General features: G+C 36.1%; 66 protein-coding genes, 3 riboswitches and 3 other annotated features (2 of these 72 only partly in view). Of the genes, 14 read left to right on the forward strand and 52 right to left on the reverse strand.

Features of this window, described 5'->3' with window-relative positions; translation table 11 throughout:
* Positions 1 to 83 carry the start of a hypothetical protein gene (locus V7S50_RS04845; protein ID WP_000880630.1) on the reverse strand. The gene continues 127 nt to the left of window position 1, outside the view, so the window shows 83 of its 210 coding nt (coding positions 1–83); it begins with the start codon at positions 81 to 83; its stop codon lies beyond the left edge, outside the window.
* A 282-nt stretch (positions 84 to 365) separates the two neighbouring features.
* Positions 366 to 624 (forward strand) — a binding site (T-box leader).
* Positions 625 to 680: 56 nt separating this feature from the next.
* Here V7S50_RS04845 and brnQ3 point away from each other — a divergent pair.
* Positions 681 to 2,036 carry a branched-chain amino acid transport system II carrier protein BrnQ3 gene (brnQ3, locus tag V7S50_RS04850; RefSeq protein ID WP_242251155.1) on the forward strand — a complete coding sequence of 452 codons (1,356 nt, stop codon included), beginning with the start codon at positions 681 to 683 and terminating at the stop codon, positions 2,034 to 2,036.
* Positions 2,037 to 2,060: 24 nt separating this feature from the next.
* Here the strand turns inward: brnQ3 and V7S50_RS04855 are convergent, their stop codons facing one another.
* From V7S50_RS04855 to gltP, 9 genes are all read right to left on the reverse strand, one after another.
* Complete coding sequence (locus tag V7S50_RS04855; RefSeq protein ID WP_242251901.1) at positions 2,061 to 2,399, reverse strand: DUF3992 domain-containing protein; 339 nt, start codon at positions 2,397 to 2,399, stop codon at positions 2,061 to 2,063.
* 58 nt (positions 2,400 to 2,457) lie between these two features.
* Positions 2,458 to 3,090 (reverse strand): response regulator, encoded by a 633-nt coding sequence (locus V7S50_RS04860; RefSeq protein ID WP_074542367.1) that lies wholly within the window; start codon positions 3,088 to 3,090, stop codon positions 2,458 to 2,460.
* Positions 3,087 to 4,142: a sensor histidine kinase gene (locus V7S50_RS04865; protein WP_101165975.1), complete on the reverse strand. Its 1,056-nt coding sequence runs from the start codon at positions 4,140 to 4,142 to the stop codon at positions 3,087 to 3,089. Before V7S50_RS04865 ends, V7S50_RS04860 begins: the two co-directional genes overlap by 4 nt.
* Positions 4,142 to 4,882 carry a cell wall-active antibiotics response protein LiaF gene (gene liaF, locus V7S50_RS04870; RefSeq protein WP_060630129.1) on the reverse strand — a complete coding sequence of 247 codons (741 nt, stop codon included), beginning with the start codon at positions 4,880 to 4,882 and terminating at the stop codon, positions 4,142 to 4,144. Before liaF ends, V7S50_RS04865 begins: the two co-directional genes overlap by 1 nt.
* A gap of 106 nt (positions 4,883 to 4,988) precedes the next feature.
* On the reverse strand, positions 4,989 to 5,651 hold the full coding sequence (locus V7S50_RS04875; protein ID WP_242251153.1) for a PspA/IM30 family protein: 663 nt from the start codon (positions 5,649 to 5,651) through the stop codon (positions 4,989 to 4,991).
* A gap of 46 nt (positions 5,652 to 5,697) precedes the next feature.
* The gene (locus V7S50_RS04880; RefSeq protein ID WP_088095721.1) at positions 5,698 to 6,054 is read right to left on the reverse strand and encodes a lmo0954 family membrane protein; all 357 of its coding nucleotides are present in this window, start codon (positions 6,052 to 6,054) and stop codon (positions 5,698 to 5,700) included.
* A 229-nt stretch (positions 6,055 to 6,283) separates the two neighbouring features.
* Positions 6,284 to 7,600, reverse strand: coding sequence for a Na+/H+ antiporter NhaC family protein (locus V7S50_RS04885; protein ID WP_242251151.1), 1,317 nt, complete (start codon positions 7,598 to 7,600; stop codon positions 6,284 to 6,286).
* 95 nt (positions 7,601 to 7,695) lie between these two features.
* A riboswitch (SAM riboswitch) is annotated at positions 7,696 to 7,801 on the reverse strand.
* Positions 7,802 to 7,921: 120 nt separating this feature from the next.
* Positions 7,922 to 8,440, reverse strand: a complete 519-nt coding sequence (locus tag V7S50_RS04890; RefSeq protein ID WP_242251149.1) for a DUF402 domain-containing protein — start codon at positions 8,438 to 8,440, stop codon at positions 7,922 to 7,924.
* 66 nt (positions 8,441 to 8,506) lie between these two features.
* Positions 8,507 to 9,778, reverse strand: coding sequence for a glutamate/aspartate:proton symporter GltP (gene gltP, locus V7S50_RS04895; protein ID WP_242251147.1), 1,272 nt, complete (start codon positions 9,776 to 9,778; stop codon positions 8,507 to 8,509).
* A gap of 494 nt (positions 9,779 to 10,272) precedes the next feature.
* Between gltP and V7S50_RS04900 the strand changes: the two genes are divergently transcribed.
* Positions 10,273 to 11,553 carry a murein hydrolase activator EnvC family protein gene (locus V7S50_RS04900; protein ID WP_242251145.1) on the forward strand — a complete coding sequence of 427 codons (1,281 nt, stop codon included), beginning with the start codon at positions 10,273 to 10,275 and terminating at the stop codon, positions 11,551 to 11,553.
* A gap of 295 nt (positions 11,554 to 11,848) precedes the next feature.
* Here V7S50_RS04900 and V7S50_RS04905 read toward each other — a convergent pair whose 3' ends face one another.
* The 12 genes from V7S50_RS04905 to V7S50_RS04960 form a co-directional block, all read right to left on the reverse strand.
* The gene (locus tag V7S50_RS04905; protein WP_063224438.1) at positions 11,849 to 13,204 is read right to left on the reverse strand and encodes a sodium-dependent transporter; all 1,356 of its coding nucleotides are present in this window, start codon (positions 13,202 to 13,204) and stop codon (positions 11,849 to 11,851) included.
* A 111-nt stretch (positions 13,205 to 13,315) separates the two neighbouring features.
* Positions 13,316 to 13,564, reverse strand: a binding site (T-box leader).
* Positions 13,565 to 13,625: 61 nt separating this feature from the next.
* A complete protein-coding gene (locus V7S50_RS04910) occupies positions 13,626 to 14,243 on the reverse strand; it encodes an NAD(P)-binding protein (RefSeq protein ID WP_242251143.1) in 618 nt (205 codons plus the stop codon).
* A complete protein-coding gene (locus V7S50_RS04915; protein WP_242251141.1) occupies positions 14,218 to 14,973 on the reverse strand; it encodes a sirohydrochlorin chelatase in 756 nt (251 codons plus the stop codon). Before V7S50_RS04915 ends, V7S50_RS04910 begins: the two co-directional genes overlap by 26 nt.
* Position 14,974: 1 nt before the next feature.
* Positions 14,975 to 15,751, reverse strand: a complete 777-nt coding sequence (gene cobA / locus V7S50_RS04920; RefSeq protein WP_063224441.1) for a uroporphyrinogen-III C-methyltransferase — start codon at positions 15,749 to 15,751, stop codon at positions 14,975 to 14,977.
* An 86-nt stretch (positions 15,752 to 15,837) separates the two neighbouring features.
* On the reverse strand, positions 15,838 to 16,038 hold the full coding sequence (locus V7S50_RS04925) for a DUF3906 family protein (protein WP_242251140.1): 201 nt from the start codon (positions 16,036 to 16,038) through the stop codon (positions 15,838 to 15,840).
* Between the two features lie 10 nt (positions 16,039 to 16,048).
* Positions 16,049 to 17,671, reverse strand: coding sequence for a nitrite/sulfite reductase (locus V7S50_RS04930; protein ID WP_242251139.1), 1,623 nt, complete (start codon positions 17,669 to 17,671; stop codon positions 16,049 to 16,051).
* 145 nt (positions 17,672 to 17,816) lie between these two features.
* Positions 17,817 to 18,428 carry an adenylyl-sulfate kinase gene (gene cysC, locus V7S50_RS04935; RefSeq protein WP_242251137.1) on the reverse strand — a complete coding sequence of 204 codons (612 nt, stop codon included), beginning with the start codon at positions 18,426 to 18,428 and terminating at the stop codon, positions 17,817 to 17,819.
* 12 nt (positions 18,429 to 18,440) lie between these two features.
* Positions 18,441 to 19,577: a sulfate adenylyltransferase gene (gene sat / locus V7S50_RS04940; RefSeq protein ID WP_242251136.1), complete on the reverse strand. Its 1,137-nt coding sequence runs from the start codon at positions 19,575 to 19,577 to the stop codon at positions 18,441 to 18,443.
* 38 nt (positions 19,578 to 19,615) lie between these two features.
* Positions 19,616 to 20,320 carry a phosphoadenylyl-sulfate reductase gene (locus V7S50_RS04945; protein WP_242251135.1) on the reverse strand — a complete coding sequence of 235 codons (705 nt, stop codon included), beginning with the start codon at positions 20,318 to 20,320 and terminating at the stop codon, positions 19,616 to 19,618.
* Between the two features lie 87 nt (positions 20,321 to 20,407).
* A complete protein-coding gene (locus tag V7S50_RS04950) occupies positions 20,408 to 20,551 on the reverse strand; it encodes a YezD family protein (RefSeq protein ID WP_063224446.1) in 144 nt (47 codons plus the stop codon).
* A 72-nt stretch (positions 20,552 to 20,623) separates the two neighbouring features.
* Positions 20,624 to 20,732: riboswitch (SAM riboswitch) on the reverse strand.
* A 116-nt stretch (positions 20,733 to 20,848) separates the two neighbouring features.
* Complete coding sequence (gene lysA, locus V7S50_RS04955; RefSeq protein WP_242251134.1) at positions 20,849 to 22,165, reverse strand: diaminopimelate decarboxylase; 1,317 nt, start codon at positions 22,163 to 22,165, stop codon at positions 20,849 to 20,851.
* Between the two features lie 180 nt (positions 22,166 to 22,345).
* Positions 22,346 to 22,527: riboswitch (Lysine riboswitch) on the reverse strand.
* An 89-nt stretch (positions 22,528 to 22,616) separates the two neighbouring features.
* On the reverse strand, positions 22,617 to 23,012 hold the full coding sequence (locus tag V7S50_RS04960; protein WP_242251133.1) for a DUF3888 domain-containing protein: 396 nt from the start codon (positions 23,010 to 23,012) through the stop codon (positions 22,617 to 22,619).
* A gap of 254 nt (positions 23,013 to 23,266) precedes the next feature.
* Here V7S50_RS04960 and V7S50_RS04965 point away from each other — a divergent pair, with 254 nt between their 5' ends.
* Both V7S50_RS04965 and pssA read left to right on the forward strand, forming a co-directional pair.
* The gene (locus tag V7S50_RS04965) at positions 23,267 to 25,153 is read left to right on the forward strand and encodes an LTA synthase family protein (RefSeq protein WP_242251132.1); all 1,887 of its coding nucleotides are present in this window, start codon (positions 23,267 to 23,269) and stop codon (positions 25,151 to 25,153) included.
* Between the two features lie 181 nt (positions 25,154 to 25,334).
* Positions 25,335 to 26,036 (forward strand): CDP-diacylglycerol--serine O-phosphatidyltransferase, encoded by a 702-nt coding sequence (pssA, locus tag V7S50_RS04970; protein WP_000285422.1) that lies wholly within the window; start codon positions 25,335 to 25,337, stop codon positions 26,034 to 26,036.
* A 30-nt stretch (positions 26,037 to 26,066) separates the two neighbouring features.
* On the opposite strand, the gene V7S50_RS04975 is transcribed toward pssA, so the two are convergent.
* The 21 genes from V7S50_RS04975 to V7S50_RS05075 form a co-directional block, all read right to left on the reverse strand.
* A complete protein-coding gene (locus V7S50_RS04975) occupies positions 26,067 to 27,038 on the reverse strand; it encodes an NAD(P)-dependent oxidoreductase (protein ID WP_242251131.1) in 972 nt (323 codons plus the stop codon).
* A gap of 144 nt (positions 27,039 to 27,182) precedes the next feature.
* Positions 27,183 to 27,350, reverse strand: a complete 168-nt coding sequence (locus tag V7S50_RS04980) for a YozQ family protein (RefSeq protein ID WP_212957325.1) — start codon at positions 27,348 to 27,350, stop codon at positions 27,183 to 27,185.
* A gap of 68 nt (positions 27,351 to 27,418) precedes the next feature.
* A complete protein-coding gene (locus V7S50_RS04985) occupies positions 27,419 to 28,438 on the reverse strand; it encodes a histidinol phosphate phosphatase domain-containing protein (protein WP_242251130.1) in 1,020 nt (339 codons plus the stop codon).
* Positions 28,439 to 28,451: 13 nt separating this feature from the next.
* Positions 28,452 to 28,775 carry a phosphoribosyl-ATP diphosphatase gene (hisE, locus tag V7S50_RS04990; RefSeq protein WP_242251127.1) on the reverse strand — a complete coding sequence of 108 codons (324 nt, stop codon included), beginning with the start codon at positions 28,773 to 28,775 and terminating at the stop codon, positions 28,452 to 28,454.
* Positions 28,776 to 28,785: 10 nt separating this feature from the next.
* Entirely contained in the window at positions 28,786 to 29,091 is a 306-nt protein-coding gene (hisI, locus tag V7S50_RS04995) for a phosphoribosyl-AMP cyclohydrolase (RefSeq protein WP_242251125.1), read from the reverse strand.
* Positions 29,088 to 29,846, reverse strand: a complete 759-nt coding sequence (hisF, locus tag V7S50_RS05000) for an imidazoleglycerol phosphate synthase cyclase subunit (protein WP_242251123.1) — start codon at positions 29,844 to 29,846, stop codon at positions 29,088 to 29,090. The genes hisI and hisF overlap by 4 nt, the downstream gene beginning before the upstream one ends.
* A complete protein-coding gene (gene hisA / locus V7S50_RS05005) occupies positions 29,840 to 30,559 on the reverse strand; it encodes a 1-(5-phosphoribosyl)-5-[(5-phosphoribosylamino)methylideneamino]imidazole-4-carboxamide isomerase (protein WP_242251121.1) in 720 nt (239 codons plus the stop codon). The genes hisF and hisA overlap by 7 nt, the downstream gene beginning before the upstream one ends.
* The gene (gene hisH / locus V7S50_RS05010) at positions 30,532 to 31,161 is read right to left on the reverse strand and encodes an imidazole glycerol phosphate synthase subunit HisH (protein ID WP_242251118.1); all 630 of its coding nucleotides are present in this window, start codon (positions 31,159 to 31,161) and stop codon (positions 30,532 to 30,534) included. The genes hisA and hisH overlap by 28 nt, the downstream gene beginning before the upstream one ends.
* The gene (gene hisB / locus V7S50_RS05015) at positions 31,162 to 31,746 is read right to left on the reverse strand and encodes an imidazoleglycerol-phosphate dehydratase HisB (RefSeq protein ID WP_242251116.1); all 585 of its coding nucleotides are present in this window, start codon (positions 31,744 to 31,746) and stop codon (positions 31,162 to 31,164) included.
* Positions 31,746 to 33,035, reverse strand: coding sequence for a histidinol dehydrogenase (gene hisD / locus V7S50_RS05020; RefSeq protein WP_242251115.1), 1,290 nt, complete (start codon positions 33,033 to 33,035; stop codon positions 31,746 to 31,748). The genes hisB and hisD overlap by 1 nt, the downstream gene beginning before the upstream one ends.
* Complete coding sequence (gene hisG / locus V7S50_RS05025) at positions 33,035 to 33,682, reverse strand: ATP phosphoribosyltransferase (protein ID WP_242251114.1); 648 nt, start codon at positions 33,680 to 33,682, stop codon at positions 33,035 to 33,037. Before hisG ends, hisD begins: the two co-directional genes overlap by 1 nt.
* Positions 33,658 to 34,920, reverse strand: coding sequence for an ATP phosphoribosyltransferase regulatory subunit (hisZ, locus tag V7S50_RS05030; RefSeq protein ID WP_063224461.1), 1,263 nt, complete (start codon positions 34,918 to 34,920; stop codon positions 33,658 to 33,660). Before hisZ ends, hisG begins: the two co-directional genes overlap by 25 nt.
* Positions 34,921 to 35,230: 310 nt before the next feature.
* Positions 35,231 to 35,812, reverse strand: a complete 582-nt coding sequence (gene leuD / locus V7S50_RS05035) for a 3-isopropylmalate dehydratase small subunit (protein WP_063224462.1) — start codon at positions 35,810 to 35,812, stop codon at positions 35,231 to 35,233.
* On the reverse strand, positions 35,790 to 37,184 hold the full coding sequence (leuC, locus tag V7S50_RS05040; protein WP_098555511.1) for a 3-isopropylmalate dehydratase large subunit: 1,395 nt from the start codon (positions 37,182 to 37,184) through the stop codon (positions 35,790 to 35,792). Before leuC ends, leuD begins: the two co-directional genes overlap by 23 nt.
* Complete coding sequence (gene leuB / locus V7S50_RS05045) at positions 37,184 to 38,248, reverse strand: 3-isopropylmalate dehydrogenase (protein ID WP_242251113.1); 1,065 nt, start codon at positions 38,246 to 38,248, stop codon at positions 37,184 to 37,186. The genes leuC and leuB overlap by 1 nt, the downstream gene beginning before the upstream one ends.
* Positions 38,249 to 38,325: 77 nt before the next feature.
* Positions 38,326 to 39,846, reverse strand: coding sequence for a 2-isopropylmalate synthase (gene leuA, locus V7S50_RS05050; protein WP_063224465.1), 1,521 nt, complete (start codon positions 39,844 to 39,846; stop codon positions 38,326 to 38,328).
* Position 39,847: 1 nt separating this feature from the next.
* Positions 39,848 to 40,858, reverse strand: a complete 1,011-nt coding sequence (gene ilvC, locus V7S50_RS05055; protein ID WP_063224466.1) for a ketol-acid reductoisomerase — start codon at positions 40,856 to 40,858, stop codon at positions 39,848 to 39,850.
* A 26-nt stretch (positions 40,859 to 40,884) separates the two neighbouring features.
* Positions 40,885 to 41,394 carry an acetolactate synthase small subunit gene (gene ilvN / locus V7S50_RS05060; protein WP_000822948.1) on the reverse strand — a complete coding sequence of 170 codons (510 nt, stop codon included), beginning with the start codon at positions 41,392 to 41,394 and terminating at the stop codon, positions 40,885 to 40,887.
* On the reverse strand, positions 41,391 to 43,091 hold the full coding sequence (gene ilvB / locus V7S50_RS05065) for an acetolactate synthase large subunit (RefSeq protein ID WP_242251112.1): 1,701 nt from the start codon (positions 43,089 to 43,091) through the stop codon (positions 41,391 to 41,393). Before ilvB ends, ilvN begins: the two co-directional genes overlap by 4 nt.
* A gap of 72 nt (positions 43,092 to 43,163) precedes the next feature.
* Positions 43,164 to 43,391, reverse strand: a binding site (T-box leader).
* Between the two features lie 16 nt (positions 43,392 to 43,407).
* Entirely contained in the window at positions 43,408 to 44,304 is an 897-nt protein-coding gene (gene ilvE, locus V7S50_RS05070) for a branched-chain-amino-acid transaminase (RefSeq protein WP_001005497.1), read from the reverse strand.
* A 158-nt stretch (positions 44,305 to 44,462) separates the two neighbouring features.
* A complete protein-coding gene (locus tag V7S50_RS05075) occupies positions 44,463 to 44,660 on the reverse strand; it encodes a hypothetical protein (protein ID WP_309259883.1) in 198 nt (65 codons plus the stop codon).
* 59 nt (positions 44,661 to 44,719) lie between these two features.
* Here V7S50_RS05075 and V7S50_RS05080 point away from each other — a divergent pair, with 59 nt between their 5' ends.
* Both V7S50_RS05080 and V7S50_RS05085 read left to right on the forward strand, forming a co-directional pair.
* Positions 44,720 to 44,959: a DUF3911 family protein gene (locus V7S50_RS05080; protein WP_000752504.1), complete on the forward strand. Its 240-nt coding sequence runs from the start codon at positions 44,720 to 44,722 to the stop codon at positions 44,957 to 44,959.
* A gap of 125 nt (positions 44,960 to 45,084) precedes the next feature.
* Positions 45,085 to 45,324, forward strand: a complete 240-nt coding sequence (locus tag V7S50_RS05085; RefSeq protein ID WP_063224468.1) for a YkuS family protein — start codon at positions 45,085 to 45,087, stop codon at positions 45,322 to 45,324.
* Positions 45,325 to 45,687: 363 nt separating this feature from the next.
* Here V7S50_RS05085 and V7S50_RS05090 read toward each other — a convergent pair whose 3' ends face one another.
* The gene (locus V7S50_RS05090) at positions 45,688 to 45,777 is read right to left on the reverse strand and encodes a hypothetical protein (RefSeq protein ID WP_000608225.1); all 90 of its coding nucleotides are present in this window, start codon (positions 45,775 to 45,777) and stop codon (positions 45,688 to 45,690) included.
* A 108-nt stretch (positions 45,778 to 45,885) separates the two neighbouring features.
* Positions 45,886 to 46,353, reverse strand: coding sequence for a GerW family sporulation protein (ytfJ, locus tag V7S50_RS05095; RefSeq protein WP_147808844.1), 468 nt, complete (start codon positions 46,351 to 46,353; stop codon positions 45,886 to 45,888).
* 264 nt (positions 46,354 to 46,617) lie between these two features.
* Between ytfJ and V7S50_RS05100 the strand changes: the two genes are divergently transcribed.
* On the forward strand, positions 46,618 to 47,001 hold the full coding sequence (locus tag V7S50_RS05100) for an imidazole glycerol phosphate synthase (protein WP_142332721.1): 384 nt from the start codon (positions 46,618 to 46,620) through the stop codon (positions 46,999 to 47,001).
* Between the two features lie 33 nt (positions 47,002 to 47,034).
* Here the strand turns inward: V7S50_RS05100 and V7S50_RS05105 are convergent, their stop codons facing one another.
* On the reverse strand, positions 47,035 to 48,378 hold the full coding sequence (locus V7S50_RS05105) for a TrkH family potassium uptake protein (RefSeq protein WP_242251111.1): 1,344 nt from the start codon (positions 48,376 to 48,378) through the stop codon (positions 47,035 to 47,037).
* 989 nt (positions 48,379 to 49,367) lie between these two features.
* Between V7S50_RS05105 and V7S50_RS05110 the strand changes: the two genes are divergently transcribed.
* Positions 49,368 to 50,603 (forward strand): dicarboxylate/amino acid:cation symporter, encoded by a 1,236-nt coding sequence (locus V7S50_RS05110; protein ID WP_242251110.1) that lies wholly within the window; start codon positions 49,368 to 49,370, stop codon positions 50,601 to 50,603.
* 22 nt (positions 50,604 to 50,625) lie between these two features.
* Here V7S50_RS05110 and V7S50_RS05115 read toward each other — a convergent pair whose 3' ends face one another.
* Both V7S50_RS05115 and V7S50_RS05120 read right to left on the reverse strand, forming a co-directional pair.
* A complete protein-coding gene (locus tag V7S50_RS05115) occupies positions 50,626 to 50,781 on the reverse strand; it encodes a hypothetical protein (protein ID WP_000184934.1) in 156 nt (51 codons plus the stop codon).
* A 137-nt stretch (positions 50,782 to 50,918) separates the two neighbouring features.
* Positions 50,919 to 51,338: a MarR family winged helix-turn-helix transcriptional regulator gene (locus tag V7S50_RS05120; protein ID WP_242251109.1), complete on the reverse strand. Its 420-nt coding sequence runs from the start codon at positions 51,336 to 51,338 to the stop codon at positions 50,919 to 50,921.
* A gap of 162 nt (positions 51,339 to 51,500) precedes the next feature.
* Between V7S50_RS05120 and V7S50_RS05125 the strand changes: the two genes are divergently transcribed.
* Together V7S50_RS05125 and V7S50_RS05130 are read left to right on the forward strand one after the other, a co-directional pair.
* Entirely contained in the window at positions 51,501 to 51,932 is a 432-nt protein-coding gene (locus tag V7S50_RS05125) for a YrvL family regulatory protein (protein WP_242251108.1), read from the forward strand.
* A 33-nt stretch (positions 51,933 to 51,965) separates the two neighbouring features.
* On the forward strand, positions 51,966 to 52,553 hold the full coding sequence (locus tag V7S50_RS05130) for a thioredoxin family protein (protein ID WP_242251107.1): 588 nt from the start codon (positions 51,966 to 51,968) through the stop codon (positions 52,551 to 52,553).
* Between the two features lie 29 nt (positions 52,554 to 52,582).
* Here V7S50_RS05130 and uppP read toward each other — a convergent pair whose 3' ends face one another.
* On the reverse strand, positions 52,583 to 53,374 hold the full coding sequence (gene uppP, locus V7S50_RS05135) for a bacitracin resistance undecaprenyl-diphosphatase (protein WP_063224474.1): 792 nt from the start codon (positions 53,372 to 53,374) through the stop codon (positions 52,583 to 52,585).
* Positions 53,375 to 53,556: 182 nt separating this feature from the next.
* Here uppP and V7S50_RS05140 point away from each other — a divergent pair, with 182 nt between their 5' ends.
* From V7S50_RS05140 to V7S50_RS05150, 3 genes are all read left to right on the forward strand, one after another.
* Positions 53,557 to 54,915 carry an MATE family efflux transporter gene (locus tag V7S50_RS05140; protein WP_242251105.1) on the forward strand — a complete coding sequence of 453 codons (1,359 nt, stop codon included), beginning with the start codon at positions 53,557 to 53,559 and terminating at the stop codon, positions 54,913 to 54,915.
* A gap of 76 nt (positions 54,916 to 54,991) precedes the next feature.
* Positions 54,992 to 55,171 carry a 2-isopropylmalate synthase gene (locus tag V7S50_RS05145; RefSeq protein WP_242251103.1) on the forward strand — a complete coding sequence of 60 codons (180 nt, stop codon included), beginning with the start codon at positions 54,992 to 54,994 and terminating at the stop codon, positions 55,169 to 55,171.
* 18 nt (positions 55,172 to 55,189) lie between these two features.
* On the forward strand, positions 55,190 to 55,339 hold the full coding sequence (locus tag V7S50_RS05150) for a hypothetical protein (protein ID WP_060630088.1): 150 nt from the start codon (positions 55,190 to 55,192) through the stop codon (positions 55,337 to 55,339).
* Between the two features lie 64 nt (positions 55,340 to 55,403).
* Here V7S50_RS05150 and V7S50_RS05155 read toward each other — a convergent pair whose 3' ends face one another.
* Positions 55,404 to 55,922, reverse strand: coding sequence for a biotin transporter BioY (locus V7S50_RS05155; protein ID WP_242251101.1), 519 nt, complete (start codon positions 55,920 to 55,922; stop codon positions 55,404 to 55,406).
* Between the two features lie 83 nt (positions 55,923 to 56,005).
* On the opposite strand from V7S50_RS05155, the gene V7S50_RS05160 reads away from it, so the two are divergent.
* Positions 56,006 to 56,908, forward strand: a complete 903-nt coding sequence (locus tag V7S50_RS05160) for an aminoglycoside phosphotransferase family protein (RefSeq protein WP_242251099.1) — start codon at positions 56,006 to 56,008, stop codon at positions 56,906 to 56,908.
* Between the two features lie 2 nt (positions 56,909 to 56,910).
* Here the strand turns inward: V7S50_RS05160 and V7S50_RS05165 are convergent, their stop codons facing one another.
* Positions 56,911 to 57,072, reverse strand: coding sequence for a hypothetical protein (locus V7S50_RS05165; RefSeq protein ID WP_000651006.1), 162 nt, complete (start codon positions 57,070 to 57,072; stop codon positions 56,911 to 56,913).
* A 96-nt stretch (positions 57,073 to 57,168) separates the two neighbouring features.
* A protein-coding gene (locus tag V7S50_RS05170; RefSeq protein WP_242251098.1) for a hypothetical protein crosses the window boundary here: on the reverse strand, positions 57,169 to 57,428 show its 3' portion. Its footprint extends 514 nt past the window's final position; only the last 260 of its 774 coding nucleotides appear in the window; its start codon lies beyond the right edge, outside the window; its stop codon occupies positions 57,169 to 57,171.

The raw sequence follows: 57,428 nt of genomic DNA on the forward strand, positions 1-57,428 counted from the left end.
GCTTGTTTAAACGAACGCGAATAATATAACCACATAAAACCAATTATAGCAATAATGCCAAATAATACTCCCATCGCAAGCATTCCAGTCACCTCTTTTGGTTTGTTCTTTCCAGCAAGTGGATTGTTGTATTATTCTCTGTAAATTCAAACAATACCTTCTTTACTCCTATAAATATCAACTTTCTCCACAAATTTTACAATTCTCTACAAATTTTTACTCCCGTTTTACAATCTAACTTACATCAGCCCTTCACTTCAAAACAAAGCATATTACTTTTGATATTTCCCATATAAATATATCTTTTTAAAAAAATATTGACTTTCGCAAAAAAACATGCAACAATACTGTCAGAATACTTGAATAAAAATTCATTGACGAGAACGAGTACGTTATAGGACTGTCCCCCAGAGAGTTGGCGATTTGCTGAAAGCCAACGTTCAATGCATAGCCGAAAATCATCTCCGAGAAGTAGAACCGAATGCTGTAGTAAGTTCTTACCGGCTGTCCCCCGTTACAAGGAACACGTATCATGTTGTACGTTGTAAAGCCGTATACATATAGAATCATTTCTACATGTATAAATTAGGGTGGTATCGCGGGTAAATATAACTCGTCCCTTTCTTTAGGGGCGAGTTTTTTGTGTTCTTACAAATGAATTTAAAAAAGGAGGAAAAACAGTGAACACTGTATCAAAAACACATATTTTTTTCACAGGTCTTATGCTATTTTCTTTATTTTTTGGGGCAGGTAATTTAATTTTCCCTCCCATACTTGGACAAAATGCAGGTGAAAACTTTTGGCCAGCAATGATTGGATTTTTACTAACAGGAGTCGGTTTACCATTATTAACTGTTATTGCAATTTCTTTATCAGGAAACGGTATGCAACAACTAGCAAGTCATGTTCATCCATTATTCGGAATATTCTTTACGGTAGTTGTATACATTGCAATCGGTCCTTCTATGGGAATTCCACGCGTTGCAAATGTCGCTTATGAAATGGGTGTTAGTTCTTTCTTACCAGAAACAATTCGCTCTAGTAACCTAGCACTATTTTTATATACCGTCATCTTCTTTGCTATCGTATTTTGGCTTAGTTTAAATCCATCTAAACTTGTCGATCGCATTGGAAATATATTAACACCTATTTTATTACTCTCTATTTTCTTATTATTTATTAAAAGTGTATTTACACCACTTGGGCAATCAGGACCAGCAATGCAAGAGTATCAAACTTCTCCAATCTTCAAAGGCTTTATGGAAGGATACTTAACAATGGATACCATTTCAGCACTTGCATTTGGAATTATCGTTGTAAATGCCATTCGCTCTAAAGGTGTGAAAGATCGTAAGTCCATTGCCATCGCAACAGCGAAAGCAGGACTTATTGCCGCTACCGGTCTCGTACTTGTATATGGTGCACTTGGCTGGCTCGGTGCAACTAGCGTCTCACTCGGATACGCAAAGAATGGGGGACAACTACTTACTGTAATCGTACAACAATTATTCGGTCCATACGGCTTACTTCTACTAGCTCTGATTGTTACACTCGCTTGCTTAACGACATGTGTTGGACTCGTATCTGCATGTAGTCAATATTTCTCAACATTATTTACAAAATTTTCATACAAAATGTTTGCAAGTATCGTTTGCGCTTTAGGGTTACTAGTTGCTAACTTAGGTTTAACAAAAATCATTGCCATCTCTGTTCCAATTTTACTTGTTGTATATCCAATTGCAATCGTACTCGTTCTACTATCGTTACTGCATAAATACTTCGGCGGATATCGCTCTGTTTATGTAGGTGCTTTAATTGGTGCAGCCGTAGTGAGCGTATTTGATGGATTAAAACAAGGTGGTATTTCAATTTCATATATCACACCATATTTTGAATTTATCCCTTTATATAATGAAGGAATTGGCTGGCTAATACCAGCATCAGCCGGAGCTCTTATCGGCTTTACAATCGCTAAGCTAAGCGGTGCGAAAAGAGTACCCTTACTTACCGAATCTCATGAAGTAAAAGCATCCTAAAAAAACTCCCGAAAGGGAGTTTTTTTACTTTTGATAAGCAGTATGATTAAAACTACTTATTTTATATGCTTTCGTATAATAGTCGATATTTGTATCCACTGTTTCTACTTTGACAACATCGTAGCAATCTTCTTGCTTTACTAAAAATAAATAGTACTCTTCTGTCGCCTCAACAATTGCAATTTTATCTGTTTCAACATTATATTGTTCACAAAGTACTTGTAATGCGTTCACATAATCCCCTAATTTTTTAGACTTATCCATACCAAATATAGTTTGAACTAACATATACATTCTCCCCTTTGTATGTACTGTTAACAACTTAACGATAACGCTTACATTTATTGTCGTCAATAAAAAGATTCAGTGCAAACTAATAATCAGTGGGAATAACCCCCCCACTGATTAAAGTTTCACTTTATCATTTCGTCAATTGATGTCTAAACGCATAAATAACCGCCTGTGTCCGGTCACTTACATTTAGCTTATTTAATATATTACTCACATGCGTCTTTACTGTTTTGAGGGCAATAAACAATTCATCTGCAATCTCTTGATTACTTTTCCCCTCTGCAATTAATAACAAAATTTCAGACTCTCTTTCTGTTAACTCCTCATGCAAAGGTTGTTCTTTCTTCTGACGCATACGAGACATCATTTTACCAGTAACTTTTGGCTCTAATACTGTTTCTCCATCATAAGTAGCCCGTACAGCGTCCGCTATATCACTCGCTCTTGATGTTTTTAATAAATAACTTGTCGCTCCGGCCTCAATAACAGGATACAATTTCTCATCATCTAAAAAGCTCGTTACAACTACAATTTTCGCTTCTGGCCATTCCTGAATAATAGCACGTGTTGCTTCAACCCCATCCATCTCATCCATTACAAGGTCCATCAAAATAATATCCGGTCTTAATTGCAGTGCTAACTCTGAACCTCTTCTTCCATTTTCAGCTTCTCCGACTACTTCAATATCTGGCTGCGTTGATAAATATGCTGATACACCCATTCGAACCATTTCATGATCATCTACTAGTAATACTTTTATCATGACTCTCCCCCTCTCTCAATCATAATCGGTACTTTCACTTCAATTTGTGTACCTTTATTTGGAAAACTAAGCACTTTTAATGTACCACCAATTTCATGAACTCGCTCTTGCATTGATCTTAAACCATATGAACCGGCCTTATTAACTCCAACTTTAAAACCGACACCATCATCAATTATCTTCAATATTGCATATTGTTCAATTTTGCGTAAACGTACTTCCGTTTTCTTTGCCTTCGCATGCCGTAATGTATTAGACAGCGCCTCTTGGACAATACGGAATAAGTGATCTTCTACACCTTTTTTTAATTGAATTGGTTCAATTAACCATTCAATTTTCATATGTTGCTTTCTAGACAGTTCTGTTAATAATTCTTCTATACCCTCTGTTAATTTCTTACCTTCTAACTGCACTGGGCGTAAATGAAGAAGCAACGCTCTCATTTCTGACTGTGCATTTACAACCATATTCTCAACGAGTTGCAACTGCTTTTTCGTCGTTTCTGGAAATTCAGCTACTTGTTCATTAATAGCCGACATCATCATCGACATTGCAAAAAGCTGCTGACTTACAGAATCATGCAGCTCCCTCGCCAATCGATGCCTTTCTTGGGAAATCGCTTCTTGTCTCATCTCTTCATTCCAATGAGCTCGTTCATTCGTTACCTTTTGAAAGAGTCCAGCTTGCTCCTCTAATCGACGAGCCAGAACGATTACTTTTCGTTCCACTTCATGAAATTCATCATCTGCAGTAAACGAAACATCGCTCGGAAAATTCCCTCGCTCTACTTCAAATAGAAAAGTATTTAATCCTTGTATGCGCTGCTCTATATAGTAACCGATTGCATATCCTACAATCCCCCCGATAAGTAAACTTGTAGTCATAATAAACAAGCCAATTGGAACAGAAGCGATGGATTCCTTCCATAATAAATCATACACTTGTTGTTCGCTTTTCCATACATATACAATTGTACAAATAAGTGCGATACTAACAGAGGACAACATAGAATAACGAATATACATCCACGAAATATTTTTTTGTTTCTTCATTATACTTTCCTCACTTCCGTATCGCCTACGACAAGCGAAGAAATAATTTTAATACGACGAGGAGCTTCTTTATACTGCTCTGTTCTAAATGTAACATTGCGATTAAAACCTGTCTCTTCATGTCCTGGCAAGAGCACACGTCCAACAATAACAGAGTGATTTAAAGACAGTTCAATATCATATGGCACATATAAACGAATATTTCCAACGATGCCTCGAATAACAATTACTGTCTCCCCTTCTGGAATCATAGCAGTTGTTAAATCTATTTCCACATCACAAGCACCATATTGAACATTTATATCCTCAAGTTCATAAATATGATCCATCATTCGTACATTACCTACAAACATATTTTTTACATATGGTTCTGTACGATATATTTGCTTCTCTTCATCTATAATCCCTTTTTCTTTAATTTCAACCTTCATTGCTTTTTGCTGATGTCCTTGTTGAATCAATTGATAACCAATTAAAGCTAAACAAGCAAATACGACAAGAACAAATGCCGCTGATGAAAATAAGAAGAATAAAAATACGATACCACCAACAAATAAAAATACATTTCCTCGTACATAACGATTCTTTTTACGATAATGCCTTCCAAACATAAGCATAATAAATGCAAAAATGAGACCACCTGGTTCAAAATGTCCAAGTATCATATCAAGAAAAAGACCGAATCCAAATATGATGAGGAGCATCCCCATTAATTGTGTTTTTGAAAAATGCTTCTTCATTTCAGCTCCCCCCTTCTTGTCACATATACATAGAAGAAAAGGCATTGCTTTCCAACACCTTTTCTCCTATCACTATATCATAAGCCTGTTTTATAATATACTACTATTATTTTGTTAACTCTTTCGTTAACGATACATCATTCTTTTCTTTCATTTCACGCTCAAGCTTTGCAATTTTCATATCAAATGTGTCACGTTCATGCTCTTCATTCATACGAGTTTCTAAGTCACGAATGTGATCTTCAATTTCTTCAAATCGTAAGAACGGATTATTTTCATCCATTTTATGCATAGCAGTATTCATACGACGATTTGCATGTGCCATATTTTCACGTGCCATTAGTTCCATACGCTTTGCGTGCATTTCTTTTAATTTATTTTTCATCTCAGAAAGACGACGCTCTAACTCATCGATTTGCTCTACAACACCTGCATACATTTCTTCTAATCGAGTTACTTGCCCTTCATAATAAGCTACCTCTTCTAACGCACGTTCGTGCAATTGGATTTCGCCTGCTTCTTGAGCGATGATAGCCTGCTTTGATCTTTTATTAACGAAATAACGCGCTTGCTCAAGCTCACGAGCAAAATTAGATTTTAATGTTTTATGACGCTGAATTAACTTCTCAATTTTTGTTATTTCACGCTCACTATCGCGTAAATATTGATTTAACATAGCAATTGGATTTTTTCTTTCTTTCTCATCTAACACATTATGAAAATCTGCTAAAATTGCATCGCGTACACGTCCGAATAAAGATTGTTTCATTATAATCTTCCTCTCTTCTACTTTATAAATTTGATTTATTTTAATATTAGTTTTTCATTAACTTGTTCCACTCATCTTCAAAGTTGCTATATGGTTTAGAACTTTCTGAAGCAGAATCAACAACTACATTTTTTTCTTTTTTCCACTCACGGTATCCGTAGTATAAAACTACTAATGCTGCGATACCGATTAATGCTGGGGAGTGCGAAAGTGCAATAGATAAACCGATTAAACCTACAATACCCCAAGCTAACTTTCCAAAAAATGATTGTGCTCGCACAAATGATTTATAGCTCCAGTACACAACTCCTGCTCCGATTGCGAATCCTACAATACCAGCAAGACTACCAAGAGCAATTAAAGCCAAAATACCGGCCGCGATAAACGCTAGAAATTGTTTCATCTTGTGCTTGCCTCCCTTCGATTTGATACTCTTATCTTAACTATTTTTTCTTTTTTCCATAACGAGCTTAAGAACCGTTTTCGACTCAGACTTAAGACCGAGTTGCATTCAGCCTTTTGTAAAAACATACGGTAAGATAGGTTGATTCACTCTTTTATCGCACATAAAAAGCCGTACAGAGAACATTCTCTGTACGGCTTTCGTTACTATTCATAAACTTCATTTTTCATTATGCTGTTTTATGATACTCTTTCTTTCCCGCCACTTTAGAAAACCTCGGGAAACCAATTAATATAGAAATGATCCCACATACTCCAACTAAGATTGGATAAAATGCATATGGTAACAATTCAATCGGAGATAACGCTGCAAATCCTGCTGCCGTTAACATTTGCGCACCATACGGAATTAATCCTTGCACACAGCATGAGAAAAGGTCTAATACACTCGCTGATTTACGAGGATCAATTTCATATTGATCTGCAATGTTTTTCGCAAGCGGACCTGTAAAGATAATAGAAATTGTATTATTCGCTGTACACATATTCGTCATACCTACTAAACCAGCGATACCGAACTCTGCTCCTTTTTTTGAACGAATGTTACGCGTTAAAATATTCATTAAATATTGAATGCCACCATTATATTGAATCAATTCGACCATACCGCCAATTAAAATAGCAAGTAATACTAACTCCATCATACCGCCCATTCCAGTCGTTACACTTTTAAAGAAACTCTCTAACGTATAACTTCCATCTAAAAGACCGATAACCCCAGATAGTACAGTTCCACCAGTTAACACGATAAGTACATTCCAACCAAGTAGCGCTGTAATAAGTACTCCTGCATACGGTAAAATCTTTATCCAGTCAAAGCTATGCGCTTTAATCTGCGTATCGCTTCCTAAAGTAATGATTACTAATAGTACAATTGTAATAATGGCTGCTGGTAATACAATTAAAAAGTTCGTTTTAAACTTATCTTTCATTTCTGTTCCTTGTGAACGTACAGCTGCGATTGTTGTATCTGAAATAAATGATAAATTATCACCAAACATCGCTCCACCAACAACAGTAGCCATCGTAAGTGCAATTGAGATATCAGTTTGACCACTAATACCTACAGCAATTGGTGCTAATGCGGCAATTGTTCCCATTGAAGTTCCCATCGCTAATGAAATAAATGCCCCTATAATAAAAATTCCAGCTACGATAAATCCTTGCGGTAAAATTGATAACGCTAAGTTAACTGTAGAATCAACGCCGCCCATCCCTTTTGCCGTTTCAGAAAATGCTCCTGCAAGTACAAAGATTAAAACCATAATCATAATATCTGGGTTCCCTGCACCTTTAGCAAATCGTTCTACTTTGATATTAAAGCTTTCTTTACGATTCATTGCTAAAGCGACTCCTACAGCAATTGATATTGCTACAAGTATCGGCAATTTATAGAAATCACCTGTAATAATTCCAGAACCAATAAATAGCGCCAAAAATATCCCAAGTGGTAATAATGCCAAACCATTTCCTCTCGTTTCTTTCAAAGTACCATCTCTCCCTAGTTTCAACCTTTTTTCTACTGAATAACAAAAGACCTCTTCCAACGAGAAGAGGTCTTATACATCTATAAGAAACACTCTTCTCATCTTTCAAGCATATGCTTGCTGGATTTGGCACAGCACTCTGAAATCGAGTCCGCTGCCGAGGCATCGTAGGGCCAGTCCCTCCGCCTCTCTTTATAAGAAGGTTTCATATTTATTTTTTAATAATAATTTCTTCCCTAACTTTACTCGCTTACAAAACAAAAGTCAATTATTTTTTGTATAGATTTTTTTGGTAATTATACAAAAATTTGAATACCACAATCATTTTAACTTTTTGATTTCTTCATCCAATATTGAAATCCAATAAAATTCATTATTTTTTATTGCCGCTATTATCCACTTCGTAGTGTACCAAGCTAACTCATACTCTCCTTTTGTAACATCACCACATTTATAAGCATCCTCTAACTCGTCTTCATCCAATATATACATCTTACCGTTCGGCAATAACACTACATCTAAATATAAATCATCAAAATACGGTAAACCACGGTCATCTATTTCATATTTTTTCGTCACATCAATGTAATATTGTATTAATTTTTTTTGATCATCTAACATAGCTGTAATCGCAAAGTTTTTCCCGTCTATGAAATATTGAATCCACATATACTGATCCCCTGCAATACAAAGTTCTTTACCATCATATTCTTTACAACTAGGTTCTCTCACCTTTTTTATTTCCAGTATTCCTAGTATTCCCTCTTCTATGTTCTTAACCGTATAATCTTTCTCTATTAGTCGCTTCCAGGAAGAACCGTCACCATATTTACGTTTCATTACGTCCGCTCTCCTTCTATATAGAAAAGCCCTCACATATTATGTGAGAGCTTGTTCAAATTATAATTAAGCTGCTTGCTTATTAGAAATTTCCTCTAAATAAGCTTGTCCTTTTTCAGCATCATACTGACCTTCCCACTTAGACATAACTACAGCTGCTAAAGAGTTACCTACAACGTTAACTGCTGTACGAGCCATATCTAAAATACGGTCAATACCGGCGATGAAGGCTAAACCTTCAGCTGGAATACCTACTGTACCAAGTGTCGCTAATAATACAACGAATGATACGCCCGGTACACCCGCGATACCTTTTGATGTAACCATTAATACAAGTAATAATGTAATTTGTTGAGAAATAGATAAATCAATACCGTACATTTGTGCTAAGAAAATAGCTGCAATTGCTTGATATAAAGTTGATCCATCTAAGTTAAATGAATAACCTGTCGGAATAACAAAAGATGTAATTGCTTTCGGACAACCGAACTTTTCCATTTTCTCCATGATTTTCGGTAAAACTGTTTCTGAACTTGCTGTTGAATACGCTAAGATCAGTTCGTCTTTTAAAATTTTAAAGAATTGGAAAATATTAATTCCAAATATTTTCGCTGTAAGTCCTAAGACAACTACTACGAAGAAAATCATTGCTCCGTATACTACAATTAGTAATTTCCCTAACGGAATTAATGAAGCTAAACCAAATGTAGAAACTGTAACACCAATTAATGCGAATACACCAAATGGCGCAAATTTCATAACTTGGTTCGTTACGTAAAACATTGCATCAGCTACACCTTGGAAAAATTGAAGAACCGGTCTTCCTCTTTCACCAATTGCCGCTACACCTAAACCAAATAGTACAGAGAAGAAGATAATAGCAAGCATATCTCCGTCAGCTAATGACTTCATAATGTTCGTTGGAACAATATTTACAAATGTATCTGCAAATGAATGACTTTGTACTTGCTCTGTCGTATGTGTATATTTCGAAATGTCTGTCTTTGTTAACTGCTCCATATTTACGCCTTTTCCTGGTTGGAAAATATTAGCAATTAATAAACCGACAATAATTGCAAGTGTTGTAATAATTTCAAAGTAAATAATTGTTTTACCGCCTAGTCGGCCTAATTTTTTAACATCACCAACACCAGCTACCCCAACAACAATACTTGCTACAACAATCGGTACAACGATCATTTTAATTAATCGGATGAAAATATCACCAATTGGTTGTAAATAGCTCACCACTGCCGGATTGCCAAAGAAAATCGCCCCAACTGCAATACCTAGCGCAAGACCAATTAATATTTGCCATGCAAGTCCTATTCTTTTCATACTTGTTGTAACCCCCTCTTCGATGTTTCACTCTATCTCTCATTCTATCTCTATAAAACTTGAAATTAAGAGTATTACATATTATTCGACAATTCACTACATTTTGTCCCTGTTAAAAATCATAAATCAAAATTTAAAATCTGACAACAAAATAACTTTGCTCGAATGCAAATAATTTTCTTGACAAAAACAAAACCCATGTCAGAAAACCTCACATGAGAACGATCCCTTACTAGTGTTTTATTGGGTTTCCATCTAATATTTCACTATATAAAACAAATCTATTTTTCCCTTTATTTTACAAAATAACTTAAAAATACATCCTTCTTACACAAATTTCAAAAATGCACCTAACATGAAATTTATCGTTGAAAGATGATAAATTCCGACAAAACTTAGCAATTTTATAAAATTTTCTTTACATTATGGTTACAACGATAGACACTCTTCTTCTTATGATATATAACATTCATAGGGAAAGGAGCCAGACAACCATGAAAAAGAAATTTGCAGCGTTCAGCGTTTTAGCAGCAGGAACAATTTTTGTTTCTCCGTTACTTTCACCCGCATACGCTGAAACGAATCAAGATAAATTATCTAATATTCAATCTGAATTAGAAGGAAAACAAAATGACTTACAAAATAAATCAGCCGAGAGAGAACAAATAGAAAAGGAAATTCAAGAATTACAAAAGAAAATCGACGATTTAACTACTTCTATTAATAAAAACGAGGCTGAATTAAACGATACAAAAAAAGAAATTGATAAAACACAACAAGTAATCGCTGAAAAAAAGAAACATATAGAGCAATTACAAACAAACATAGATACACGTCAGGAAGTTATTAAGCAACGTTTGCAATCTATGCAAGAAAAACCTCGTACAAATATCATTACAGAGGTATTAACAACTTCTACAAACATTGCTGATCTTGTTGATAATATGTACTCTGTAAGTTTAATTTTAAACAACGATACCGATATTGTGAAAAAACAAACAACTGACCAAAATGCTGTGACGAAAGAAAAAGAGGCTGTTGAGAAAAAAGAGCAACAACTAAAAGAAGCTGAACAGAAATTAGCTCAAAAACAACAAGAGTTGCAAACGAATCAGCAACAGCAGCAAACCTTTATTAACGATCTACATACGAAAGTAGCAAAAGTAGATTCAGAGATTGAAGGATTAGAAGAATCTAAAGGTATTTTAGAAAATCAGCGTCAAGCTGTTCAAAAAGCAATTGAAGAGGAAAAACGTGCCGAAGAGGCTCGTAAAGCTGAGGAAGCCCGCAAGGCAGAAGAAGCTCGTAAACAAGCTACTACATCTGCTCAAAAAGCTCAAGCAGCTCAAGCAGCTCCAACACCACACGATACAAATATTGGCGGCTTTATTAAGCCAGCAGCTGGATCAAAAACTTCTGGGTTTGGCGTGCGTTCTATAGATAACCATAAAGGAATCGATATCGCAGCTTCAGGAACCGTTCCGATTATTGCCGCTGCTGATGGCGTTGTTATTCGCTCAGAATTATCATCTAGTTATGGAAATGTTGTGTACTTATCTCACCGTATTAACGGAAAAACATACACAACAGTATATGCTCATATGAGTAGCCGTTCTGTATCAAATGGACAAACTGTAAAACAAGGAACTCAACTTGGATTTATGGGGAACACTGGTCAATCATACGGACAGCATTTACACTTCGAACTTCACCTTGGAGAATGGAATGTCGGCAAGACAAACGCAGTTGATCCATCTCCTTATATCGGATTATAGAAAAAAACTCGGTGCATACCGAGTTTTTTATTTACACTTCACACACTATAGGCATTCCACATAGACTACAACTAAATGCCTATATTCTACAGGGTGAATCATATGAATACACAATTACAGCAAAAAAATAGAAGAAGATAGAGAAACTTACATTGGCCGGCTATTTACATTTGGCGATTCAGCATTATTTTTAATCGGATCATTCCTCGTAGTCATCACAGCTTATAAAGCATATAATCGCTTATTAAATACACCTACAGCATAATAAAAAGACGGAGAAAACTCCGTCTTTTTATTATGCAAACATTTTAAATACGCCTATCGCATTTAAAAATACAATAATTACAGTTACTGGAATAACATAACGAAGCAAGAAGAACCAAATATTAAATAATGTTTTCCCTTTCGTTTCCGTAACTTCTAATTCTTTCATTAACATTTCTTTACTCATTTTATTTGGTACAAATAACGAAATAGCTAGTACTCCTAGCGGCAGCAATACGTTACTTACTGAGAAATCGACTAAGTCAAAGAATGTTTTCCCAAATATTTTCACATCACTCATAACGCCAAACGATAATGCTGACGGGATTCCAACTGCAAAAATAAGAATACCGATTAATAATGATGCTGACGGACGCTTTTTCTCATTATCTTTCGCAACAGATGCTACTACAATTTCAAGCATGGAAATCGCAGATGTTAACGTTGCAAAGAAGAATAAAACTAAAAACATAATGAAGAAAAATTGTCCAAATGGTATTTTCGCAAATACTGCTGGAAGGACGATAAACAGTAATCCCGGTCCTTCAGTCGGCTTAACGCCTAATGCGAAAATCGCTGGAAAAATCGCTAATCCTGCAAGTACTGTAATAAAAACAGTTAAACTTACAATAGATGTTGCTGATTTAGCTAAATGTTCTTCTTTCTTCAAATACGAACTATACGTTACCATTACCGAGGCACCTACTGTTAGCGAGAAGAAAGATTGTCCCATCGCATATAAAATCGTATCTGCTGTAAGCTTTGAAAAATCAGGTTTCAAGAAGAACTCTACTCCTGCAAAAGCACCATCAAGTGTTAATGCACGAACAATGATCGCAATAAATAAAATAAATAATAACGGCATCATATACTTACTTGCTTTTTCTATCCCTTTTTCTACACCTTTACTTACAACAAAAATAGTGCAAAGCATAAAGAGAAATTGCGCTCCAATCGCACTTGCTGGATTTGAAATCGTTTCACCAAACAATTTCCCATAATCAACAACACCATTCCAGAAGCTTCCTGTAACACTATAGTATAAGTACAGTAAAATCCATCCACCTACAACACTATAGAAAGAGAGTACACTAAAACAAGTTACAACTCCCATACGACCAATCCAAGGATACAATTTACTATTTGGTACGAGTACTTTATAAGCTGTAACTGCCTCTTTTTGCGTACTACGTCCAATAACAAATTCAGCTAAAAGAAGCGGCATACCTATAAATAAAGTTAATAGTAAAAATACAAGGAAGAATGCGCCTCCCCCGCCATTACCTGCAACATACGGAAATTTCCATATTGCACCAAGACCTACTGCGGCTCCGGCTGCTGCGAGTACAAAGCCTATTTTCGACGTCCATTGCTGTGTTTCTTTCATCATAATTTCTCCTTTTCCGAATATTTAAACTTTTGTTAATTATACACTTTCATTTCATACTCGCACACCTCCTTTAGAAAATAAAAAAGTCCCCTACACGCAAATATGCATGTAGAGGACGATATATGTAATGTTAATACCGTGGTACCACCTCAATTGGATTGATAAATCCCACTTGTTCAAGTACAGGAAAAACTCCGATACTCTATCCTTTTAACGGCGGAACCCGGGTTGCCTACTACAATGTTCAACATACCTCTCGCAAGCCCATTCTGTATATTTTATCGTACCGGGCTCACACCTTACCCCAGCTCTCTGAACGTATCAAATATACATACTCTTCTTGCTCATCGATTTCATCTATTGAAGTTACTTGTGATTATAAATTATATTTTTATAGTTGTAAAGTACAATTTATTCATTATCCTATATGAACTCTTCTCTCTAATTCTTGTAAAAACAATTCTCTTTTTTGTTCATTTTGAACATATATCGACTTTAATACCTCTTGCAACAATATATTTCTCTGCCTTTTCTCTATTTGTAATGCTTTCACTTTTACTCTAACTTCGTATAAAAAATCAAGATACGCTTCATACGCCTCATCATATTTATTTGCGATATCATCACGAATTTTTTTTGCAAGTTTCGGACTTGCCCCTCCGGTAGAAACAGCCACATTCAGTAACCCACGATGAATCGCTGCCGGAAAATGAACATTACCACTTTCCGGGTTCGTAATAACATTTACTAATTGATTCTCTGCGCTATCTTCAGCAATTTGTTCATTTAATACAGCATCACTACTCGCTGCAACAACTAAAAAGGCGTCTTTAATATCACTTTTTTCATACTCCCTTTGATACCAACGAATTTTCTTTTCTTCTACAAGTTTCACTAAATTCGCATCCAATTCAGGACTTATCACAACTATATCTGCACCTTGTTTTAGTAAAGGAATAATTTTAAATCCCGCGACTTTCCCTCCACCAATGACAACAACACGTTTCTTCTCAACTCGCACTGTAAGTGGATACATATTGATCTCCCTTCAATAATTTCTTCGTTTTCTGAATTAACATGTACTGAAACGCTTCATTCTTTCCTAAATACGGACTTATTTTTATCTCATCCAACTCATATTGGCGCACTTCTTTTTCAATATGTTTCATAAGTAAACCTGTAAATAATAAGTAAGGCAGCACAACGATGTTCTTTTCTTTTCGTTCTACAACTTCCTTTAACTTCTCCTCAAATTTTGGCTCTGCAGCCGCTAAATAACAAACTTCTACTTTTTTAATCTTCTCTTCCGTTTGAAATAAAGAAGCGATCCAGCTTATATCTCTTAATACTTCAGGATCACTACTCCCTCTTGCAACGAGAAGTAACGTCACTTCATTCTTATCTTCCTGTTCAATGCCACTTCCGCTATACACCGATTTAACAAGTGTTTCTGATACACCAAACGGATTACCATAGGTCACTTTAACATTCGAAAATTGATTAGTTAACTTCTCCAATTCAAACGGGATATCTGTTTTCACATGACCTGCCGCTAATAAAAAAACTGGAATAACAATAACCTCTGTAGCACCACGCTTCACACATGTACGGAATCCTTCATCAATAGTTGGACTCGCTAACTCTAAAAAACAAACTTCTTGAATACTTGCCTCTACACAGTTCATGCATGACGTAATAAATGCAACCGCTTCTTCTTTAGCTGCTTTCAAGCGACTTCCATGACATATATATAAGACGCCTTTCATTTTATAACACTCCACTTACTTGATACGTACTTTCTGTCTGTTTCTCAAACCAATGGATTTTTTCTCTAAAACGGACGACTTCTCCAATTACAATCATGCTCGGATTTTGAATTTGTTCTTTTTTCGCAACATCTACAATTGTTCCTAACGTCCCTACAACTGTGCGCTGCATAGATGTCGTTCCACGCTCAATAATAGCAGCAGGCGTCCTTTTATCTTTTCCATGCTTCATCAGTTGTTCACATATGTAGGGTAAATTGCTAACCCCCATATATACAGCTAAAGTCTCTATACCTTTCGCTAAATTTTCCCACTTCACTTCCTCTTCAGCATCTTCTTTCCTATGCCCTGTCACAATAGCAAAACTCGCACTTGCATCACGATGCGTCACCGGAATACCAGCATATGCAGGTGCAGCTATTCCAGCTGAAATACCTGGAACAACTTCAAATGGTACACCTTGCTTTGCTAGCGCTTCCGCCTCTTCTCCTCCTCTACCAAATATAAATGGATCACCGCCCTTAAGCCTCGTTACAACTTTTCCTTTTTTCGCATATTTAATAAGAAACGTATTAATTGTCTCTTGCTTCATCGTGTGATAATTCGGGAGTTTCCCGCAATAAATCAAATCCGCTTCAGGCTTTGCGTATGATAGCAACTCTTTATTCACGAGACGGTCGTATAAAATAACATCTGCCTTCTCAATACACTTCAATCCTTTTACAGTAATTAAATCTGGATCACCAGGGCCTGCTCCAACGATATATACTTTTCCCATCATCTCTCCTCATTTCTACTATTAAAGTGAAACTTCCATCCTTATATATGAATGGAAGTTTTCATTTCTTCATATTTCAATGTTCCTTACTCGTGAATAACAAAGGCTGCGCTTTTTCGAATTTTCTTTTTTTCAAATAAAGCAATCTCCTTTACCTCTGGTAACGGTAAAAAATGTTTTTCAAGTTCAATCTCCGCCATCTTAAATGCATGTTCTTCACTTTCAGCAACAACAACAATTGGCACAATACTATTTACTAATACAGCTTCAAATCGATATAAATCCATATTGTCCCTCCTAAGACGCTATTACTTCTTCTAACACGTTATTTAACGCTATTTGTAATGTCTCTACACCCACACGGCCCACAAAATCATAAAATGTTTCAGCCGGTAATTTATTTTCTTTGAAATAACTTATAAATGATGCGAGTACATCAGGTAGATCCTCGCCATCTATTTTTCCTTTTAACTTTTGATTATAAGCACCGCCATCTAACAACGTTCCACCTACATATATTTCAAATGCTTCAACGATTCCTTTTTCCTTCGTTTTCATTTTCACACCTTGCAATCCTATGTCAGCGATTTGACGTTGACCACACGAATTCGGGCATCCTACCATATGAATACGAACCGGAACATCGAGTGCAATTTGTGTATCTAAGTATTCGGCAATTTTTCGCAATCTTTCTTTCGTTTCTACTAAAGCAAGATTACAATATTCAATACCAGTACAAGAAACCGCATGACCAATAAACGATTTTGGACTTGCTGATATTGCTTCAAACAACGGTTCATTTAGCAAACCAGTTACATTCTCTGGCAGAACATTCGGAATAATGAAGTTTTGCGAATTACATGTACGAATTTGTCCATTCCCATACTGTTTAGCAATTCTTGCAATTTCAAACATTTCTTCTGCATGTAGGCGTCCTACCGGCACATTAAAACCTACATATTTTAATCCCTCTTGTTTTTGATTTTGAACACCATAAAAGTATCCTGCATTCCAGCCTTTGACTGCACTTTCTCCTTTACTTTGCAATGGTCCTGTATACTCTATTAGTTTCTCTTTAAACTTCTCTGCTCCCCAGTCTGCAACAAGAAATTTCAAACGAGCTAAATGACGTTTTTCACGGTATCCAAAATCACGGAATATCGTAGCAATCCCAATCGCTACTGCCTTCACTTCTTCTGGTAAAACGAATACATCTAATTCATCAGCTAAATACGGACGAGCTGATAATCCACCGCCTACTTTTATATGAAAACCAACTTTTTTCACACCATCTATTTCTTTCGTAGCAGGTGTAAATGCAACACAGTTAATCTCTGCGTTAGCTGAGTTATAAATGTTAGAACTAATAGACATTTTAAATTTACGTGGTAAGTTAGAAAACTCTTCATTATGTTGGAAATAGTCATATACCTCTTTCACAATACCAGTTGTATCAAACAGTTCATTTGCATCAATGCCAGCAAGTGGATTCCCTGTAATATTACGCGTTATATCACCACACGCCCCAGCTGAAGATAACCCAACTCTTGCTAACCTTTTAAAAATATCTGGAATGTGCCCAATTTCCAACCAATGAAACTGAATCGCTTGTCTTGTAGTAATATCTATTACGTCGCGCCCATAATCCTCAGCGATAGAAGCAAGCACTTCTGCCTGTGCATTCGTAATAACCCCTGAAGGAATATTTACACGCATCATAAAATAACCAGCTTCTTTCGGTCTTTGTAAATACAACCCTGCCCATTTGAATGCGTCCCATTCTTCTTTCGGAATAGATTCGAAGCCATTCTCTGCATAGTAAGGAATATCATTAAAGATTTCCAATCCATCTTTTTTTAATTTATTTTTCTCAGTTTGATTTAATTTTTCATTGTTAGCCCATACTTTTTCATAACTCATTTTTTATCCCCCTATATAAAGTGAAACTTTAATCAGTGGGGAGTGTTCATCCTCCACTGATTATTAGTTGAATCAATCGGGCATTTACGGGCAGTTCATCTCCCACCTAACTTCTTTGCCCTAGCCAAATTTTGAGATGGGAGTTTTACTGCCCGGTAAATAGCGGGGTAAAACTACGCTCTTGTAAGTACTTCACGATTTGTTCTGCACATTCTTCAATAGAATACTTGTGCGTTTCTACGATTAATTCCGCTTTCTCTGGTTCCTCATACGGTGAATCGATACCTGTAAACTCTTTAATATCACCTTTTCTTGCTTTTTTATAAAGCCCTTTCGGATCACGTTTCTCACACTCTTCAATTGGACATTTTACAAATACTTCTATAAACTCATCGGCAGCTAATAGATCTCTTACTTGTTTTCGGTCTACTCGAAACGGTGAAATAAACGCTGTAAGAACAACAGTACCTTGATCTACAAATAGCTTCGCCACTTCGCCAATCCGTCTTATATTTTCCATACGATCACTTTCAGAAAAACCTAAGTCTTTATTTAAACCGTGGCGTATATTATCTCCATCAAGTACATAGTTTCCAATATTCTTTTCAAATAGTTTACGAGCAACCGCGTTCGCTACTGTAGATTTACCCGAAGCTGATAAACCAGTAAACCAAATCACAAAACTATGATGCCCATTCTTCACTCTTCTCTCATCTTTTGAAACAGAAGCTGTATGCCAAGTAATATTCGTGTCCATCTCATTCTCTCCCTATTCTGTTACTACTTCTTTTTTCAAACCTTTAATTAGTACTTCCACTACTTCTTTACGACTAAATGTACTTGGCGGAACTTCACCGTTTCTTAATAGTTCTCTTACTTTCGTACCCGATAAAATAACATGATCCTCTTTCCCGTGCGGGCATGTTTTCGTCGAAGCCATCGCTTCACATTTCGCACAGTAAAAACTATGTTCAAAAAATAACGGTGTAATCCCTAACTCTTCCACTGTAAAGTTTGTAAAAATTTCTTGCGCTTCATAAGTACCGTAATAATCTCCTACCCCTGCATGATCACGTCCTACAATAAAGTGAGTGCATCCAAAATTCTTTCTGACTAATGCATGAAATATCGCTTCCCTCGGTCCTGCGTAACGCATTGCTGCAGGAAATACACTTAAAAAGACACGATCTTTCGGATAATAGTTTTGAAGTAATACTTCGTAGCTTTCCATTCTTACATCAGCAGGAATATCGTCCGACTTCGTTTCTCCAACGAGCGGATTTAAAAAGAGGCCATCTACAATTTCAAGAGCAGATTTTTGAATATATTCATGGGCACGATGTACCGGATTTCTCGTTTGGAATCCGACTATCGTTTTCCAACCACGTTTTTTAAATTCTTCCCTCGTTTCAATTGGATCTAAATGATAAGAAGGAAACGGATTATTTTCAAAACGTTTTGTAAGAATAATAGTTCCTCCAACGTAAACGTTAGGTCTTTCGTATAATTTTTTCACTCCAGGATGAGCCTCATCCGTCGTTTTATACACTAATAACGCTTCTTTTTCCTTATCAGGCACAAAAACATCTTCTATTTGAATAACACCATATACATTTCCACCGTTAACAAGTTTTACTTCCTCTCCAGCTTTTAGAGTCTCTGCAACTTCTTCTGTGACTGGTAATGTAATTGGTATACTCCAAACGCTCCCATTTGCTAAACGAAGCGTTTCTACAACCGAATCATAATCTTTCTTTCCTAAAAAACCAGTAAGCGGGCTATATCCCCCTGTCGCTAATAGCTCTAAATCACTTAAAGCAATGTTATCTAGTTGAATTTCTTTTTCAATTTGTGATACGTCGTATGTCTCGTCTATTCGATTTATTAATTCGTTTACTGTACTCATTTTCTATACCCTCTCTTAGCTTTATTTTCAAATTCATCTTATTGGTAATGAAGGCCACATTCTGTTTTCACTTTCCCAGCCCATCTACCATCTCTCGAATCGCCACCCTCTCCTACAGGCAGCGTACACTTCTCACACCCAATACTTGGATATCCAATATCATGCAATGGGTTATACGGCAAGCTATGTTTGTATACATATCGCCATACCTCTTTCCACGTCCAATGAATGAGCGGACAAACTTTAATAGATTGAAAGCGATGATCGTGATTTATAAACCTTGTATGCTTACGGTTTTCTGATTGTTCCCTTCTCAATCCTGATATCCACGCTTTTTCATTTGCCAATGATTCTTCTAAAGGTAAAACTTTTCTAATCTTACAACAAAGATTGGGATTGTTTTCCCACAGCCTATCACCATGCAATTTTGCTTGTTCATCAAGTGTAAGTTTTGGCTGTTTTTCTATAATATTCAATGAAGGAAATCGTTCCCGCACTTTTTGAATTAATTCATACGTTTCTTGAAAATGTACGTTTGTATCCAAAAATACAACTTTAGCAGATGGATTTACTTGGTTTATAAGATGCAGTAATACCATACTTTCCACTCCAAAGCTACATGCGTATACAATTTCATCTTTATACTCTTTATAAGCCCAACTTAATACTGACAGCGCGCCTTTCGTTTCATCTTCTTCTGAAAATGAAACCGCATTTTCTTCCCACGTTTCATACGTCAACATGTTTTTTCCCCCTGTAAAAGCAAAAAGGCGGTTTTAACCTAATAAAATAGGTTAAAACCGCCTCTAGTTTTTCTAGTCAGCGCTTTTTTACTTTAAACGTACTTTTTCACTTTTTTCTAATTGAATGACTTTTCCATCTTGCACAACAATTGTAATTGAACCATATTTCATATCAGCAAGCATCGCTTGAATTTTCTCAGATACTTCCTCATAATGTTCCCGTACACTCACGCGAACAGCCCCCCTTTTTATTCATAAAAAAAATCTTTCCCATTTCGAAAAGACTGTTCGGTAATATATTTTACCTTATCTTTCAAAATGGATTCCATTTTGCTGGATTTAGCACCTTGCTTTCTATAAGCAGGTTGCCGAGCTTCGTCGGGCCAGTTCCCTCCGCTTCTCTTGATAAGCTTTGTATTTGTATTTTATCACAATTCTGATTTTTTTCAATCCTAGTTTTCCGATATATTTTAATTATTTTATTTTATAAAAAAGGAATTGCCCATCCGAACAACTCCTTTTCCCCATTTAAACAAGTTCTTTAATACGTATGCGATCGTTCCCAATAATATTTTCATATGTTTCGCGCTCTACAACAATTTGTGATGTTCCACCTTTTGCAAAGACGACGGCTGGTCTTCGAATACGGTTATAATTATTTGCCATTGAATACCCATATGCTCCCGTACAAGAAACTGCTAATAAATCGGCAGAAGCAACTTTCGGTAGAGTAATATCCCAAATCAACATATCTCCACTCTCACAGCACTTCCCAGCAATCGAAACGATTTCCTCATTCTCATCATTCCCTCGATTTGCTAACATAGCTTCATAACGAGCGTTATATAAAGCTGGTCTTAAATTATCAGTCATCCCACCATCCACTGATACATATTTCCGAATACCAGGAATGTCTTTCACAGATCCGACTGTATAAATTGTCGTTCCAGCATCACCTACAATACTACGGCCTGGCTCAACCCATATTTCTGGCAATGGATAATTATATACTGTAAATTGTTCTCTCACTGCACTTGTTACAGCTCGCACATATGTCTCAAGAGTTAATGGTGTATCTGACTCTGTGTAGCGTATTCCGAATCCTCCGCCCACATTTAGCACTTTTACTACATAGTTCGTTCGCTCTCTCACTTCTTCTAAAAATTGATGAAGAACTTCAATCGCTCGAACAAATCCAGCCGTTTCAAATATTTGCGATCCGATATGTGAATGAATTCCTAACACATTATAATTTGATTTTTGTAAAGCAAGTTCAATGGCTTGCATTGCTTGACCATTTGAAACGCCAAATCCAAATTTCGAATCATCTTGACCTGTTGTAATATATTCATGTGTGTGTGCCTCTACTCCAGGCGTTACACGGATTAATATGTTCACAAATTTCCCGTGTTGCACCGCTAAATCATACAAAATTTCTAATTCCAAGAAATTATCTACGACAAAACAACCAATATTCGCCTGAAGAGCCATCACGATCTCTTCTTCTGTTTTATTATTGCCGTGAAAATGAATACGCGATGCCGGAAATCCTGCTTGAAGCGCAGTATATAATTCCCCTCCAGAAACAACGTCTAATGACATATTCTCTTCACGAGCTACTCGGCACATCTCCATGCACAAGAACGCCTTGCTTGCATATGCTACTTGATAAGAGAACCCACTTTCTTTAAAAGCACGATGAAACGCGCGGCACTTTCCTCGAATTGACTCTTCATCGTATACATAAAGCGGTGTTCCGTATTGTTTTGCTAGCTGCGTCGTATCGCACCCTCCAATTTCTAAGTGTCCTTGCCCATTGATTCGGCTTGTGCCGTGTAAATACATTTGAATTCCTCCCTTATTTCCTCTAAAACTCATAACCCCAATCTTCTATTCATTGCAGCACGCTTTTAGATAGACAAAAAACGCGCGGAACAATGTTCACACGCGTTTCTTATTAGGAAAAATATATATTGAAAAAATAAACGAGTTGTTATCTCCTCAAAATAAGAAACCGCATCAACATCTCCAAATAGCTCTCCATAAAATAAATCTTATGACAGTACTACATTTATTCAATGCAGTCCCAATATATGAATAAGATGGTTATTCTTATATTTCGGCAATAGTCCCTTTCAACCTATGATCACAGATTCCATTAAATCTCCCATAGCTTACTCTTTCCTATCGCGGCCTCTACCTTTGAGAGTAGATGAGGTAAGTCTATTTAATTTTCAAACATCTAATTGTTGCTATTAACAATACCAAAGGACCATTTTATTTGTCAAACAATTTTTTATATTGTTTTTTTACAGTTTAGTTTCGTATCATTCGGTAAGCGCTTTACTAAAATCTTTGTCACTTCCCATTCGCCTTCGTCGTTATTAAATGTAATCGTTACCTTCTCAAATGGTGGAGCAATTTTCCCAGCGACTCGTTCATACTTCGTTACTTCAATAGCCGCTTGAAATAAATATGTACCGCTATACACTTTTTTTAAACTAATAATTTTTGGACATTGATACGGCTTCAAGCTCCCATATTGTTTTTCAATTGCTTTATTTATTTTCGGAAATAAAACAGAATAAAGGGCATCTTCCATAAGAGGTGCATCATATTGGGCTACCGACACACTCGGTGAAGCAAAAAGTATAACACTACTGCATACTATACAATATAATAATTTTCGCATTATAACCTCCGTATTGTTACACGATTCTTTCTACGCACGATAATTATCATACATAGAAACTCCGTTTTATTGTCTCCTACTGCCCTTTTTCTACTCAATTATTATAAAAAAGCCCACAACTCTCTTTTATTTTCGTATAATGATACTCATAGTATAATAAACATAATAACAAAGGACTGTTCGTATATATAAAATGAGGCGCCACTCAAACCGGCTCACAAGAACTGTCATGCTTTTTAGGAGAGGAGTATATTATGCTACAACGTCTGTTTCCAAAACTGCGATTTGCACTCGTTGCAGTCGTTTTATTATGGATAAAAACATATATTGTGTACAAGCTAGCATTTGATATTAAAATTGATAATTTCTTTGAAGAGTTTATGCTTTTTATTAATCCACTGGCTGCGTTACTTTTATTTTTCGGTTTTTCTTTATTTGCATCTAAGCACCGAAACCGCATTATAATTGGAATCAGTTTTATACTATCATTCATTTTATTCGGAAATGCAATGTTCTATGGGTTTTATAACGATTTCGTTACATTCCCAGTATTATTCCAAACAAATAACATGGCTGATTTAGGGACAAGTATAAAAGAACTCTTTACGTATAAAACATTACTTTTATTTGCAGATGCGATTATTTTAATGTTTCTTTCGCGTAAATTCCCGGCATTTTGCGACAAGACGCCGCTTTCTCGCTCTGAGAAGCGAACTTTCTTTAGCGGTGTAACAGCTCTATTAGCACTACAGATTGTTGTTTCCGTTATTTATAAACCACAAATGTTCTCACGCTCATTTGACCGTCAAACTGTCGTGAAAAATTTAGGTTTATACACATATCATCTATTCGATATTACACTTCAATCGAAATCTTCAGCTGAACGTGTATTTGCAAGTGGGGACGGGTTCTCCGAAATTAAAAACTATACAGACTCAAAAGATAAACAAGTTGATAAGAACTTATTTGGAGCTGCCAAAGGTAAAAATGTAATTTTGATTTCAATGGAATCTACACAAAGTTTTGTTATTAATAAAAAAATAAATGGAAAAGAAATTACTCCATTTTTAAATGAATTTATTAAAGATAGTTTTTATTTCGATAACTTCTATCATCAAACAGGACAAGGTAAAACTTCTGATGCTGAATTTATCGTTGAAAATTCACTTTATCCGTTAGACCGCGGTTCTGTATTCTTTACTCATGCAACAAATGAATATACCGCTACACCAGAACAATTAAAGAAATACGGATATTCTTCTGCTGTCTTCCATTCAAACGATAAAACGTTTTGGAATCGTGATGTAATGTATCCTGCACTTGGATATGATCGTTACTTTAATTTAAATGATTACGTAGGCACAGAACAAATGTCTGTCGGTTGGGGGTTAAAAGATAAAGAGTTCTTTGAACAATCTATTCCACAACTAAAATCTTTACCACAACCGTTCTATACAAAATTCATTACTTTAACAAACCATTTTCCATTTCTTCTAAATCCAGAAGATCAATATGTTGATGAGTTTAATTCAGAAAGTGGTGTTGTAAACCGTTACTTCCCAACTGTTCGTTACACGGATGAAGCTCTTAAACTGTTTATTAAACAATTAAAAGAAGATGGGCTGTATGATAATTCAGTTATTATCATTTATGGAGACCATTACGGTATTTCTGAAAATCATAACGCAGCTATGGCTCAATTCCTTGGGAAAGACGCTATTACACCGTTTGATTCTATGCAATTACAACGCGTCCCTCTCATTATTCATGTACCTGGTCAAGAAGGAAAAGTCATTTCTAAAGTATCTGGTCAAATTGATATTAAACCAACGCTACTTCATTTACTTGGTATTAAAACAAATCAATCAGTTGAATTTGGAACTGACTTATTTATTAAAGAAGAAGACCCACTTATGGTAATGCGTGATGGTAGCTTCGTTTCAAAAGATTATGTTTATACAAAAAACATGTGCTATAAACGAAATACAGGTGAAGAGGCGGACATTTCATTATGTCAACCAAATATTGAAAAAGCAAAAACTGAATTGAAACTCTCCGACAAACTCATTTATGGAGATTTATTACGTTTCGATCCTAACAATCGGTATAAAACCGGAACGATGACAACGAGATTTGAATAATACAAGAAGCAACTTTATAAAAGTTGCTTCTTTTTTTACTTATTTTTCAAATTATTCTTCTATGAAATCTTTCACAAATTGGGAATTTCTTTCGTATGAGGAAGAAATTTATGGTATGATAAAATAAGTAAACTTTCATACACTAATTAAGAATTTATTACAGAAAGCAAGGGATCAGATTTTGTATAGAGCAGCTATTCCAAACTTATTTACGCTCGGAAATTTATATAGTGGATTCTTGTCAATCGGCTATGCATCTTTAGGATATTATAAATCAGCTGCTATTTTAGTACTTATCGGGATGATGTTAGATAGTCTTGATGGGCGTGTTGCTCGTTTATTACGTGTTGATTCACAAATGGGAAAAGAGCTCGACTCACTTGCAGATGTCGTAACATTTGGTGCAGCACCTGCTGTTTTAATGTATTACACATCTTTCTCCAACTACGGAATCATCGGTCTATACATAGCGGGATTATTCCCTCTTTTCGGGGCATATCGTTTAGCACGATTTAATGTAACACCATCTTCTACTTCAATGAAATATTTCACTGGGGTACCGATTACAGCAGCGGGTGGGCTTGTTGCTTTCTTAACATTATTTTCACATACCATTCCAAAAATCGTTCTTATTACAGTATTTGTAACGTTCGCATTTTTAATGGTAAGCCGCATTCGTATCCCAAGTTTAAAAGATGTACCAATTCCACGATATAGCATCATTATTACACTATTTTTAGTTGGAATCATTATTACAATGTACCAAACAGGGTTCGGTAATTTTTCTGTTTTCTTATTCATTGCTATTCCACTCTATATTTTGTATATGCTATCTCAATTTCTTAGACAAAGACCATCTAAAAGAGCAAATAAAGAAAAATAAAAAAACCTTCCGATTCCGGAAGGTTTCTTTTTATTTTGTAACCAATACTTTTTGATTTACAGGTGTTACAGGCTCTTCACCGTTTAATACGGCTAAAATATTTCTTACTGCCATTTCAGCCATCGCATCGCGCGTTTCAAATGTTGCATTTCCTACGTGAGGAGCAAGTACTACATTCTTTAATTCTTTTAGCTCTTCTGTAATTTTCGGTTCAAATTCAAACACGTCAAGAGCTGCCCCTTCAATTTCATTCGTTTTTAATGCTTGAGCAAGTGCCGCTTCATTCATAATTGGTCCACGTGAGGCATTTACAATGTACGCTGTTTTCTTCATCATTTTAAACTGCTTTTCATCAATCATATGATGCAATTTCGGATTATACGCACAGTTAATTGTAATAAAGTCTGCCGTTTGTAACAATTCTTCCAATGTTACATATGTTGCTTCCAGTTCACTTTCAGCTGCAGGTTTTCGATTTGGTCCTGTATATAAAACATTCATTCCGAACGCTTTCGCACGCTTTGCAACTGCCTTTCCGATTTCTCCAAGGCCAATAATTCCAATTGTTTTACCATGTACTTCGCGGCCTAAGAAAAATAATGGAGCCCATCCGTTAAATCCAGTTGTACGACATAGCGTATCACCTTCAGGAATTCTACGTGCAGCTGCTAAAAGAAGTGCAAATGTTAATTCTGCTGTCGCTTCAGTTGATACTTTCGGTGTATTCGTTACCGCAATCCCTTTTCCTCCGGCATACGAGTAATCAATATTATCGTAACCAGCACCGTAGTTTGCAACAATCTTCAAATTAGGTGCCGCATCAATCACTTCTTTTGTCACCTTTGTAGAAAGTAGGCTTAACAATGCATCTTTATCTTTTACACGCTCTGTTAATTCATCTAAAGAAATTAGCGCCTCTTTATCATACATTTCTATATCATGATCTTTTAATAATTCTAATCCGATTGCTGGAATTTTCCCTGCTACTAATATTTTTGCCACTACTAACACCTCTTCTATAGAAAATAAGATATCTCTTATATTTCATTGTAAGAAATCCACATATAAAAACCAAGGAATTTGATTATAGTTTTGAAAATCGACACTTTTCCATGAAAAAAGAGGAGATGTAACTCTCCCCTCTTCTTACGCTTTTTCCTGCGATGCTTTTCCGAGCTTCACATCAATCGTTCCTTCTGCAACTGTATCGCTAATTTGCTCCTCAATAACTGACTGAGCAGTATTCGTTGTTTCAGAAGTATACGCTTGTTGCTGTGCACCTTGTACATTTTGTTTATTTTGTTGTTTCGCCATTTCTTTCCCTCCTTTTTATTCTTTCTTATTTTGAACAAAAAGGAGGGTTTTCATCAAAAAATCGTAGTTCATTTTGAAATTGTTACTACTTCTTCCAGTAATCTCATCGTTCTTACTCTTTTCGTAAATGTAGCTAAGTGAGAAATATCATGATTACGTAATGTATTTATATTCTCTTCCACATATTTCCCTAAATCATTCGGATAATGAGCATCCGAGGAGAGAGTAATCGGAACACCATGCTTAGCTAATACTTGTAAATACAGCGGACTCGGGCACATTTCTCGCACAGGATAGCGATAGTACAATCCCGCATTTATTTCCGTTGCCGTATTTGTTTCTACTAATGCACGCGCAATTTCCTTATAATAAGAAAGTTGTTCATTCTCATCTAACCGATAATTAAATACTTTTATGTTATCAAGATGAGCTATAATATCAAATAACTCAGAGCGAACCGCACTCTCTACAGTTTTGAAAAACGTATCATATAAAGCACATAATTCATGTTCCTCAAAATATTCTTGCGTATCTGGATTATCAAATCCCCATCCATTTAAAAAATGAACAGATCCAATTACATAATCAAAGTCTCCTAATGCCAGTAAAGATTGTAATTCTTGTTCACCACCAATAAAATAATCCGCTTCAATTCCAAGTTTAAGCGTAACCCCTCTTTTACTCCATCGTTCTTTCGCTTCTTCAATTGCTTTTGTAAAATCATGTAGTGACGCTACCCTTACTTGGTCTAACCATTCCTTCTGCAAACGTCCAAGCTTAGAATCACTAATATCGACATATCTTTCATAGTATTCTTTTGCTTCATAAAAACGGTATAAATGATCGACAATACCAACTTCTTTTATACCTTTTCGCAAAGCTTCTTCTAAATATAAATCAATCCATTTCGTTGTAAATGGCCCTTCCTTCACACGTCTTTGCAGGCGTTCTTGTGTTTTCACAAGCCATTCCATAGAATGTTTTTCTTCTTTAAGCGGTTCATAATGTTGTAGTGCTTCATTTATTTTAGCTAGCCACCCTATTGAATATGGCCCTTCTTCTAAATGAATGTGATAATCCACCTTCATCTACATTTCCCCCTTATAAAGTATCTATTTCTCTTCTGTCCCCTACTTTCGAAAGCTTTCCATTTCTTTCTATCACTTCCTTCATGATATCTTCTAATGATATATTTTTTTCAGCTAATAAAACGAAGCAGTGATACAATACATCAACCATTTCTTTCACTAACTCTTCTTTGTCATTATTTTTAGATGCGATGATTACTTCAGAACATTCCTCACCAATTTTCTTTAAAATTTTATCTTCTCCTTTTGAAAACAAGTAATTTGTATATGATTCAGGAAGTGGATTTTCCTTTCGTTCTTCAATTGTTTCAAATAGTAATTTAAAGGCATTTCCCATATGTATCCCCCTATATAATTTTGTAGTGAAAACATGTTTTTTCTCCCGTATGACAAGCAGGTCCTACTTGCTTTACGACAACAACGATTGAATCTTGATCACAATCTAAATAAAGAGATTGCACATATTGGACATTTCCTGATGTTTCTCCTTTATTCCACAAAGATTCTCTCGAGCGGGAATAAAACCATGTTCTTTTCGTTTCTAGCGTCTTTTCATACGCTTCTTCATTCATATAAGCTAGCATTAAAACTTCTTTCGTATCCTCTTCGATGACAACTACCGGTATTAATCCTTTTGAAAAGTTAGGTTTCATAACCGCACCTCAACATTTGCATTTTTTAATTTTCTCTTTACGTCCTGCACTGTCGCCTCACTATAATGAAAGATCGATGCCGCTAGTGCTGCGTCGACTATTGTCTTTTGAAAGACTTCTATAATGTGATCAGCATGACCACATCCACCTGACGCGATGACTGGTACGGAAACGCTTTTTGAAATTTCTTCCGTTAAACGAAGGTCATATCCATTTTTCGTTCCATCTGCATCCATACTCGTTAATAGAATTTCACCTGCCCCGAGCATAACAACGCGCTTCGCCCATTCAATGGCATCCATTCCCGTATCAACTCTTCCGCCGTTCACATATACATTCCACTTATCTTCTGCTACTTTTCTAGCATCAATTGCTACGACAATACATTGTGAGCCAAAGTGTTCTGCCCCTTCTTCGATTAGCTTTGGATTTCGCACTGCCGCTGAGTTGATTGATACTTTATCTGCTCCAGCTCTTAGTAATTTGTACATATCTTTCACACTTGAAATCCCTCCTCCAACTGTAAGAGGAATAAATACTTTTGAAGCTGTTTTTTCTACAACGTCTTTAATCGTTTTTCGACCTTCATGCGTTGCCGTAATATCTAAAAATACAATTTCATCTGCTCCCGCATCATTATATAAGGCAGCTATTTCAACAGGATCACCGACGTCTTGTAATCCTATAAAATTTACACCCTTTACGACTCGCCCTTCTTTCACATCTAGACATGGAATAATGCGTTTCGCTAACATAACTTTGTTACCTGTAACACTTCTTCTAAATCAATCGTTTTCTCGTAAAGTGCCTTACCAATTATGACGCCGCATATATTCATATCATTTAATTTCTTCACATCTTGAATAGATGCCACTCCTCCAGAAGCAATGAGACGCAGACCTACGCTTTTTTGTAGTAACTCTAATTGCTCAAAATTCGGCCCTGCAAGTGTCCCGTCTTTCGAAATGTCCGTAAACACAATCGTTTGAACACCTACATTCTCCATTTGCTTCGCTAAATAAATATAAGAAATTTCAGACACATCGAGCCAGCCTCTCGTTGCTACGAAACCATTTTTCGCATCAATTCCAACAATGATTTTTTCTTTATATAGACGAACTGCTTCTTCTAAAAATGCCTTATCATAAAGAGCAGCTGTTCCTAAAATCACTTTATCTACACCTATTGACAATAACTTCTCTACTGCTACAAGTGATCGAATTCCTCCTCCAACTTGCACAGGAATACGTACCGCCTTGCAAATTTTTTCAATGATCGGCAAGTTTAACGACTCCCCAGCAATTGCACCATCTAAATCAACAATGTGTAATGTTTTCGCTCCAAATTTTTCAAATATAATCGCTTGTGCAACCGGATCTTCATTCATTACTGTTTCTTTACTAAACTCTCCTTGATAAAGTCTAACGCATCGTCCCTCTTTTAAATCGATAGCTGGGAAGATTTCCATGATTCTACCACTCCTTTGAAATTTTTTAACATTTGCATTCCAATGTCACCACTTTTTTCAGGATGAAACTGTGCGCCATATATATTTCCTTTTGCTACAAAACCAGGTACTTTCACTCCATAATCACTTATTCCATACACAATTTCATTTGGACAATCTGCGTAATAAGAGTGGACATAATATACGAAAGAACCGTTCTCTACTCCATTCCAAAGCGCTATTTCTCCCTCTTTCTTTAGCTCATTCCATCCCATATGTGGAATTTTATAAGGAACTTTTAATTTCCTAATGATACCTGGTAATAAATTCAATCCGTTACAGTCTTGTAGTTCCTCACTTTTTTCAAATAAAAGCTGCATTCCTAAGCAAATACCTAAAAGTGGTTTTCCTGAAATCCCAACTTCTTTTAACACATGCACTAAATCTTTTTCTTCCAATACATCCATCGCTTTTGGAAATGCACCTACTCCTGGTAAAATCACTCCATCACTTCTAAAAATCTCTTCTTTATCACTCGTTACGATGTACGCTGCTCCAATATATTTTAATGCTTGTTCTACACTACGAATATTTCCCATTCCATAATCTATAATGGCAATCAATTACAACATCCCTTTCGTTGAATTTACACCAGTAATGTTGGCATTTCTTTCGACCGCTTCTCTAAGCGCTCTACCAAATGCTTTAAATAACGCTTCAATTTTGTGATGTGTATTGCTTCCGTATAAAATGCGAGCATGTAATGTAATATTGGCAGCATGAGCGACTGCTCTAAAAAATTCTTCTGTTAGTTCTGTATCAAAATCCCCTAGTTTCGGATTCGTTAATTCTCCTTGAAATACAATATATGAGCGCCCGCTAATATCAATTGCGACAAAACCTAAAGATTCATCCATCGGTACATATGCTGAGCCGTACCTGTTAATCCCCTCTTTATTTTGCAACGCTTCTTTCAAACAATTTCCGAGTACAATCCCAACATCTTCAACTGTATGATGCGCATCAACGAATACATCGCCTTCCGCCTCCACTTGCAAACCAAATCTTCCATGCCTTGCAAATAAAGTTAGCATATGATCAAAAAATCCAACTCCGGTTTGTACAGAAACGTTCTTTCCTTCATCAAGCTGCAAACTTAATTTTATTCTTGTCTCTGTCGTCTCACGTATTTGACTGGACTCACGCATTATTCTTCCTCCTCAAATCTTATTTGAATTGCTCTCGCATGCGCATGTAACCCTTCTTTATTGGCAAGTTCTACAATATGATGTTGTACATCTCTTAACGCTTCCTCCGTATAAGATAGAAAGCTTGATTTTTTCAAGAAATCATCAACTGATAATGGTGAGAAAAACCTTGCCGTTCCACTTGTCGGTAATACGTGATTCGGTCCCGCTAAATAATCACCGAGTGGTTCCGGGGCATATGGTCCAAGAAAGATAGATCCTGCATGTTTCACATAGGCTAGAGCATTCATCGGTTCTTTTATATGTAACTCTAAATGTTCCGGGGCAATTTCATTCGATAACTTTAGTGCCTCATCTAAAGAAGGAACGATAAAAATAGCTCCATTTCTATTTATCGATTCACGGGCGATTTCACTTCTTGGCAATGTTTCTAACTGTCTTTCTATCTCTTTTTCTACTTCTTTTGCTAACTCTATATTCGTTGTAATACAAATTGCTGTTGCTCTCTCGTCATGTTCTGCTTGTGATAATAAATCAGCCGCAATATATTTTGCATTACCCGTTTCATCCGCAATAACTACAATTTCTGATGGTCCGGCAATCATATCGATATTTACTATTCCATATACTTCTCGTTTCGCCAGAGCGACGTACAAATTTCCCGGTCCAACTATTTTATCCACTTTCGGAATCGATTCCGTCCCGTATGCTAAAGCCGCAATTGCTTGCGCACCACCTATCATATAAATTTCATCTACTCCTGCAAGGCTTGCAGCAACTAAAACATGTGGATCAATTCCTCCATCTCTCGGCGGTGTTACCATTACAATCTTTTTCACACCAGCTAGTTTTGCTGGCAATACATTCATTAATACTGACGAAGGATACGAAGCAGTTCCGCCCGGCACATATACCCCTACATTTTCTAACGGCCGAATGATTTGTCCTCTAATGATACCTTTACTCGCGCAATCGAATATGGATTGCCTTTTTTGCTTTTCATGATATGAAATAATGTTTTTCTTCGCCTCTTGCAACGCTTCTAAAAATGAATTCTCTACAAACATACTCGCTTGTTTTATTTCTTCTTCACTTACACGAAACTCTTTAATCTTTACACCATCAAATTTTTTTGTATAAAAAGATAGGGCCTCATCCTTACTTCCCCTTACATTTTGAACGATTTCGCTTACACTTCTTTGAACAGTTTCTTCTATTATATTAGCGTTTTCTCGTAGCAATTTTATTTTCGATAACGCCTTTTGAAAATCTTCACAAACTATCTCCATTACAAGTCCCCCTGTTTTTCTGACAAAATTTCTCGCTCCATTACATTTATAATACTGAATATTTCGTCTTTTTTAGTTTTTAATGCTGCCTTATTTACAATCATTCGAGCAGATATAGAATACATTTCCTCAAATACAATGAGTCCATTTTCTTGTAATGTTTTTCCCGTTTCAACAATATCAACAATCGCATCTGCCAATCCAAGAATAGGAGCAATTTCTACAGAACCTTCTATTTTTATAATTTCTACATCCTCCCCTTTATCATGAAAATAGTTAGAAGTAATATGTGGATATTTCGTCGCAATACGTTTCTTCCGGTAGCTCTTTGGGTTATAAGTAGGAATAGAAGCAACACAAAACTTACACACGCCTACTCCTAAATCCAACATTTCATAAATATCTTTCTCGTTTTCCATTAAAATATCTTTTCCAACGACCCCAATATCAGCTACTCCATGTTCTACATAAGTAGCAACATCTACTGCTTTCACTAAAATAAATGAGATATCTGTATTTTTACTTTGAAAGACAAGCTTTCGTCCTTTATTTTTGAGCTCTGAACAATCAATTCCAATCTGCTCAAACAGTGGAATCACATGTTTTTCTAATCTTCCTTTCGTTAACGCAATTTGAATGTTACGCATGAAGTTTCTCCTTCTTTCTGGACTACCCATTTCTCTTTCCATACATATTCCACTAGTGATTCGTTTTTTGCCTCAACGACCGTTACTATTTGATTTTTTCTTGCAAATTGAAAGGTATCGTTTACATTAGAAAATAAAGATAGCTCTACTTTTTTCCCGTCCTTTTGAAGTAAAATTCGTAATCTTTCCGCTTCTGCTAATCTATTTAACTCATAATGAATAATAATATCTATTCTCTTTCTTTCATATGGTTTTTGCTGCTCTTGCAGCGCCTTTACAATTTGATTTACTTGCACCGCGAGTCCAACAGCCGGCTGCATTTCCCCAAAATTCCCAATTAACTCATCATATCTTCCGCCACTAACAATTTCTTCTCCAATTTCATATATATACCCTTTGAAAATAACACCTGTATAATAATCTAAATGTTGAATCATACCTAAATCGATTGATATGTAAGATCCATAGCCTAGTTTTTCAATTGCTTCATATATTTCTTTCACTCTTGCAATAGCCATTTTCATTTCATTACTTGAGGCGAGTTTTTCTGCTTCCTCAATCACTTCTAAATTCCCAAATAGCCTTGGTAATTTCTCAAGTAATCTTACGGTTTCATCACATCGATCTAATTTCTTTTCTCTAATAAAATTTGATAGAGCAGCATAATTTTTACTTTCTATATACGTTCTAAGTACTTTCTCTTCTTCTTCATGAATGGAGAGCTTTTTTACAATACATTTATATAACTGCACTTGCCCAATCTCTATGGTAAAAGATTTCACCTTCACCTTTTGAAGTGATTGAATGACGCTTATGACACATTCAATTTCAGCTCTTACATTATCAATCCCAATAATTTCAATACCACTTTGCACAATTTCATTATATTTTCCGGTAAGGGACTCATTCGCTCGAAATACATTCCCACTATACGTCAGTTTAAGCGGCGTATCCCACCTCTGCGTTCCCATCACTCTCGCTAAAGGAATTGTCATATCTGGACGCAAGACGATAATCCTTCCCTTTTCATCAAAAAATTTATACATCTTTTCTTCATCTATCGGCCTGCTTTGAAAGGCAAAAACATCATAAAATTCAATTGTAGGTGTCCTTATTTCCTCATAACCTCTCTCTAAAAAAGTACGTCTTAATTTTTGCTCCACTTCTTCAATTAACGTACATTCTTCGAATAAATAATCTCTCGTTCCATTTGGGTTTGCTCGTTTCCATTTTGTCATCTAAACTCTCACACCTTTCCCTTTCTAATGTATGCCTATTTCATTCACCTAAACCGAAAATAAAAAGAGCCTTGTAGACAAAATACCTACAAGGCTCTTTAGTAGAGTGTAGGTACAACGGGAATAACCCTTGTGCCTACACGTTTTCACGCGCTAGGTTCAAGGGCTTTATGTATGATGATGTAGTTGTGTAAGCATTTTAATAGGTTGCACGATATTCATAATACTTACTCCCTTTCTCCTCTAATTTTTACATAGTATATAATACTTAATTCTGAATGTAAATACATTTTGAACATTCCGTTATTTCTTAATATAAAGCTACTTTCCTCTCATACTCTACAATTCCCTGTTCATATTGCATTGTAATACTAATTTCATCTAAACCATTTAATAATTTCTCTTTCCACATTTTCTCGATTGTAAAATGGAACACGTGCGTACTCGTTGTAATTACTTCATTCTCTAAATCTACTTCGATTCGTTCTCTCGCATCCGTTTTGGCAAGTTTTTCTCGCATTTCTTTATCCATTACAATTGGCAACATACCATTTTTCATACAATTCATATAAAAAATATCCGCAAACCCTCCGGCGATAATAACGCGGAAACCATAATCAGCAAGCGCCCACGGAGCATGTTCTCTTGAAGAACCGCAACCAAAATTATCACCTGTAATTAATATACTTGCCCCTTTTCTATCTTGTGCATTAAGTGGAAAATTAGGGTTTTCATGGCGGTTATTATCATAACGCCATTCATCGAATAAATACTTTCCAAATCCTGTCCTTTCAATTCTCTTTAAGTATTGCTTCGGTATAATTTGATCAGTATCAATGTTATCATTCATCAGTACTGCGGCAGTACCTTTATGAATACGAAATGGCTCCATCATAACTCTCCTTTCTAGTATCAACAAAATGACCATATAATGCAGCTGCTGCCGCCATTGCTGGGCTAACTAAATGTGTTCGTGCTCCTTTTCCTTGTCTTCCTTCAAAATTACGATTTGAAGTTGAAGCACAATGTTCTCCTTCAGGTACTTGATCTGGATTCATTCCAAGACACATTGAACATCCAGGTTCTCTCCATTCAAATCCAGCTTCTTCAAATATGTGATGTAGTCCTTTTTGCATCGCAGCTTCTCTTACTCTTTTCGATCCAGGTACAACGAGTGCTCGCACACCTTCTTTTACCTTTCTCCCTTTCACAACAGATGCAGCGATTTCTAAATCAGAAAGCCTGGAATTTGTACAAGATCCAATGAAGACATGCTGAACTGGAATGTCATACGTACTTTGTCCAGGGCTTAATCCCATATAAGAAAATGCTCTTTCTTCATTTACATCATGCTTTTCTGGCAATTTCTCATCAATACGAACACCCATACTCGGATTTGTTCCCCATGTAACGTACGGTGCTAAATCCGTAACATCTATCGAAATATGTAAATCATAAATCGCATCTGAATCTGTATAAAGTTCAGACCATTTTCCCTCGAAAGTTTCATAGTCTCTCGGTGCATATTTACGTCCTTTTACATAAGCAAATGTTTTTTCATCTGGCGCGATAATACCCGCTTTTGCTCCTCCTTCAATTGCCATATTACAAAGTGTCATTCTCTCTTCCATCTCCATTGCTTGAATCGTCTCTCCGTAAAATTCCATTACGTATCCAGTTCCAACTGCTACACCGTACTTTGAAAGGAGATGTAAAATAATATCTTTTGCGTAAACGCCTTTCTGTAATTTTCCGTTTAACTCAATGCCCATCGCTTTCGGCTTTCGTTGCCACAGCGTTTGCGTTGCCAATACATGTTCCACTTCACTCGTACCAATGCCAAATGCTAGCGCGCCAAACGCACCGTGCGTTGCTGTATGACTATCACCACAAACAATTGTTTTTCCTGGCTGCGTGAGCCCTAGTTCTGGTCCGATAACATGAACGATCCCTTGCTCTTCATCTCCAATATCCGCTAATGGCACCTGAAATTGTTTACAATTCTCCCGAAGTGTATCTAGTTGCTGCTTCGCAATGCGATCGGTAATATTCCAAACATCTTTCGTTGGAATATTATGATCCATCGTTGCGAATGTTAGATCTGGTCTGCGGACCGTTCGATTTGTAAGCCGCAAGCCTTCAAAGGCTTGCGGTGACGTTACTTCATGAACAAGATGCAGATCGATATATAATAAATCTAATCCATTTTCATTTGTCGTAACTACGTGTCTTTCCCAAAGCTTATCTAGCAACCTTTTCCCCATTATCTTCCTCTCCCTACTAGCGCTTGCTCTTCCATTTCTTGCATAACTGCCTTCGTAAAAGAAGTTGTCGTTTCAGTCCCCCCGATATCTGCTGTACATTTTCCTAATTTAAGGACTGCTGAAATTGCCTCTTCAATTGCACACCCTTCTCTCGTTAATCCGAACGATTGCCCAAGCATCATTGCAACAGAGCGCATCATTGCAATTGGATTCGCCTTATTTTTCCCAGCAATATCCGGTGCTGATCCGTGAATAGGCTCGTATAGCGAAGGGCCCTTTTCCGCGTGACTAGCTGATGGCAGCATTCCTAATGATCCAGCTAATACTGAAGCCTCGTCACTCAAAATATCCCCAAATAAATTTTCCGTTACAATTACATCAAACCGTCCGGGATTCCGAATTAATTCCATAGCTGCGGCATCCACTAAAATATGTTCTAATTCAACACCTGGATATCGAAGTGCTACCTCTTCTGTTACAGTTCTCCATAGTTTACTAGACTCTAAAACATTAGCCTTATCAATAGATGTTACTTTTTTCTTCCGCTTACTCGCTAATTGAAAAGCATAAGAAACGATACGTTCAATTTCATGACGATGATACGTAAGTGTATCTGTTGCTACTTCGTCCGTTCGTTCTTTCGGATAAGAAAAATAAATCCCACCTGTTAATTCACGAACGACAACGAAATCAATTTCATCAGCCTTTTTTAATGGCGATAAATGTGCCGTTGCGCTTTCTACCGTGACAGGGCGAACATTTGCAAATACTCCAAGTCCTTTTCTTAAAGCTAATAATCCTTTCTCTGGCCTTTCTTTCACACCATCCCACCTTGGTCCACCAACTGCTCCTAGTAAAACCGCATCACTCGCTAAACAGGCGGCAAGTGTTCGTTGTGGTAATGGTTGCCCATTTAAATCAATAGCCACACCACCAAAGTACTCATCTTGCAAATGAAAATGATGCCCATATAGCCTCTCTACCATATGCAATACTTCCTTTGCACTCTCCATAATTTCCGGGCCGACACCATCACCAGCTAAACAAACGATACGTTTTTCCATTTTTAACACTCCTCTTAACAGAATTTTCAGAACTTTAATCTGATAGGTGAGGAAAGCTTCTCTCACCTATCAAACATTTATTTCACAAGCGCTATAAGAGATTTTAATTTCCCTGCTGCATGGACATATGCTCTTGCCGACGCTTCTAATACGTCTTGTGCAACACCAAAACCTGATACTTGATGCGTTCCTTCTTTTAATTCAACATGAACATGAGCAAGTGCATCTTGACCTTGTGTAATAGATTGTATGCGATAATCTGCCAATTCACATTCTAATCCTAAAATTCTTTGAATCGCATTGTATATCGCTTCAATACTACCAGAACCAGTGGCTGCATCTTCATATACATTTCCTTCCTCATCTTTTAGTACAACTGTCGCGCATTGTGTACTATTTGATACGAAATGTACTTGCAATTGCGTAATGTTATATTGTTGTGCTGCAAATGCTGCTTCACCAAGCATAAGCGCGCGTAGATCTTCTTCAGTAATTTCCTTTTTACGATCAGCCAATTTTTTAAATGCTTCAAATACCGCATCACGCTCTTCGTTCGTAAATTCATAGCCAAGCTCTTTCATTTTTTCCGTAAACGCGTGACGTCCAGAATGTTTCCCGAGTACAAATAGATTTTGAGATTCGCCTATTAGCGCTGGTTCAATAATTTCATATGTTGTCACTTCTTTTAAAACACCATCTTGATGAATGCCTGACTCGTGAGCAAATGCATTTGCTCCTACAATAGCTTTATTTTTCGGTACTATCATACCTGTTAAACGACTTACTAACGTACTTGTCGATTTAATCTCTTGTAGTGTCATAGAAGACTCCGCTTTATAGAAATCTCTTCGAATATGAAGTGCAACCGCAACCTCTTCTAACGCCGCATTCCCTGCCCTTTCTCCAATTCCATTAATTGTTCCTTCTACTTGCAGTGCTCCGCCTTCAACCGCAGCTAAGGAATTTGCTACTGCCATCCCAAGATCATCGTGACAATGACAAGAGAAAATCGCTTTTTCATATGAAGGAACGGATTCTTGTAAGTATTTAAATAAGGAATAGTATTCTTCTGGGTTCGTATAACCTACTGTGTCTGGAATATTGATTACATTCGCTCCTGCACGAATCGCAACTTCTACTGCTTCAGCTAAAAAATCTCTTGATGTTCTTGTCGCATCTTCTGCAGAAAATTGCACTGTCGGAAATAAAGATCTTCCAAGCGTAACCGAGCGATAAATACTATCTAACACATCTTCTTTTGACATACAAAGTTTATATTTCATATGAATATCACTCGTAGCTAAAAATACATGTAAACGAGGAGATACAGCACCTTTCACAGCTTCATATGCTCTTCGAATATCACTTTCCTTCGCTCTAGCTAAACTCATAACTGTAGCATTTTGAATGGTATTTGCGATGCGCTTTACCGATTGAAAATCCCCTTCGGAAGCTGCTGCAAAGCCAGCTTCCATGACATTAATCCCTAGTCTCTCTAATTGCCTTGCAATTTGCAATTTCTCTTGTTCATTTAAATTCACTCCTGGTGATTGTTCGCCATCACGTAGCGTCGTATCCATGAACAAAATCTGCTTCATATTATTTCATCCCTACCTTTACTCGCGGCTGTACGAAAGGCATCATTTCACGTAATTTACGCCCAACTACTTCAATTTCATGTTCATTTTCTTTCTCATTTGTCGCATGGAAATTTGGTCTTCCTGCTTTATGCTCCGCAATCCAGCCTCTTGCAAATGTACCATCTTGAATTTCTGCTAGCACTGCACCCATCGCTTTCTTCGTATCCTCAGTTACAACGCGTGGCCCTGATACGAAGTCGCCCCACTGCGCTGTATCTGAAACTGAATATCTCATATTTTCTAGTCCACCTTCATACATAAGGTCAACGATTAGTTTTAGTTCATGTAAACATTCAAAATATGCAAGTTCAGGTTGATAACCCGCATCGACTAACGTCTCAAAGCCAGCTTTTACTAACGCAGTTACTCCGCCGCAAAGCACTGCTTGCTCTCCAAATAAATCTGTTTCTGTTTCTTCTTTAAATGTCGTTTCCAGTACACCAGCTCTCGTTGCTCCAATTCCATCGGCATAAGAAAGTGCCTTTTCAGTCGCAACTCCTGTTGCATCTTGGTATACTGCAAATAATGCAGGAACAGCTCCACCTTCAGCAAATGTACGGCGCACAAGATGTCCTGGACCTTTTGGTGCTACTAGAAATACATCTACATTCGCTGGTGGTTTCACTTGATCAAAGTGAACATTAAATCCGTGTGCAAAAACGAGAGAATTTCCTGCCTTTAAATTTGGCGCAATTTCCGCTTCATATACTTCTGGTTGCAGTTCATCCGGTAGCAAAATCATTACTACATCAGCTTTTCCGGCTGCTTCCGCTACTGTATATACAGAAAATCCATCTTCTTTCGCTTTATCCCAAGACTTCCCTTTTCTTAAACCTACTACAACATCAAATCCATTATCACGTAAATTTTGTGCATGCGCATGACCTTGCGAGCCGTATCCGATGATTGCTACTTTCTTCTCTTTTAATACATTTACCGTTACATCTTTCTCATAATAAACTTTCGCCATTTTCATTTCCCCCTATATTTAAATGATTATTGAATTAACATAACTTGCTTATCTTGCTTTTTCATACTACGCGTAAAGGCCGTTACACCTGTTCTTGCAATTTCTTTCAAACCGTATGGACGAAGTAATTCAATTAACGCTTCTACTTTCTCCTGCGTACCTGTTACTTGCACCACTATGGAATCCTTCCCAACATCTATTACAGCGGCTCGAAACGGTTCAATTAAACTATATAATTCTGCTCTTGCTACTGAAGTTGCTACTTTAATAAGTGCAAGTTCTCTTGCGATCATCGCTTCTTCTGTAATATCTGATACTTTCAGAACATCAATTTGCTTATGAAGTTGTTTAATTAACTGCTCCACTTGCTGTTCATTTTCAACATGTACAACAATCGTCATCCGCGATATGTCCGATGATTCCGTATGACCTACTGAAATACTTTCAATATTAAAATGTCTTCGTGTCATAACACCTGTAATTCGGTTTAACACACCACTTTGATTTCGAACTGTTGCTGTAACAATTCTCTTCACCTTTTTTCCACTCCCTCCATTTGGTGAACACCTTTCCCTGGCGCAACCATCGGCATTACCTTTTCTGATTGAAGTACACGGCAATCAATTACGACTGGCTCTTGTAATTCAATCGCATGCTGTATTCGCTTCTTTGCAAGAAGTGGATCGTCTATGCGAATTCCTTTTATGCCATACGCATTCGCAAGAGCGACGAAATCTGGTTGGCACGGTAGTAAAGAATGCGAATACCTTTGATTATAAAATTCATCTTGCCACTGTCTTACCATTCCTAGCGCTTCATTATTTAAAATAAATACTTTAACGGGTAAAGAATGTTCTTTTAAGACACTTAATTCTTGCAGAGTCATTTGAAATCCGGCGTCACCGACAATTGCAATAACTAGTTCATCAGGCTTTGCAATTTGCGCACCAATTGCGGCTGGAAATCCGAATCCCATCGTTCCTAGTCCTCCTGAAGTTACCCATTTATCTGGAGTTTTGAGCGGATAATATTGTGCTGCCCACATTTGATGTTGCCCAACATCTGTTGTTACAATGGCTTCTCCTTTCGTAATTTCATATAACATGTCAATTGCGTATTGCGGCTTAATGCTCTCCGAAATTCGTTTATAAGATAGTGGATACTTTTCTTTTCTACTCTTTAATAAAGAGAGCCATTCATGATGATTTTCTTTCTTCCCTTCTGATTGAAGTAATACTTCCAATGCTCGCTTAGCACTTGCAACAATTGGGATTTCAGTTGACACATTTTTCCCAATTTCTGCCGGATCAATATCGATATGCGCAACAGTCGCCTCTTTAGCAAAATAAGCTAAATTTCCAGTAAGACGATCATCGAACCTCGCACCTATATTAATGAGTAAGTCGCATTCGTATAACGCCATATTAGCTGTGTAAGAACCATGCATTCCTCCCATCCCTAAAAAAAGTTCATCATCTGGCGGAAACCCACCAAGACCAAGTAATGTATGGACAACAGGGATGTCATATTTACGAGCAAAACTTGTTAATTCTTTCGATGCTTTCGCATGCAATACACCTGCTCCAGCTAAAATTAACGGCTTGTTTGCAGCCCTAATTGCTTGTAATAATTTGTTTATTTGGAGTAGATTCGGTTCATAATTAGGGTTGTATCCTGGTAAATCCATTTGTACATCACTACATCGTTCTCCTTGTTCCACTACCATATCTTTCGGAAGGTCAATAACGACTGGGCCTGGTCTTCCTGTTTTAGCAATATGAAATGCCTCTTTAATAATTCGAGGTAAATCCGAAGCCTTTCGCACTTGATAGTTATGTTTTGTCACCGGCATCGTAAGCCCCATAATATCCGCTTCTTGAAAAGCATCACTTCCAATTAATGTTGTTGCTACTTGCCCTGTAAATACTACAAGTGGTAATGAATCAATCATCGCATCTGCTAGACCTGTAATCACATTTGTAGCACCTGGTCCACTCGTTGCAATTACAACCCCTGGATTGCCAGTAATTCTGGCATACCCTTCAGCAGCGTGAATAGCACCTTGTTCATGCCTTGTTAAAATATGCGGAATTTCACAGTCATAGAGTGCATCATAAAGAGGTAAAACAGCACCACCAGGATAACCGAAAATCACTTCTACTCCTTCCTTTTCTAGCGCTTCTAACAATAGCTGTGCACCAGTTGCCAGTTTCTCTTCCGTTTTTGAAGACATTGTTCTTATAAGCCCCCTTTTTAAAACTTTTATCAATAAAAAAAATCCTACGTCCACACTCCAGCTATGTGCTGAAGGGACGAAAGATTTCGCGGTACCACCCTTCTTTGCAAGAATACTCTTGCCTCAGTGACCCATAAATGAGTCTAGCTAATAACGGAGCTACCGTCTAAGCCTAGACAAATGCTTTAGCTTAGCACTCAAGGGCGATGTTCGTCGACGTGAACCATCGGTTTTCAGCAACCACCGACTCTCTGTGAGGCTTCACAATCAACTACTCCTCCCTCTCAACGCTTTCTTATGTTATAAAAAGTTGTTATCCAACTTTATTTTCTTCGTAGATCTTCTCTCCATCTTCTATAACTAACTTTCGGAATTCTTCTAATAAACGATTCGTATGTGGACCTGTTTGCCCTAAACCAATCGTTCTACCATCTACTGTCGTAACAGCAATTACTTCCGCAGCCGTTCCTGTTAAAAATACTTCATCGGCTACATATACATCATGTCTTGTAAATAACTCTTCTCTAACGTCATATCCAAGTTTTTCACCGATTTCTAAAATAGCGTTTCGTGTAATACCTTCTAACGCTCCAGCAGAACTTGGTGGTGTAATTAATTTATTTCCTTTTACAATAAATACATTATCTCCTGAGCCTTCAGCTACGTATCCTTGATCATTTAACATAAGCGCTTCTTGTACTCCAGCCAATTTCGCTTCGATGCGAACTAAAATATTGTTTAAGTAATTTAAAGATTTTACTTGAGGCGACAATACATCTGGACGGTTTCGGCGTGTTGCAACTGTTACAACCGGAATCCCTTTTTCATAATATTCTTGCGGGAATAAAGATAGTTGCTCTGCAATTACTACTACATTCGGTTTCTTACAAGAATCAGGATCTAACCCAAGATTTCCTGCTCCTCTCGATACAACTAGGCGAATGTATCCATTAGATAATTTATTTTGTCGAATCGTCTCAACAACAATATTCGTTACTTCATCTAAAGAATATGGAATTTCTAACATGATGGATTTTGCTGATTCATATAACCGGACAAGATGCTCTCTCAAACGGAAAACATTACCGCTATAGACTCTAATTCCTTCAAATACTCCATCTCCATATAAATAACCATGATCATATACTGATACTTTTGCCTCGTCTTTTGGAACAAATTCTCCATTTAAGAAAATCCATTGCTCGTTCACTGGAAAGCGCCTCCTATGTTCTATGAATTTTTTATTGTTTCCTAGTTTACTCTCCTTTCTAAATAAATCAAGTGAATTTTTAGAAAATTTATAATTTTTATTCGTACGTACATCTTTAATTATATTGATTTAACAACATTGTTAACGTTTACAAAAAGTCAAAAATTTTTTTCTCCAATTTCCACTAAAAAAAATATTTGTTTAAAAGAAGGATTTTCTTCAATTGATACGAATCTATTGTATTCAATAAACGGACGTCCGTTTTTACAAATTCGGGAATATACAACGACTTTTGCTGAAAAAGGGGGAAAATAATAAAAATAACGCTGTCTAAAAATAACATTCATATTTTTCATTTCGGAATCATAATCCTATTTTTAAAAAACAATTTGTCAAAATGAAGGAGGAAATCAATATGGCGTGTGTACAAATTAAAGGAACTAGACAAGAGGTAGTAGAAATGCTTCAACTATTTGATCTAATGGATACGAAAGGTTTTTGTAAATTCGATAATTATGTAGAGGTAGAACCAAATAATAAAGAACATAACAATTTTATTGCTTCAATCGACATCCATTCAAATACTTCTTCCGCCCAAGATACTTTAAACGATCAATTCGTAAGCCAAATGCTTACTGGTGTATATAACGACTAAATAAAGTGATACTTTAATCAGACTACCCGTAAATAACAGATAAATATATGCTTCCTACTGTCTTTGCATAAATATATGCGATGTACTTGAGCATACTAGCAACTAGATGGTAGGAGGTGAGAATTATGGCTAGAATCGGCGTTGAAAACTCATTAACAGATGTTCAGCACGCTCTTAAGCAACAGGGACATGAAATTGTTACCCTTAATTCAGAACAGGATGCACAAGGGTGCGATTGTTGTGTTGTAACTGGACAAGATTCCAATATGATGGGAATCGCAGATGCATCAATTAAGGGATCGGTAATTACAGCTCACGGTTTAACAACGGATGAAATTTGTCAGCAAGTTGCGAGCCGCACTTAAATTTATTATAAAAATAGAAAGAGGACTCCTTTTAAAAAGGAGTCCTCTTTTTTATATTCACCTAACGGGAAAGTAACATATACTGGATGAAAGCCCTACCTCTCTCTCATCATTACGGTTCCACTGACCGCTCCTTGATTCACTAGTATACCTATAAAGCCTACAATTATAATTTATAGGGTTTGTTCACAAAAGTTGTTGGTAAGACTACCCGATCTTTCGCAAACTTTTCGTATTATATTCATAAGATTTATTTACTTTACACTAGCTGTAACCGAGACACGAATTAAAATTATAACACCAATATCATAACTCGTCAACATTTTTTACAAATTTAAAACAGACAGTAACGGTTTGTCTGTTTTAGAATGGAGCTTTTTCTTTTATTACATATACAACAAAGCCGCTTACTAACATACATAAGCCAACTACTAAGTTTTTGATATTAATCATAAATTCCTCTCCCTTATTCCACACATCATATATATTTACAGTTCAATTATTCCGATCATCATAAAGCACACTTTCTCCAATATATCATAATTCCTAAAAAATGCAAGTTCACTTTTGACGATTATTTACAAATTTATCTACAGTGCTTGGTACAGTATTTAAAGCCTTCTCAATTAAATGCGTACTACTATTGAGGTGCAATACTTGCACACCGTTAGAACCAACTACTAAAAAGGCAACTGGACTAATAGAAACCCCAGCCCCGCTTCCGCCTCCAAACGGATGAGCTTGCTTGTTCTCTTTATGCTGTCCTTGTCCGTTATTATGTTTTTCGGAAATAAAATCACCTTTAAAGTCACTTCCACCGGCACCAAAACCAAAAGCCACTTGAGATACTGTTAATACTACATTTCCATCAGCTGTTGAAACTGGACTTCCAACAATCGTATTTACATCTACCATCTCTTTTAAATTTGTCATTGCTGTTTTCATTAAATTTTCAATTGGATGTTCCATTATGTATTGCACCCTTTCCTCATTATTCCTTTTTATACTTTCCAAAATAGAGGAAGTCATACTAACTTTTCCTATTTCAAAAAAACAATTTCCTCCTACTAGATGGATATTACTCCCTGTACATACTCGGATAAAGTGAAACTTTAATCAGTGGGGGTTTTCTTCATCCCCACTGATTATTAGACCTCACCAATCGGACTTTTATGGGCAGTTGATCCCCCACCTAACTTCTTTGCTTTCGCTGAATTTTGAGGTGGGGGTCTTACTGCCCATTAAAGCGGGATAAAAAAGATAAAGAGATACATACTACTATTGAACCTTGTTATGAAAGGAGTCATGACTTTGACTGAGAAATTTGATGAGTATAAAAAAAGAGATAGAATAGATAGTGACTATAAAGAAGAATATGCAGCTGAGGTTGCACCACAGCGCATTGATTATGATTACGATGAAAAAGATAATAAAGATGATGTAAGATCGTCTGCCGCTGGATCAACTGCTGGCTTTATCGCTCTTGCCTTATCTATCTTATCACTATTTACCTTCCCAACATTATTTGGTCTTGTTTCTGTATTACTAGGGATTTACGCTTATAATCGCGGAGCTACTGTAACTGGTGGTATCGCTGCGATTGTCGGCGGAATTGCAGCACTCATTGCAATTTTATTCCGAGTAGCGCTTATCGGTTTATTGTTCTCCCTTTTTTAAAAAGAAAAAGGTATCTCGCTTATGCGGGATACCTTATCCTGTAAATACATCTTCTGATGGATATTTTATTTTTTGTTTTGCTGGTCGTGCTAAAGAAAAGACAAGTGTTAACGGTCCGATTAATCCACAAAACATAACAAACATAATAATACATTTTCCAAACGCTGATAACTTGGCAGTAATCCCCATCGTTAAACCTACTGTACCAAACGCTGAGATTGTTTCAAATAGTAACTGAATAAAACTGAAGTTTTCTGTAAGCATTAATACAAATACTGCTGCAAAAATGAGGATTTGACTGGCAACAGCAATTGCTAAAGCTCTCGTTACTGTCGATATTTTAATTGTGCGCTGAAATAAAACGATTTCCTCTTTCTTTCTAAAGAAAGAAAGGACAGATGTAACTAAAATAACAAACGTTGTTAATTTAATCCCTCCACCCGTTGATACACTTCCTGCACCAATAAACATTAAAACCATTGTAAATAATATAGATGACTCTTCCATACCCCCGTAGTCAACTGTATTAAATCCAGCAGTACGAGGAGTAATACCTTGGAAGAAAGAAGCCCATAATTTTTCATTTAAAGATAAATTCCCTAACGTTTTCACATTATTATATTCCAATACAAAAATCACAATCATCGCTATAACATTTAGTGCTACCGTTCCAACAATCATTATTTTTGAATGAAGTGATAGTTTTCGAAAACTACGGCTATACCATATATCAATTAATACAGTGAAACCGAGACCACCTATTACGATTAAAGAGCAAATCCCAATATTAATAATAGGATCTCCTACATACCTTGTTAAATTATCTGGCCATAAAGCAAATCCAGCATTATTATAAGATGCAATAACGTGAAAAATACTATAGTATACACCTTTTCCAAAACCAAACTCTGGAATAAAGCGAAACGATAAAAAGATAACTCCAATAAACTCAATACAAATTGAAAATATAAAGACACGTTTTACTAATTTTACGAGACCACCTATATTTGTCTGATTAAATGCCTCTCCAATTAATAAGCGATGGCGTAAACCAATTTTTTTACCTAATACCCAAACAATTAAAATGGCAATCGTCATAAGACCTAGACCACCTGTTTGAATTAAAAACATAATAACAATTTCGCCAAACATCGTAAACGTACTGGCAGTATCTACTACTCCCAAACCCGTTACAGTTGCTGCTGACGTTGCCGTAAAGAAAGCATCTACCCAACTAATATGTACTTTCGTTGCGAATGGTAACTTTAATAACAAACCGCCAACCACAATTAAGCAGAAAAAGCCTAATGCTAATATTTGTGGTGGATTTAATCGTATAAAACGATTATACAGCCCTTGTCTTTTTGTTACTTCCATATTCACTAACTCCCTTAATAAAGTGCAGCTTTCCCTTCATAAATAAAGGCTTTTAAGAGCCTTTAAATAGTCGGATAAACCTCATATTCTTACAATATAGTTGAGCATAATCCTTTTTTTCATAGATTACAACTTTTATTTATATGCGAACTTCACTTCATTTTATGACGGAAAACTATATATCCTAACTCTACAACTCTTGCAACAATAGTTTCATAAGTACTATTTTTCAAATACCCATATCTTTCACTCTATGTTCACATCAGGGTCACATCTACCTTTTATAGTATACGTATCGAAGTTGTTCCTCCCTAATTTATAAGACATTCCCCAGTGTCTTGAACAACTTCCATCCCTAATTAAATTGACATAAATTGTCCCCTTCCTTAGGCCATCATATGTGATGGTCTTATTTTTTGTCTACTCTACTACCTTCTATTTAAAACTTCCTCTCTCTTTCACTCTATGTTCACACTACGGTCACACTTACCTTTTATAGTATATGTATCGAAGCTATTCCTCCCTAATTTACAAGACATTCCCCAGTGTCTTTGAGTAGCTTCCATCCCTAATTAAATTGACATAAATTGTCCCCTTCCTTAGGCCATCATATGTGATGGTCTTATTTTTTTGTTTACTCTATCTTTTATTTAAAACTCCCTCTCTCTTTCACTCTATGTTCACACCACGGTCACATCCATCTTTTATAGTGTATGTATCGAAGTTGTTCCTCCCTAATTTATAAGACATTCCCCAGTGTCTTGAACAACTTCCATCCTAATTAAATTGACATAAATTGTCCCCTTCCCTAGGCCATCCAATGTGATGGCCTATTTTGTTTTTCAAATACAAAATTTAACTCCTTCTACATTGAAATAGATATTTTTATACAAAATATTCAGAAAATATTGTCAAAATAGGTGTTTTTTCGGTACAATTAATGTAGAAAGCTATTTTACAAAAAATAAGGGGGATAAGGGGGGATTTTATTGAAACAAACAAAAGCAATCTTAATTGCATTATTTCTCGGTCTAGTTGTCGGACTCACTCTAAATTTAGCTGCTCCATCCATTTTTGATCCATTAAATCAATATGTGTTCAATCCACTTGGTCAATTGTTTATTCGACTCATTAAAATGCTAGTTGTTCCTGTTGTATTTATTTCTATCGTACTGGGAGCTGCTGGTCTTGGAGATCCGAAGCAACTCGGAAGAATTGGTTTAAAATCAATTTCATTCTTCCTCGTAACAACAGCAGTTGCCATCTCTATCGCGGTTACATTTGCACTTATTATAAAGCCGGGAGCTGGCGGTAATTTTAAAACAGAAGGGCTTATGTATGAAGGTGCAAAAACCGAAACATCTTTCGTCGATACATTGCTGAATATCGTACCAGATAATCCAGCAAAAGCAATGGCTGATGGAAACATGTTACAAATTATTGCCTTTGCTGTATTGATTGGACTCGGTATAGCTATTTTAGGAAAACGAGTTCAAGGTATCCATTCATTACTTGAACAGGGCAACGAATTAATGATGTATCTCGTTAATCTCGTTATGAAATTAGCTCCAATCGGAACATTTGGCTTGCTCGCTTCTTCCGTTGGTAAAATGGGTCTTGCAGGCGTCGCTGCGATGTTCAAGTATATGATTGTCGTTATGTTAGTACTCATTATTCACGGGGTCTTTGTATATGGCGGCTTATTAAAGGTATTAGCAAAAGAAAGTATTGTCCGGTTCTTTAAACATTTCGGACCAGTAATGGCAATTGGATTTAGTACATCTAGTTCTAACGCGTCCCTTCCGTTTGCAATGAAAACAGCACAAGAGAAGCTTGGAGTTCCAAAAGCGATCAGCTCTTTTGTCCAACCACTCGGTGCAACGATTAATATGGATGGTACAGCTATTATGCAAGGTGTAGCAACTGTATTTATTGCTCAAGTATATGGCGTTGAACTTACATTACCACAATTAGCTATGGTCGTATTAACTGCTGTACTAGCTAGTATCGGTACTGCTGGTGTACCAGGTGTTGGACTTGTAATGCTGACGATGGTTTTAAATCAAGTAAATCTACCAGTAGAAGGTATTGCCCTAATTATCGGTATTGACCGCATTCTAGATATGTCAAGAACAGCTGTAAATATTTCTGGTGATGCAATTTGCGCAATGATTGTCGCAAAATCAGAAGAAAAATATAATACTGATCAATCTGCAGCATCTTAAATCAAAAAAGGAGTGAAATGATTCACTCCTTTTTTGATTTACTTCCTTTTTTCGAACGATATTCTTTTCCTTTGTTATCATTACCAGTCTCAAATTCAGCACTAAACTCTTGCTGAAATTGCCCTGATCTAGGTGAGCCTTGATTTCCGCTCCCTTTACTACCATTTCGATTTGTCATATTTTTGCCCCCTTTCCTTTACTAGTAGTATGTTACATATTTTCTTTTTTATAATCTTTTACATATGAAAGAAGACCTTCCTCATATAAGGAAGGTCTTCTCCATCACTACGTAAGCGTTTTCTTGGTTGTAATAACTTAAATAAGTTTTTTAGAAATAGATATCATTATATTCATTTCTTCTTCTGAAAGCGTAGAAAATCTTTCTTGTAAATATTGTTTTTTCGCATCTTCCATTTTCGCAACTAAATCTTTTCCTTGTTCTGTAATCTCCAAATATACAACTCGACGATCTGACGTAGAACGTGAACGAGTTACAAAACCTTTATTAATTAATTTTTCTGTAACAGCTGTAATATGACTATTCGACACATTTAACTCATTCGCTACACGTGATACCATTTCTTTATTCGTACGATTCAATATTCTAAGGACGATGAACTCATTCCACGGTATGTAACCACCAAATATTTTTCCAATATCATTACGCATCGTGCGGAACATAGCAAAAACATTTGTCGATAGTTCTTCCATTAATTGTTCTCGATTTTGAGACAACTTTGACAGCCCCTTTTATTTCATTTAGTTAAATAAAAACCTTATTAATAATTTTACATGAAATCTTACTTTTTGTCACTTTATTTTCCCATAATTCGTAGTTTTTTAATATATATTTCATGATACAATAAAGTTGAATTTCCAGAAAAAGGAGTTGGAGTAGTGAGCGAAGAAGACAAATTTTCTAATCTTAATCTAAAAGATAAGACTATTATTATTAGTGTTGTTATTCTTATTCTCATTATATTCTTTGCATTTATATTCTTTGTATATGTAGGACTCTTTCAAATTACAGGTATAGAATATTCATCAAGAACAGCTCTACTACTCTTTTTTTTACTTATTCTTTTATTAGATGGTATTACACATTTTATATTCATTTTCTTTAAAGTGCTCCTACATCCAATGATAACAAGTATGCCCTATTGGCTCTCAATCGCCCTGCTCTCTATCATTGAAATTACGTTAGATTGGTTTGTTATACATACGGCCGACGACTGGATAGAGAGCGTACAACTGTCCAACATAGCTGAGTTATGTGTCGTACTATTCCTTTTCCTATTAAATAAATTATTAAGCGACAATAAAGAGTAAGAATACAAGCTTTTCTATATAAAAATTGGTACAATGAAAACAAATTATACTAAAGAGGTGTTACTTATGAACTTACAACAATGGGCTGATAAAGGCATGTCCTTTGATACATATGTGAATGAAATGAAAGTAAATCAATACGAACTACTGCATATTTACAATAACTTTTTAATTCCAAATGAATTACTTCCTGTATTAGAAGAACGTCAAAATGATGGCTGGCGTGTTATCGTATTAACAGCTGATTGGTGTGGTGATGCTCTTTTATGCGTACCTGTTATGAAACGAATTTCTGAAGTTGCAAATATTGATATGTCATTATTAATTCGCGATGAAAACTTGGAATTAATGGATCAATATTTAACAAATGGAACAGCACGTGCGATTCCAATCTTTATTTTCATTGATAAAGATGGAAACGAACAAGCCGTTTGGGGACCACGTGCTCCAAAAGTACAAGAGTTAGTGACTTCAATGCGCGCTACATTGCCTGAAAAAGAAGATCCAACATTCGAAGAGAAACAAAAAGAAATGTACACTAATTTCCGTGCTACATTAGCTGATGATACTTCTCTATGGGAACATGTAATGGAAAGCATGATGGAAAAAGTAGTAAAATAAAAAAACTGCCGAACTCGGCAGTTTTTTTATTACATAATGAAGAAATAGAATACCGCAGCTAAAATGAAACGATAGTAAGCGAACGGTGTTAGTTTTACACGAGATAATAATTTTAAGAATGAAACAATTGCAAGCATTGCAACAACGAACGCTGTAATAAATCCTGTTGCAAATAACGGTATATCAGCTGCACTTAATATATCCCAGCTTTTAATTAAATCTAATCCACTTGCAGCTACCATCATTGGTACTGCTAAAATGAATGTATATTCAGCTGCCGCTGTATGTGACACGCGAGCTAATAAACCACCACTTATTGTAGAACCAGAACGAGAAAATCCTGGCCAAAGCGCTAAACATTGGAACATTCCGATTGTAAATGCTTGCTTATATGTAATTTCATCTAATGTTCTTGCTGTACTTGGTTTCGAAAACTTCTCAGCAACAATCATTAAAATACCACCAGCCACTAAGCTAATAACAACTGGGCCTGGCCCAAATAAAACTTCTTTAATCGCACTATGGAATAATACGCCAAGTACGCCGGCTGGAATCATCCCGATAATAATATGTAATAGATTTAACGATGGTCCGTCTGTTACTTTCCCTATACCTACTAAAGACCATAGACGTTTCCAAAATATAACAACAACTGCTAAAATCGATCCCAATTGAATAACAACTTCGAAAACTTTCGCTCTATCGTCGTCAAATCCAATTAAATGTCCTGTTAAAATCATATGCCCTGTTGATGATACTGGTAAAAACTCTGTTAACCCTTCAACAGCACCCATGATTATACCAATTAACCAATCAGCCACAAGTAGTGCCTCCTTAATAACGAATATGTAATTTTTCACACCTTATCATAATACCTTATCCCCTTTTAAAGTGCATCCTTTTTTTATTGAATTTACATGTTGTATGCGCGTATTTCTTTTCTATTTTTTGATTAAATTGTATGATAATAAGAGTTTGGTTTTTTTAGCGGAAAGGGGATTTTATGAAAGAAACTAATTCATTCTCACAAAAATTAAAGCAATTTGTATTACTATTTTTCCCGATTTTCGTTACGCAAATGTCATTATTTGCAATGAGTTTTTTCGATACCACAATGTCAGGACATGCAAGCCCTATTGATTTAGCAGGTGTTGCTATCGGAACAAGTATATGGATTCCAGTTAGTACGGGATTAACAGGAATTTTGATGGCCACTACTCCAATTGTTGCACAACTCGTTGGATCTAAGAAAAAAGAGGATGTTCCTCACGTTGTCATACAAGCAGTTTATTTAGCAATTTGTGCTAGCTTCGTCGTTATCCTTATCGGTTTCTTTACTGTTTCAACTATTTTAAATGGCATGCGATTAGAAGAACCTGTAGAACGTATTGCGGCACAATTTTTAAGTATTATCGCAATTGGAATTATCCCTTTATTTACTTACACTGTTTTACGTGGATTTATTGATGCATTAGGAAAAACTCGTACAACGATGATCATTACATTACTATCATTACCCATTAACGTAGTATTAAATTATGTATTAATTTTCGGTAACTTCGGTTTTCCAAAACTCGGTGGTGTCGGAGCAGCAATTGCTTCTGCAGCAACCTATTGGTGCATTTTAATTATTACCGTTATTATTATTCGGACGAAAGAGCCTTTCGCATCTTTCAATATCTTTAAACAATTATATCGTCCTTCTCTTTCGAGTTGGAAAGAATTCTTAAAACTTGGCGTCCCTATCGGATTTGCTATCTTTTTTGAAACGAGTATTTTTGCTGCGGTAACACTTATGATGAGCAATTTTAGTACAACAACAATCGCAGCCCATCAAGCCGCTATGAACTTCGCTTCCTTGCTATATATGACGCCTTTAAGCTTAGCAATGGCAATGACCATCGCTGTTGGATTCGAAGTTGGGGCAAAACGATATAATAACGCAAAACAATATGGATTTATCGGGATTGGCTTAGCACTTGCATTTGCCCTATCGTATTCAATTCTTCTTTACTTCTTTGATGATGAAATTGCTTCGATTTATACGACAGATGTACAAGTTCATCATTTAGCAAAAGAATTCCTTATATTTGCGATTTTATTTCAAATTTCAGATGCAATTGCAACTCCTGTACAAGGGGCACTACGTGGTTATAAAGATGTAAATGTCGCCTTAATTATGACATTGATCGCCTATTGGGTAATCGGTCTACCTCTTGGCTACATATTAGCAACCTATACTGATTGGGCAGCAAAAGGATATTGGATTGGTCTTATTATCGGTCTAGCATTTGGAGCAACCTTCCTGCTTATCCGTCTCTTTCAAGTTCAGAGAAAATATACAACGCAAAACAGCCGCTAATGATATAGTGGCTGTTTTCGTTATGCATATTTTTTCTTGTAACGTATAACATAATGAAAAAGAAAGGTGGATACATATGGACGAAAAAGAAAAAGAAAAAAAGCAATCATTCGATGAAGAATTCGCCCCTGAAATTTCACCTGGATACCGGCAAGATGTACATAAGCCACCTAAATATAAAAACACTTCTTTTTTAATGGGTATTACCATTTTCGCTGCTGTATTACTTGTGCTTATCATTTTCGTTTATTTTTAATGGAAGGTGATCTATTATATGAAAAAACAAGAGTCCAATCGTTCAAAAAGAACTGTAAAAACAGAAAAAGGGTATGCAGGTGATTCTGTTCTTACTCAGAAACAAGTCGAGCAAGGAAATTTATACATTGCTCAAAAAGAACTTGGGCAACAAAATGAAAACCTTTAGAATCCCTCAAAGAACTGGGGGATTTTTTTATCCCGCTATTTGTAGCACTGATTCATGTATCACTTTATTGTACATACTGTTTTTGTTCTAACACCTTAAATATATTATTAACCTTTACAATTTTTATTTCATAATTCAATTTCATTTCGCTTCTCTTACCATTTTCAGTACCCGCCACGTACGCTGCAGCTTGATAGAGAAAACTTTCATCCGTCACTTCCCGTATATCCTCGTCTGTAAATTTATACTCTAAATCCCGAAAACGATTTGGATAATAATTTTCTATTAATCGTTCATACCCTCTAGTTAAAAATAGTTCTTCACCTTTTCGTTTCACATCTTCTTTATTATTAAACTCAAACACTGCTAGTTGCTCTGTCACAAAATGTTCTCCTACCTTTTTCATTTCATTATGATTTAAAATTTCTATACTTTTGTTCTTTAATTCCTTATTTAATCCGTACTGATCAATCGGTTTATAGTTAGCAAAAACCACCTCTTTATATGACCAAAACAGTCCAAAAGCGATACATAAAGAAGTGATTAATAGTCTTTTCTTGATAACACTCCCGCCCCTCTTCATAATGATAGTTATATTTTAACATATAGAAAGAAAATTCTGATATCATAAAGTAGAATAACTTAACTCAGAAACGAGGAACAATTATGGATTCTTACAAACAATTTATAAAAGAAGCTTTTCCTAATCTTTCCATACATTCATATAAACAAAATGAAGAAGGATGGGATAATGCAGCGGTTATAGTAAATGATGAGCTACTGTTTCGTTTCCCACGAAAAAAGGAATATGCGATGCGAATTCCTTTAGAAAAAGAATTATGCACACTTCTCTCTTATTCACTACATGAAATTAAGGTTCCAAAGTATCACCTACTCTATAAACAGGATACTGATACTATTCCGCTTTGTAGTTACTATACTCTCCTTCATGGTGAACCGTTAAAAACAGAAATAGTTGTGAATTTAGATGAAAAAGAACAGAAAGTAATTATTACACAATTAGCTACTTTTCTTGCGGCTCTACATAGTATTCCTCTAAAAAGTGTTACAGCATTAGGATTCCCTATCGAAAAAACAGTTGCCTACTGGAAAGAGCTACAAACTAAATTAAATCAGTATGTTACTAACAATCTTACTTCGTTCCAGAAATCAGCCTTAAATCGTTTATTCAAGAATTTTTTTGCCCGTCTAGCTACATCCACATTTCAAAATACAATCATTCACGCTGACTTTACACATCATCACATTTTATTTAGCAAACAGCATAAAACTATCTCAGGTATTATTGATTTTGGTGACGCACAAATTGGCGATCCTGCTTTTGATTTTGCAGGGCTATTTTATGATTTCGGACATGAATTTACTACATCAGTATATGAACAATACAGTACGCTTATTTCACACCATGATCCATTACTCATTCACCGCATCATTACCTTTTATCAATTCAGCCCTTTACTACATAATATGATTTATAACTTTGAAACAAAGAATGAACTTAAATTCATAGCAGGTATAGAACAGTTAAAAACGATATTGCAGGGATGAGATTACATTCTCTCCCTATACTCTCTCTCCTCATACATCATTAACTTTTTATCCATTTCAACAATGACTTTATACAGTTGAAATGCTTGTAAAATTTGCAGTTGAATCCCAAAAGGAGCATTTTGTTCTTTTAACCATTGAAATACTTTCATTTCATCTTTCATTGATTATTCCTCCCTTTATTAATCGGCTACAAACATACGGTAAATGATGAAAAGCTTTTCATGTCAACAACAAAAAAGGATGCAAATTTGCATCCTTTAATGTACGATATTTTTCTTCTGCCTCGCTTCTTTCTTTACTTCTTCTCCTTGGCATTCGTTACGAAATGCACAACTCATACACTCAGAACGAAAATGACGCTCTGTGTAGTGCTCAGGTTGTTGCAACATTTCTTTCATTCTAGATAAATCCGCCATTCCAGCTGTTATATCTTCCTGTTTCGGAATGTACTCATACTTAGTTCCTTCTATTAAATTAATAACTTCAATTTTTCCTGGAAGAATGCCGAAAGCTTTAT

It is taken from the genome of Bacillus sp. CCNWLW194, assembly GCF_037120585.1.
In the GTDB taxonomy this organism is placed as follows: Bacteria; Bacillota; Bacilli; order Bacillales; family Bacillaceae_G; genus Bacillus_A; species Bacillus_A basilensis.

Coding starts and splice junctions, on each gene's coding strand:
- V7S50_RS04860 (WP_074542367.1), bottom strand. CDS start 3,090: ATGATAAAAGTATTACTAGTAGATGATCATGAAATGGTTCGAATGGGT.
- V7S50_RS04865 (WP_101165975.1), bottom strand. CDS start 4,142: ATGAAGAAACAAAAAAATATTTCGTGGATGTATATTCGTTATTCTATG.
- liaF (WP_060630129.1), bottom strand. CDS start 4,882: ATGAAGAAGCATTTTTCAAAAACACAATTAATGGGGATGCTCCTCATC.
- V7S50_RS04875 (WP_242251153.1), bottom strand. CDS start 5,651: ATGAAACAATCTTTATTCGGACGTGTACGCGATGCAATTTTAGCAGAT.
- V7S50_RS04880 (WP_088095721.1), bottom strand. CDS start 6,054: ATGAAACAATTTCTAGCGTTTATCGCGGCCGGTATTTTGGCTTTAATT.
- V7S50_RS04890 (WP_242251149.1), bottom strand. CDS start 8,440: ATGAAACGTAAATATGGTGACGGTTCTTCCTGGAAGCGACTAATAGAG.
- gltP (WP_242251147.1), bottom strand. CDS start 9,778: ATGAAAAGAATAGGACTTGCATGGCAAATATTAATTGGTCTTGCGCTA.
- V7S50_RS04900 (WP_242251145.1), top strand. CDS start 10,273: ATGAAAAAGAAATTTGCAGCGTTCAGCGTTTTAGCAGCAGGAACAATT.
- V7S50_RS04905 (WP_063224438.1), bottom strand. CDS start 13,204: ATGAAAGAAACACAGCAATGGACGTCGAAAATAGGCTTTGTACTCGCA.
- V7S50_RS04910 (WP_242251143.1), bottom strand. CDS start 14,243: ATGTATCCACTTACAGTGCGAGTTGAGAAGAAACGTGTTGTTGTCATT.
- V7S50_RS04915 (WP_242251141.1), bottom strand. CDS start 14,973: ATGAAAGGCGTCTTATATATATGTCATGGAAGTCGCTTGAAAGCAGCT.
- cobA (WP_063224441.1), bottom strand. CDS start 15,751: ATGGGAAAAGTATATATCGTTGGAGCAGGCCCTGGTGATCCAGATTTA.
- V7S50_RS04925 (WP_242251140.1), bottom strand. CDS start 16,038: ATGGATTTATATCGATTTGAAGCTGTATTAGTAAATAGTATTGTGCCA.
- V7S50_RS04930 (WP_242251139.1), bottom strand. CDS start 17,671: ATGAGTTATGAAAAAGTATGGGCTAACAATGAAAAATTAAATCAAACT.
- cysC (WP_242251137.1), bottom strand. CDS start 18,428: ATGGACACGAATATTACTTGGCATACAGCTTCTGTTTCAAAAGATGAG.
- sat (WP_242251136.1), bottom strand. CDS start 19,577: ATGAGTACAGTAAACGAATTAATAAATCGAATAGACGAGACATACGAC.
- V7S50_RS04945 (WP_242251135.1), bottom strand. CDS start 20,320: ATGTTGACGTATGAAACGTGGGAAGAAAATGCGGTTTCATTTTCAGAA.
- lysA (WP_242251134.1), bottom strand. CDS start 22,165: ATGTATTTACACGGCACAAGCCGAATCAATGGGCAAGGACACTTAGAA.
- V7S50_RS04960 (WP_242251133.1), bottom strand. CDS start 23,012: ATGCGAAAATTATTATATTGTATAGTATGCAGTAGTGTTATACTTTTT.
- V7S50_RS04965 (WP_242251132.1), top strand. CDS start 23,267: ATGCTACAACGTCTGTTTCCAAAACTGCGATTTGCACTCGTTGCAGTC.
- V7S50_RS04980 (WP_212957325.1), bottom strand. CDS start 27,350: ATGGCGAAACAACAAAATAAACAAAATGTACAAGGTGCACAGCAACAA.
- V7S50_RS04985 (WP_242251130.1), bottom strand. CDS start 28,438: ATGAAGGTGGATTATCACATTCATTTAGAAGAAGGGCCATATTCAATA.
- hisE (WP_242251127.1), bottom strand. CDS start 28,775: ATGGGAAATGCCTTTAAATTACTATTTGAAACAATTGAAGAACGAAAG.
- hisI (WP_242251125.1), bottom strand. CDS start 29,091: ATGAAACCTAACTTTTCAAAAGGATTAATACCGGTAGTTGTCATCGAA.
- hisF (WP_242251123.1), bottom strand. CDS start 29,846: ATGTTAGCGAAACGCATTATTCCATGTCTAGATGTGAAAGAAGGGCGA.
- hisA (WP_242251121.1), bottom strand. CDS start 30,559: ATGGAAATCTTCCCAGCTATCGATTTAAAAGAGGGACGATGCGTTAGA.
- hisB (WP_242251116.1), bottom strand. CDS start 31,746: ATGCGTGAGTCCAGTCAAATACGTGAGACGACAGAGACAAGAATAAAA.
- hisD (WP_242251115.1), bottom strand. CDS start 33,035: ATGGAGATAGTTTGTGAAGATTTTCAAAAGGCGTTATCGAAAATAAAA.
- hisG (WP_242251114.1), bottom strand. CDS start 33,682: ATGCGTAACATTCAAATTGCGTTAACGAAAGGAAGATTAGAAAAACAT.
- hisZ (WP_063224461.1), bottom strand. CDS start 34,920: ATGACAAAATGGAAACGAGCAAACCCAAATGGAACGAGAGATTATTTA.
- leuD (WP_063224462.1), bottom strand. CDS start 35,812: ATGGAGCCATTTCGTATTCATAAAGGTACTGCCGCAGTACTGATGAAT.
- leuC (WP_098555511.1), bottom strand. CDS start 37,184: ATGGGGAAAAGGTTGCTAGATAAGCTTTGGGAAAGACACGTAGTTACG.
- leuB (WP_242251113.1), bottom strand. CDS start 38,248: ATGGAAAAACGTATCGTTTGTTTAGCTGGTGATGGTGTCGGCCCGGAA.
- leuA (WP_063224465.1), bottom strand. CDS start 39,846: ATGAAGCAGATTTTGTTCATGGATACGACGCTACGTGATGGCGAACAA.
- ilvC (WP_063224466.1), bottom strand. CDS start 40,858: ATGGCGAAAGTTTATTATGAGAAAGATGTAACGGTAAATGTATTAAAA.
- ilvB (WP_242251112.1), bottom strand. CDS start 43,091: ATGTCTTCAAAAACGGAAGAGAAACTGGCAACTGGTGCACAGCTATTG.
- V7S50_RS05075 (WP_309259883.1), bottom strand. CDS start 44,660: ATGAAAAATATGAATGTTATTTTTAGACAGCGTTATTTTTATTATTTT.
- V7S50_RS05080 (WP_000752504.1), top strand. CDS start 44,720: ATGGCGTGTGTACAAATTAAAGGAACTAGACAAGAGGTAGTAGAAATG.
- V7S50_RS05085 (WP_063224468.1), top strand. CDS start 45,085: ATGGCTAGAATCGGCGTTGAAAACTCATTAACAGATGTTCAGCACGCT.
- V7S50_RS05090 (WP_000608225.1), bottom strand. CDS start 45,777: ATGATTAATATCAAAAACTTAGTAGTTGGCTTATGTATGTTAGTAAGC.
- ytfJ (WP_147808844.1), bottom strand. CDS start 46,353: ATGACTTCCTCTATTTTGGAAAGTATAAAAAGGAATAATGAGGAAAGG.
- V7S50_RS05100 (WP_142332721.1), top strand. CDS start 46,618: ATGAAAGGAGTCATGACTTTGACTGAGAAATTTGATGAGTATAAAAAA.
- V7S50_RS05105 (WP_242251111.1), bottom strand. CDS start 48,378: ATGGAAGTAACAAAAAGACAAGGGCTGTATAATCGTTTTATACGATTA.
- V7S50_RS05115 (WP_000184934.1), bottom strand. CDS start 50,781: ATGACAAATCGAAATGGTAGTAAAGGGAGCGGAAATCAAGGCTCACCT.
- V7S50_RS05130 (WP_242251107.1), top strand. CDS start 51,966: ATGAAAACAAATTATACTAAAGAGGTGTTACTTATGAACTTACAACAA.
- V7S50_RS05140 (WP_242251105.1), top strand. CDS start 53,557: ATGAAAGAAACTAATTCATTCTCACAAAAATTAAAGCAATTTGTATTA.
- V7S50_RS05145 (WP_242251103.1), top strand. CDS start 54,992: ATGGACGAAAAAGAAAAAGAAAAAAAGCAATCATTCGATGAAGAATTC.
- V7S50_RS05150 (WP_060630088.1), top strand. CDS start 55,190: ATGAAAAAACAAGAGTCCAATCGTTCAAAAAGAACTGTAAAAACAGAA.
- V7S50_RS05155 (WP_242251101.1), bottom strand. CDS start 55,922: ATGAAGAGGGGCGGGAGTGTTATCAAGAAAAGACTATTAATCACTTCT.
- V7S50_RS05160 (WP_242251099.1), top strand. CDS start 56,006: ATGGATTCTTACAAACAATTTATAAAAGAAGCTTTTCCTAATCTTTCC.
- V7S50_RS05165 (WP_000651006.1), bottom strand. CDS start 57,072: ATGAAAGATGAAATGAAAGTATTTCAATGGTTAAAAGAACAAAATGCT.